This is a genomic window from Fischerella muscicola PCC 7414, assembly GCF_000317205.1.
Lineage (GTDB): Bacteria > Cyanobacteriota > Cyanobacteriia > Cyanobacteriales > Nostocaceae > Fischerella > Fischerella muscicola.
This window is the reverse complement of the sequence record NZ_AJLK01000035.1, coordinates 1-54,825: the sequence shown is the minus strand read 5'-3', so window position 1 is coordinate 54,825 and position 54,825 is coordinate 1. Positions and strand designations below refer to the sequence as shown.

General features: G+C 41.3%; 43 protein-coding genes and 3 pseudogenes. 12 read left to right on the top strand and 34 right to left on the bottom strand.

The genetic code is table 11. The features are described 5' to 3' along the window. From UYI_RS0105285 to ftsH, 5 genes and pseudogenes are all read right to left on the bottom strand, one after another. On the bottom strand, positions 1 to 2,846 hold a 2,846-nt coding region (locus UYI_RS0105285), incomplete at its 3' end, for an NB-ARC domain-containing protein (RefSeq protein ID WP_016865635.1). 383 nt (positions 2,847 to 3,229) lie between these two features. After that, positions 3,230 to 5,104 (bottom strand): molecular chaperone DnaK, encoded by a 1,875-nt coding sequence (dnaK, locus tag UYI_RS0105280; RefSeq protein WP_016865634.1) that lies wholly within the window; start codon positions 5,102 to 5,104, stop codon positions 3,230 to 3,232. Positions 5,105 to 5,504: 400 nt separating this feature from the next. Beyond that, entirely contained in the window at positions 5,505 to 5,942 is a 438-nt protein-coding gene (locus UYI_RS0105275; RefSeq protein ID WP_016865633.1) for an Hsp20/alpha crystallin family protein, read from the bottom strand. 138 nt (positions 5,943 to 6,080) lie between these two features. Next, entirely contained in the window at positions 6,081 to 6,326 is a 246-nt protein-coding gene (locus tag UYI_RS0105270) for a hypothetical protein (protein ID WP_016865632.1), read from the bottom strand. A 14-nt stretch (positions 6,327 to 6,340) separates the two neighbouring features. Continuing rightward, positions 6,341 to 8,301, bottom strand: a pseudogene (gene ftsH / locus UYI_RS31990) (ATP-dependent zinc metalloprotease FtsH). A gap of 50 nt (positions 8,302 to 8,351) precedes the next feature. Here ftsH and UYI_RS37535 point away from each other — a divergent pair. Continuing rightward, a complete protein-coding gene (locus UYI_RS37535; RefSeq protein WP_162140382.1) occupies positions 8,352 to 8,528 on the top strand; it encodes a YXWGXW repeat-containing protein in 177 nt (58 codons plus the stop codon). A gap of 945 nt (positions 8,529 to 9,473) precedes the next feature. Continuing rightward, positions 9,474 to 9,998, top strand: coding sequence for an Hsp20/alpha crystallin family protein (locus UYI_RS0105250; protein ID WP_016865628.1), 525 nt, complete (start codon positions 9,474 to 9,476; stop codon positions 9,996 to 9,998). 715 nt (positions 9,999 to 10,713) lie between these two features. On the opposite strand, the gene UYI_RS31985 is transcribed toward UYI_RS0105250, so the two are convergent. Further along, on the bottom strand, positions 10,714 to 11,037 hold the full coding sequence (locus tag UYI_RS31985) for a carboxymuconolactone decarboxylase family protein (protein WP_235147910.1): 324 nt from the start codon (positions 11,035 to 11,037) through the stop codon (positions 10,714 to 10,716). On the opposite strand from UYI_RS31985, the gene UYI_RS0105240 reads away from it, so the two are divergent. Both UYI_RS0105240 and UYI_RS0105230 read left to right on the top strand, forming a co-directional pair. Continuing rightward, entirely contained in the window at positions 11,031 to 11,597 is a 567-nt protein-coding gene (locus UYI_RS0105240; protein ID WP_016865626.1) for a TetR/AcrR family transcriptional regulator, read from the top strand. The two genes, UYI_RS31985 and UYI_RS0105240, sit on opposite strands and share 7 nt — an antisense overlap. A gap of 607 nt (positions 11,598 to 12,204) precedes the next feature. Then, a complete protein-coding gene (locus UYI_RS0105230) occupies positions 12,205 to 14,913 on the top strand; it encodes a zinc-dependent metalloprotease (RefSeq protein WP_016865624.1) in 2,709 nt (902 codons plus the stop codon). Between the two features lie 240 nt (positions 14,914 to 15,153). Here UYI_RS0105230 and UYI_RS36500 read toward each other — a convergent pair whose 3' ends face one another. Next, the gene (locus UYI_RS36500; protein ID WP_162140381.1) at positions 15,154 to 15,315 is read right to left on the bottom strand and encodes a hypothetical protein; all 162 of its coding nucleotides are present in this window, start codon (positions 15,313 to 15,315) and stop codon (positions 15,154 to 15,156) included. A gap of 21 nt (positions 15,316 to 15,336) precedes the next feature. Here UYI_RS36500 and nuoB point away from each other — a divergent pair, with 21 nt between their 5' ends. After that, the gene (gene nuoB / locus UYI_RS0105225; protein WP_026085753.1) at positions 15,337 to 16,029 is read left to right on the top strand and encodes an NADH-quinone oxidoreductase subunit NuoB; all 693 of its coding nucleotides are present in this window, start codon (positions 15,337 to 15,339) and stop codon (positions 16,027 to 16,029) included. Between the two features lie 121 nt (positions 16,030 to 16,150). Beyond that, positions 16,151 to 16,429 (top strand): hypothetical protein, encoded by a 279-nt coding sequence (locus UYI_RS0105220; RefSeq protein ID WP_016865622.1) that lies wholly within the window; start codon positions 16,151 to 16,153, stop codon positions 16,427 to 16,429. An 88-nt stretch (positions 16,430 to 16,517) separates the two neighbouring features. Here the strand turns inward: UYI_RS0105220 and UYI_RS0105215 are convergent, their stop codons facing one another. From UYI_RS0105215 to UYI_RS0105140, 17 genes and pseudogenes are all read right to left on the bottom strand, one after another. After that, positions 16,518 to 17,006 carry a TIGR00725 family protein gene (locus UYI_RS0105215; RefSeq protein ID WP_016865621.1) on the bottom strand — a complete coding sequence of 163 codons (489 nt, stop codon included), beginning with the start codon at positions 17,004 to 17,006 and terminating at the stop codon, positions 16,518 to 16,520. A gap of 100 nt (positions 17,007 to 17,106) precedes the next feature. Continuing rightward, positions 17,107 to 18,447 (bottom strand): oligosaccharide flippase family protein, encoded by a 1,341-nt coding sequence (locus UYI_RS0105210; RefSeq protein ID WP_016865620.1) that lies wholly within the window; start codon positions 18,445 to 18,447, stop codon positions 17,107 to 17,109. A gap of 326 nt (positions 18,448 to 18,773) precedes the next feature. After that, a complete protein-coding gene (locus UYI_RS0105205; RefSeq protein ID WP_016865619.1) occupies positions 18,774 to 20,066 on the bottom strand; it encodes a glycosyltransferase in 1,293 nt (430 codons plus the stop codon). 66 nt (positions 20,067 to 20,132) lie between these two features. After that, entirely contained in the window at positions 20,133 to 21,146 is a 1,014-nt protein-coding gene (locus UYI_RS0105200; RefSeq protein ID WP_016865618.1) for an NAD-dependent epimerase/dehydratase family protein, read from the bottom strand. 175 nt (positions 21,147 to 21,321) lie between these two features. Continuing rightward, positions 21,322 to 22,539, bottom strand: a complete 1,218-nt coding sequence (locus tag UYI_RS0105195) for a Gfo/Idh/MocA family protein (RefSeq protein WP_016865617.1) — start codon at positions 22,537 to 22,539, stop codon at positions 21,322 to 21,324. Further along, on the bottom strand, positions 22,539 to 23,534 hold the full coding sequence (locus tag UYI_RS0105190; protein WP_026085752.1) for a glycosyltransferase family 2 protein: 996 nt from the start codon (positions 23,532 to 23,534) through the stop codon (positions 22,539 to 22,541). Before UYI_RS0105190 ends, UYI_RS0105195 begins: the two co-directional genes overlap by 1 nt. A gap of 138 nt (positions 23,535 to 23,672) precedes the next feature. Further along, positions 23,673 to 24,950 (bottom strand): O-antigen ligase family protein, encoded by a 1,278-nt coding sequence (locus UYI_RS0105185; protein WP_026085751.1) that lies wholly within the window; start codon positions 24,948 to 24,950, stop codon positions 23,673 to 23,675. A 215-nt stretch (positions 24,951 to 25,165) separates the two neighbouring features. Further along, positions 25,166 to 26,380: a glycosyltransferase family 2 protein gene (locus UYI_RS0105180; RefSeq protein WP_016865614.1), complete on the bottom strand. Its 1,215-nt coding sequence runs from the start codon at positions 26,378 to 26,380 to the stop codon at positions 25,166 to 25,168. Between the two features lie 211 nt (positions 26,381 to 26,591). Further along, complete coding sequence (locus tag UYI_RS0105175) at positions 26,592 to 27,149, bottom strand: serine O-acetyltransferase (protein ID WP_016865613.1); 558 nt, start codon at positions 27,147 to 27,149, stop codon at positions 26,592 to 26,594. A gap of 24 nt (positions 27,150 to 27,173) precedes the next feature. Continuing rightward, the gene (locus UYI_RS0105170; protein ID WP_016865612.1) at positions 27,174 to 28,130 is read right to left on the bottom strand and encodes a class I SAM-dependent methyltransferase; all 957 of its coding nucleotides are present in this window, start codon (positions 28,128 to 28,130) and stop codon (positions 27,174 to 27,176) included. Between the two features lie 86 nt (positions 28,131 to 28,216). Next, positions 28,217 to 28,870, bottom strand: a pseudogene (locus tag UYI_RS40120) (CpsD/CapB family tyrosine-protein kinase); the annotation flags it as partial. Between the two features lie 252 nt (positions 28,871 to 29,122). Continuing rightward, a pseudogene (locus tag UYI_RS40115) lies at positions 29,123 to 30,403 on the bottom strand (GumC family protein); the annotation flags it as partial. Positions 30,404 to 31,121: 718 nt separating this feature from the next. Beyond that, positions 31,122 to 32,549, bottom strand: coding sequence for a sugar transferase (locus tag UYI_RS0105160; protein ID WP_016865610.1), 1,428 nt, complete (start codon positions 32,547 to 32,549; stop codon positions 31,122 to 31,124). A 73-nt stretch (positions 32,550 to 32,622) separates the two neighbouring features. Further along, entirely contained in the window at positions 32,623 to 33,381 is a 759-nt protein-coding gene (locus UYI_RS0105155; protein ID WP_016865609.1) for a WecB/TagA/CpsF family glycosyltransferase, read from the bottom strand. 80 nt (positions 33,382 to 33,461) lie between these two features. Next, positions 33,462 to 34,625, bottom strand: a complete 1,164-nt coding sequence (locus tag UYI_RS0105150) for an endo-1,4-beta-xylanase (RefSeq protein WP_026085750.1) — start codon at positions 34,623 to 34,625, stop codon at positions 33,462 to 33,464. Between the two features lie 1,049 nt (positions 34,626 to 35,674). After that, the gene (locus UYI_RS0105145) at positions 35,675 to 36,286 is read right to left on the bottom strand and encodes a hypothetical protein (RefSeq protein WP_016865607.1); all 612 of its coding nucleotides are present in this window, start codon (positions 36,284 to 36,286) and stop codon (positions 35,675 to 35,677) included. A gap of 200 nt (positions 36,287 to 36,486) precedes the next feature. After that, the gene (locus tag UYI_RS0105140) at positions 36,487 to 37,368 is read right to left on the bottom strand and encodes a 4-hydroxybenzoate solanesyltransferase (RefSeq protein ID WP_016865606.1); all 882 of its coding nucleotides are present in this window, start codon (positions 37,366 to 37,368) and stop codon (positions 36,487 to 36,489) included. A gap of 334 nt (positions 37,369 to 37,702) precedes the next feature. On the opposite strand from UYI_RS0105140, the gene UYI_RS0105135 reads away from it, so the two are divergent. Then, complete coding sequence (locus UYI_RS0105135) at positions 37,703 to 39,352, top strand: Ppx/GppA phosphatase family protein (protein WP_016865605.1); 1,650 nt, start codon at positions 37,703 to 37,705, stop codon at positions 39,350 to 39,352. A gap of 118 nt (positions 39,353 to 39,470) precedes the next feature. Here the strand turns inward: UYI_RS0105135 and UYI_RS0105130 are convergent, their stop codons facing one another. The 4 genes from UYI_RS0105130 to ureE form a co-directional block, all read right to left on the bottom strand. Continuing rightward, entirely contained in the window at positions 39,471 to 40,790 is a 1,320-nt protein-coding gene (locus UYI_RS0105130) for a serine/threonine protein kinase (RefSeq protein WP_016865604.1), read from the bottom strand. Positions 40,791 to 40,994: 204 nt separating this feature from the next. Continuing rightward, on the bottom strand, positions 40,995 to 41,606 hold the full coding sequence (locus UYI_RS0105125; protein ID WP_016865603.1) for an HD domain-containing protein: 612 nt from the start codon (positions 41,604 to 41,606) through the stop codon (positions 40,995 to 40,997). 185 nt (positions 41,607 to 41,791) lie between these two features. Next, the gene (locus UYI_RS0105120) at positions 41,792 to 42,481 is read right to left on the bottom strand and encodes an urease accessory protein UreF (protein ID WP_016865602.1); all 690 of its coding nucleotides are present in this window, start codon (positions 42,479 to 42,481) and stop codon (positions 41,792 to 41,794) included. Then, positions 42,459 to 42,902, bottom strand: coding sequence for an urease accessory protein UreE (ureE, locus tag UYI_RS0105115; RefSeq protein WP_016865601.1), 444 nt, complete (start codon positions 42,900 to 42,902; stop codon positions 42,459 to 42,461). Before ureE ends, UYI_RS0105120 begins: the two co-directional genes overlap by 23 nt. A 189-nt stretch (positions 42,903 to 43,091) precedes the next feature. On the opposite strand from ureE, the gene UYI_RS0105110 reads away from it, so the two are divergent. Together UYI_RS0105110 and UYI_RS0105105 are read left to right on the top strand one after the other, a co-directional pair. Next, positions 43,092 to 43,580, top strand: coding sequence for a YbjN domain-containing protein (locus UYI_RS0105110; RefSeq protein WP_016865600.1), 489 nt, complete (start codon positions 43,092 to 43,094; stop codon positions 43,578 to 43,580). Positions 43,581 to 43,608: 28 nt separating this feature from the next. Next, positions 43,609 to 44,352 (top strand): lipoate--protein ligase family protein, encoded by a 744-nt coding sequence (locus UYI_RS0105105; RefSeq protein WP_016865599.1) that lies wholly within the window; start codon positions 43,609 to 43,611, stop codon positions 44,350 to 44,352. A gap of 425 nt (positions 44,353 to 44,777) precedes the next feature. Here UYI_RS0105105 and UYI_RS0105095 read toward each other — a convergent pair whose 3' ends face one another. The 5 genes from UYI_RS0105095 to kdpA all read right to left on the bottom strand — a co-directional run bounded on the left by UYI_RS0105095 (position 44,778) and on the right by kdpA (position 50,636). Next, a complete protein-coding gene (locus tag UYI_RS0105095) occupies positions 44,778 to 45,119 on the bottom strand; it encodes a hypothetical protein (protein WP_016865597.1) in 342 nt (113 codons plus the stop codon). Between the two features lie 90 nt (positions 45,120 to 45,209). After that, a complete protein-coding gene (kdpC, locus tag UYI_RS0105090) occupies positions 45,210 to 45,854 on the bottom strand; it encodes a K(+)-transporting ATPase subunit C (RefSeq protein WP_016865596.1) in 645 nt (214 codons plus the stop codon). After that, positions 45,854 to 46,117: a potassium-transporting ATPase subunit F gene (locus tag UYI_RS0105085; protein WP_016865595.1), complete on the bottom strand. Its 264-nt coding sequence runs from the start codon at positions 46,115 to 46,117 to the stop codon at positions 45,854 to 45,856. Before UYI_RS0105085 ends, kdpC begins: the two co-directional genes overlap by 1 nt. A 487-nt stretch (positions 46,118 to 46,604) precedes the next feature. Then, positions 46,605 to 48,755 (bottom strand): potassium-transporting ATPase subunit KdpB, encoded by a 2,151-nt coding sequence (gene kdpB / locus UYI_RS0105075; protein WP_026085749.1) that lies wholly within the window; start codon positions 48,753 to 48,755, stop codon positions 46,605 to 46,607. Positions 48,756 to 48,896: 141 nt separating this feature from the next. Next, positions 48,897 to 50,636, bottom strand: coding sequence for a potassium-transporting ATPase subunit KdpA (gene kdpA / locus UYI_RS0105070; protein WP_026085748.1), 1,740 nt, complete (start codon positions 50,634 to 50,636; stop codon positions 48,897 to 48,899). Between the two features lie 516 nt (positions 50,637 to 51,152). Here kdpA and UYI_RS0105065 point away from each other — a divergent pair. The 3 genes from UYI_RS0105065 to UYI_RS0105055 all read left to right on the top strand — a co-directional run bounded on the left by UYI_RS0105065 (position 51,153) and on the right by UYI_RS0105055 (position 54,294). Beyond that, on the top strand, positions 51,153 to 52,301 hold the full coding sequence (locus tag UYI_RS0105065; protein WP_016865591.1) for a sensor histidine kinase: 1,149 nt from the start codon (positions 51,153 to 51,155) through the stop codon (positions 52,299 to 52,301). Positions 52,302 to 52,325: 24 nt separating this feature from the next. Beyond that, entirely contained in the window at positions 52,326 to 52,991 is a 666-nt protein-coding gene (locus tag UYI_RS0105060; RefSeq protein WP_016865590.1) for a response regulator transcription factor, read from the top strand. A 232-nt stretch (positions 52,992 to 53,223) separates the two neighbouring features. After that, positions 53,224 to 54,294, top strand: coding sequence for a DMT family transporter (locus UYI_RS0105055; protein ID WP_016865589.1), 1,071 nt, complete (start codon positions 53,224 to 53,226; stop codon positions 54,292 to 54,294). 90 nt (positions 54,295 to 54,384) lie between these two features. Here UYI_RS0105055 and patD read toward each other — a convergent pair whose 3' ends face one another. Continuing rightward, entirely contained in the window at positions 54,385 to 54,735 is a 351-nt protein-coding gene (gene patD, locus UYI_RS0105050; RefSeq protein WP_016865588.1) for a heterocyst frequency control protein PatD, read from the bottom strand. Positions 54,736 to 54,825: the final 90 nt, after the last annotated feature.

Below are 54,825 nucleotides of genomic sequence, written 5' to 3'. Positions count from 1 at the left end.
ATAATTCCCTCAGGACTAAAAACAACCGATGCAAACCAGTTTTGCCTAGCTTGGAATGTTCGGACACACTCTCCACTACCTACATCCCATAACTTCAGCGAAAAGTCATCACCGCCAGTAGCAAGCAAGGTTCCTTGGGGGTTGACGGCGTTGACATACACTGCATTGGTATGCCCTTGTAATATTCTCACACATTGCCTAGTATTTACATCCCACAGTCGCACTGTTCGTTCAATACTAGAACTAGCAAGGATATTTCCGTCACCAATAAAAGAGATTGCAAATACTCCATTTGTGTGTCCTTTGAGAACACCAACACATCTACCCTCATTTATATCCCAAAGCCTGATTGTTTGGTCTAAACTGCTACTAGCAAGTAAAGGCGAACTTTTGTTCACTCCTAGACTACTAAAGGCAACACACCTGATCCAATCAGTATGTCCTTCCAATGTTTTAATACAGCGACCAGTAGTAAAATCCCAGAGTTTCACAGTATGATCATCGCTGCCACTAGCAATGATACCTCCTGCTAGGAATTTTGGATTTGGGATTTTAGATTTTGGATTATTTGGATTGTTAAATTGTTTGTTGACTTCAGTTGGGGACATTGGGAGAAAAGCTACAGACCAGACTCCGTTAGTGTGTCCTTGAAGAATTTTGGTACATTCCCCTGTGTTGATATGCCAAATTCTGATAGTTGAATCTGTGCTACAGCTAATTAAAGTTTTACCGTCGGGTGTAAACACAACAGTACGAACTCCGCCTGTATGTCCTTGTAGAGTTTGCAAACATTGCCCACTCGTTACATCCCAAAGTTTAATTGTACAGTCTTCTCCACCAGTGGCAAGTATGCAACCATCTGGACTAAAGGCAACTCCCCAAACAATACCCGAATGGCCCTGATAACTCATCACCAGATGAGTACTAGCAACATCCCAAAGCAGAAGATAACCATCTGTGTGAGTAGTTGCCAAAGCTTTGCCATCAGGACTAAACGCTGCACCCATAGCGGTTGCAAAGGTTTTGGCAAAAACTGATTGGGATAAGTCAGCACCAGCAAAGTTAACTTGCTGGAGGGGAGTATCCTGAAGATATGCTTGCCAGATCGTTAGATGCGAGAAGTCATAACCTGTTAAGTCTGTTTGGAGGTGAGACAACAGATTAATAATGTTACCTCCCGCGTAACCTGGTTCTGGTTCAATTTGAGATGTAAGATTTGGGATTTGGGATTGAGTTCGTAAATCATTGAGAACTTGAACTAGCCTAGTTTCTATAGCTTGTTTGGTTGGCAGTGACAATAATAATTGCTCAATGACTGGTTCAAGAATGAGTTTGGTTTGGGCAAGCCGGATATAATCTTTAGCGATCGCTTTGATCAAAGCATGGCTGTTAAAAAAGATGGGGTGGTGGGGTGGTGGGGCGGTGGGGTGAGAGTTTCTCCCAATCTCCCTATCCCCCCATCTCCCAATCTCCCCCGCCACCCGCTGAATCAAATCATCTATGACATACTCCATGACTACAGGTTGGAGGGTGAATCGCACCCCAGATGAAGGGACTGATTTTTTTTCAATTAAATTGCGTCTTGCTAGTGACTCCAATGCTTCTAACAGTTTCATTGATGCTATAGATAATACCAAGTCACTACGTAATTCTGCCATCGTCACTGGTTCTCGATTGATTGCTAACCAGTACATCAAGTCTTTTTCCAGTGCCGATAGCCTTTGAAATTGCTGAGACAATAAGTCATAAATACTACTAAAAACTGTACTACCTTGAGCGAGGAATTCAGTAACATTACCAGCAAATAACTCGCCGATTGTAGTAGCAATGATTTTTAACGCTAGGGGATTACCTGCGTAGTGTTGAATCAAGTGTTGCCATTGAGTATCCGAACCGTAGAAAAAATTCTTAGTTTTGATTAATTCTAGCGCCGCGATCGCATTTAACCCTGATAATTGTATTGATCGGACTGGTAGAGTTTCACCTTCAATAGCTACGATTTGTTGGGGCTTTTCTCGACTTGTCAATACTATGCAGCTTTGATGGGCTGTTTCTCCAACAAACTGCAATAATTGTCCATAATCTTCATATCCAGCTTGGTAATGTCCGCATTGTTCCCCACTTGCCAAAATCGATTCAGCATTGTCTAGCACAATTAAACAACGATGCGATCGCAAATGTGCCATGAATTGAGAAACTAACACAGGCGTAGCAACTCTAGTTACATTGCTCAGATTTTCTGACAAATTCAGTGGTTGACCTTTAGCAAAAAAATGAAGCAAGTTACTTAGCAATTCACCCAATGGTGGACTGTTGCGGAGACTACGCCACACCACAAACTCAAATCCTGCCTGAATCTGCTGTGCTAGTTTAATTGCAAGTGTGGTTTTGCCAATTCCACCCATCCCCAACACAGCAATCAGCCGACAGTGGTCATTCACAATCCAAGACTCTAACTTACTTAGTTCCTCTGTACGACCGAAAAAAATCGAAACATCAACAGCTTCACCCCAGTCTTGATGTTGGGGTGATGGGGGGATTGGGGGATGGGGTGAGTCTCTCCCTACCTCCCCATTTCCTGCTCTGACATAATCACTTTTCGCTAACTCCAACCCAAAGCCTCTAAAGAAGTAGACAAGGGTTTGCTTATCAACTCCTTCTTCGCGTGCCAAAACTTTGGAAACAGTGAAGGGAGCAAGTTGAGTGCGGTAACTGAGTTCTTCTAGGGTAAATCTAGCTCCATCATTTTCCAGAATCTCTGCCTCATGCCTAGCCTCTTGCAGCTTTTGCCATCCTTGCAGGCTGAGGATTACACCACGTTTGCGTCTTTGCTTGTGTACTTCCATTGGCTTACAAGGCTAACCCTTGTGTCAGGATTTATTTTACTGGTTTTTAGGCAGCATATGGAATTGCTTTTAATTTTATACAACTTAATACAAGTTAACTATTATCAATTCCAGCCAGTCCTGGCATGATCAAATTAATTAACTTATCAACAAATTCTTCAGTTAAAGGAGCGTGTTTCAGTAATGTTGAGCGTGCCTAATTACGAAGAAACGATGCAATGGTATCAACAAAAGCTCGATGCAATCGTTGAATAAAAAGCAGCACAATGAGAAATCTAAAATAATGTAGCGATCGCACCAAGCATAATTCAATTATGCCAGCAACAAAACAAACCACAAAGACACAAAGCTTCGTGTCCTTTGTGCCTTTGTGGTGAGCTAATTTATTTGTTTTCTACAAAGTCGGCATCGATCACATCTTCACCGCCACCTTTGTCATTGGTGGAAGCACTACCCGCTTGGGAGTAAACAGCACTACCAATTTGCATCAAGGCTTGTTGAATATCGTTGGTGAGAGACTTCATGCGATCGTAGTTTTCACGATCAATCGCTTCACGCAGGTCTTTAATCAAGCCTTCCAAACGAGTTTTGTCGGCAGGAGGCACTTTGTCGCCCAAGTCCTTGAGCTGTTTTTCAGCTTGGTAGGCAACAGAATCTGCCGTGTTTTTGGTATCCACGCGATCGCGCCGTCTGCGATCTTCTTCGGCATTGCGTTCGGCTTCCTTCACCATCCGTTCGACTTCAGATTTATCCAGTGTGGATGCGCCGGTAATCGTGATGGATTGTTGCTTGCCAGTGGCTTTTTCTTTTGCTGAAACTGACAAAATACCATTGGCATCAATATCAAATGTCACCTCAATTTGCGGCATACCACGTGGTGCGGGCGGAATGCCATCAAGCCGGAAGTTGCCTAGACTCTTGTTGTCGGCTGCCATTTCCCGTTCTCCTTGCAGGACGTGGATTTCCACATTGGTTTGTCCATCGGCAGCGGTGGAGAAGATTTCTGATTTTTTGACTGGAATTGTGGTGTTGCGGGGAATGATTTTGGTCATCACACCGCCCAAAGTTTCCACACCCAGTGATAGGGGAGTCACATCCAACAACAAGATGTCTTTCACATCCCCTGCCAATACTCCCGCTTGAATCGCTGCACCAACGGCAACTACTTCATCGGGGTTCACACCTTGACACGGATCTTTACCTGTCATTTGCCGTACCAATTGCTGTACAGCAGGAATGCGCGTCGAACCACCGACTAATACTACTTCATCAATGTCAGCAGCCGTCAGTTTAGCATCGCGCAGAGCCTGATTGACAGGAACCCGGCAGCGATCGAGCAGGTCAGAACACATTTGCTCAAACTGCGCCCGTGTGAGGGTCATGTCTAGGTGTTTGGGGCCTTCTTGGGTTGCCGTAATAAAGGGCAGGTTGATGTTTGTTTGTGTTGCTCCTGAAAGTTCGATTTTGGCTTTTTCGGCAGCTTCCGTGAGGCGCTGCAAGGCTTGTTTATCTTTGCGCAGATCCACACCTTCGTTGCGTTGAAACTCCGTTGCTAGCCAATCGACAATTTTCTTGTCGAAGTCATCCCCACCTAAATGGGTATCACCACTGGTGGATTTTACCTCAAACACGCCATCACCTACTTCCAGAATCGAGACATCAAACGTACCGCCACCCAAGTCAAACACCAAGATGGTTTCGTTCGTTTTCTTGTCTAACCCATAGGCGAGGGCTGCGGCAGTAGGTTCGTTGATAATCCGCAATACTTCAATCCCTGCGATGCGTCCGGCATCTTTAGTAGCTTGCCGCTGAGAGTCATTGAAGTAAGCCGGAACAGTAATCACCGCCTGTTTGACGGGTTCTCCCAAATAGGTGCTGGCATCATCAACCAGTTTACGTAATACCTGAGCCGAAATTTCTTCTGGTGCAAATTGTTTGTTTTGGATGGGGCAATCTAGCTTGACATTGCCATTACTATCACGCAGAACCTTGTAGGAAACTTGTTTAGCTTCGCCCGTAATTTCGTCGTATTTGCGTCCGATGAATCGCTTCACCGAATAAAAAGTATTTTCAGGATTCATCACTGCTTGGCGTTTGGCAATTTGTCCAACCAATTTGTCGCCAGTTTTAGTGTAGGCAACCACTGATGGAGTGGTGCGGCTGCCTTCTGCGTTGGCAATGACAACGGGTTGTCCGCCTTCCATCACAGCAACGCAGGAATTTGTAGTTCCTAAATCGATTCCAACAACTTTTGCCATTGAACTCCTCCTTTCATCTGAGTTCAAGATCAAGTCGCGTAGGTAAAAACAGTAGTTGGGAGATAAGTTGATGGTACACCCATTAACCCATTAACCCATCAACCCATTCGATTAGACCTGTCTTGAAAATAGGGAACAGGGAACAGGAATTAACTTAACAGCCAACCCATAATCCATCTATGTTCCATAAGTGTACCCTGCCTTCAGCCGCCCTTACGGGCGTCTACATCGCCTTGTACGGTGTTCGTTCAATTTTGATCCCTTGTTGTGGGCAATTGCTCATGAGAACCTATAAAGTGTAGGGGAAAAAATCTTGATCCTTCACTGTGAACTATTTTGTAAGAGTTGGGGAAAGGGTAAAGCATTTTCAATCCCTTTAACCCTTTCCCTTTAGCAAGGGTTAGACGATATTCACTTTGACGACTTTATTTTTCTCGTCTTCTGCTTTTGGAAGTGTGAGTTGCAGAATACCATTTTTATACTCTGCTTTCACATTGGTATTTTCAACTCGTGCAGGAAGAGGAATCACTCGCTGGAATTTACCATAACGAAATTCGGTACGAGTCATTCCTTTTTCTTCGGTTTTAGTTTCTTCTTTGCGTTCTCCGCTAATTGAAACTGCTTCCGCAGAAACTTGTACATCAATGTCCTTTGCGTCCATTCCCGGAATTTCCAGTTTTAAATGAATCGCATCTGATGTTTCTTGTATTTCTGCTGCGGGAATAAAGTTTGTACCGATTCTTTCACCGTCTCTTGTCATTAAGCGATCAAATAAACGGTTCATATCTTGTTGTAAATTTTCAATTTCTTGGAATGGTTGCCAACGAATTAGAGCCATAGTATTTACCTCCGATTTGACTTTTGCATTATGTAATTTATTGAATTTGAACTATCTATTTTCAGATTAATAAGTAAGCAAAAAAATCTGGGTTCGGTTCTCTCGAAAAACTTGATTCATTCTTCCGAACAAAACTATTTAAGATGGCTGTGTTTGTGAGCGAGTGAATTCCTTGATAAGAAGATCGCGTTTACTTTGAGCTTTGCGTGGTGTCGGCAAGAAAGAGGACGCGATCGCTCCACCGTAAAGCACAATGTAAATCAGCCAAAAATTGACATTCAGCTTGAGACACCACAAAAAGATCCAGATATAAGCACTGGGAAAAAGCATCCCTACGGCAGCTAAGGGAAGCCACTTGAAAGATTGAGTTGTTTGCTTTTTCATGGTCTACTCCTTGATTATTTGGCGTTTCCATCAAGTTGTTCTATTTCACTCCAGGGTTTTGGAAGCGGAAGTTGTTCTTCTGGAAGCTTGCCTGTGCGTAACCAGTGGTGCAGGTTTGGGGGTGACTGTGCCTGATCGAGGTGCGATCGCAACTCCTCACCCTCCAGAATCTCTTTTTGCAACAGGGTTTGTGCTGTTTCTTCCAACAAGTCTCGATTGTGTTGCAGAATCTGCAAAGCCATCTGATGAGCGCCGTCGATGATCTTCTTCACTTGACGATCAATCTCCTCCGCTACCTTAGGACTCACGGAACGACGGGGATTGCTGTAGCCTTCTAAAAACTGTTGCTGGACTTTCTCAAAAGCGATTGGGCCCAGTTCATTGCTCATACCATAGAGGGTAACAGCACGTTCTGCCAGATCGGTTGCCTTTTGAATATCATCGCTGGCTCCAGTAGACACCTCGCCAAAGACCAGTTCCTCAGCCGAACGTCCACCCAACAGGGTAGCAATGCGACCGCGAAGTTCGCTTTCAATCATCAAAAAGCGGTCTTCCTCTGGCAACTGAACCGTATAGCCCAATGCACCCACACCACGAGGTACGATCGAGATTTTTTCCACCTTACCCGCACCAGGCATTAATGCACCGACGATCGCATGTCCAACTTCGTGATAGGCAACGGTCTTCTTCTCGATTTCATTTAAAACACGAGATTTTTTCTCCAAACCAGCCACCACGCGTTCAATCGCTTCATTGAAATCTGCCATTGTCACAGCGTTGCGATTTTGACGCGCTGCCAACAGTGCTGCCTCGTTGACCAAATTTGCCAGGTCTGCACCGGCAAATCCGGGCGTTCGGATCGCGATTTTCTCCAGATCAACGTCCTCTGCTAATTTGACGTTGCGGGCATGAACTTTCAGAATGGCTTCTCGCCCAATTTTGTCGGGGCGATCGACCACCACCTGTCGGTCAAACCGACCAGGACGCCGCAGAGCTGGATCTAGGATCTCCGGACGGTTTGTGGCAGCTAAGATAATTACGCCCGTATTGGCATCAAACCCATCCATTTCAGTTAGTAACTGGTTGAGAGTCTGCTCGCGTTCGTCATTGCCACCAATGAACGGGCCATTGCCACCGCGAGATTTACCCAGGGCATCTAGTTCATCGATAAACACAATGCAGGGCGCTTGTTGTTTGGCTTGCTCGAACAAATCACGCACCCGTGCTGCACCCACCCCAACAAAAAGTTCAATAAACTCTGAACCCGAAATACTGAAGAATGGAACGCCTGCTTCTCCGGCAACAGCTTTGGCGAGGAGGGTTTTTCCTGTACCAGGCGGCCCCACCAGTAAAACACCCTTGGGAATTTTAGCTCCTAAACGAATGTAGCGATCAGCGTGCTTGAGAAAGTCTACAATTTCCTGAAGTTCTGCTTTAGCTTCATCTACCCCCGCGACATCATCAAACTTCACGCCTGTAACGCCCTCTGAATAAATTCGCGCTTTGCTCTTACCCACGGTGAGGGCAGCAGGCCCCGCTCCTTGAGCGCGGCTGAACAACCAAGCCCAAATACCAAAGAAAATTAGCGGTGGCACTACCCAACTGAGTACTGTACCAATCCAGCCCGTGTTGTTTGGTGGTGGAGCAGCAAATTCCACATTGTGTTCCCGCAAAATCTTGGGTAAGTCGAGATCCAGGGCAACGGGTGTAGTTTCTAAGATAATCGGAGCCTGATTTTCAGCACCTGGTTTGGATTTCAGCATATACTGAATCCGGTTAGGACTGACGATCGCTCGCGCCACCTGCCCATTCTCTACTTGTTCAATGAAAGTGCTGTAGGGAACCTCTGGCAGACGGGGACGCAACGCTGGTAAGAGAAGGGCAACAGTGCAGTTACGAAAATGATCAGGCTGTTGCCAAACTGTCTTGGTTTTGGATTCTTTTGCGAACGTTGAGTCTCAGTTTCAACAGGCATAGACACCTACCTTAATCTAGCTTGAAAATAAGGCAGATGGCAGATGGCAGATGGCAGATGGCAGATGGCAGATGGCAGATGGCAGATGGCAGATGGCAGATGGCAGATGGCAGATGGCAGATGGCAGATGGCAGATGGCAGATGGCAGATGGCAGATGGCAGATGGCAGATGGCAGATGGCAGATGGCAGATGGCAGATGGTAGAAGGCAGATGGCAGAAGGGGTAAAAATTTTCATGTTTGGTTGTGCCAAAACAGCAGCGTGATTGACTGTCTTGAAAATAGGGAACTCTTAACTCTTAACTCTTAACAGGAAACAGGGAAAAGGAATTAACTTAACAGCAAACCCATAATCCATCTGTGTTCATCTGTGTACCCTGCCTTAAGCCGATGGGCGCGTCTACGTTATATTTTTCTCTCGTTTTGGGCAATTGCCCGTGGGGTTATAGCTTGAAAATAAGGCAGCTATACTAGGGGCAGTCCCAATGAAACAAGTTTCACACCCAAAGATGAAACAGACCTTTTCCCCTATACTCCTATACCCTTACACCCCTACACCCTCTTGCAACTCAGAAGGGAAAGATAAACTTTCATTTCTTTGTTGTGAACTCTATTCGTGAGATACTCGGTCAACCGATTTTGGATTTTGGATTTTGGATTTTGGATTAAAACTTATTGATTAATAGATTCTGGTAGGGTCCGTTATGGACACGGCGTCTTAACGCACCATCATTCCATGATGCGTTAGCCTACAGCATAACACATCCTACAAAACTGTTATACCAATTTTGGATTTTGGATTTTGGATTTTAGATTTTGGATTGACCCCATAGACAAATCTGGGGGCTTGTACCATCAAGGAATAATTGGTCAAATTTGGTTTTGTTATTATAACTAGTTAAGTCTTGACTATCACACTTTAATTAATTACAAAACTTCTCGAAGCTATCGGGTGGGAGAACCGCCATATCCTCCGTTCGGGAAACACTACTTCAAGCAAACTCAGAGTTTCAAAATTGTTTGCTATCTATATTGAGTAGAGCAGCTACAACAAAAATCTAGCCTGCATTTCAAGATTGAAGTTAGATGCTTGTGCTGCTCAATCTATATTGCCATTACAAACTCTACAGACGCTGAAAATTGATTGTAAAGGAGGCTAACCGTATGAGAATAATGCGTTGGCAACCTTTTGACCTGAATTGGCAACCGTTTGAGCGAATGGAATCGCTGCGTCGTCAGCTTGATCAAATTTTTGACGAGGTTACGGGTACATCTACAGAGCGTGAAGCTACCTGGTATCCTGCCATTGAGTTAATGGATACCTCTGATAGCCTGGTGTTGCGTGTTCAACTTCCTGGTATAGATCGCAACCACCTTAATATTCAAGCGACGCGAGATGCCGTACTGATTGAGGGTGAGCATCCTTATCCACAGCAATCTGAAGACAGTCAGTGGCTCCGCTCAGAGTTTGCCTATGGTAAATTCCGTCGGCTGATTGCCTTACCTGTTGCGATCGAACCTGATCGCGTACATGCTGAGTTTCAGGATGGTATTCTGACCCTTACTCTACTTAAAACTGAACAAGAACGTCGTCGGGTTGTGAAGGTGAACTTAGGCGAATTGTCAGGTTCAGCCTCGACTGCTACCCTGGAAGCCGCTAGCGAAACTGTGCCAAACGGAAACAATCACAGCAGCTAATTGAACGCTGAAGGCTCCTCAGGGTTAGGGAGGAGCCTTTTCACCCCTTATATCAATTTTGGATTTTAGATTTTGCGAAAAGTTTGTAGACACGAAGTGGCTTCCCGTAAGGGTGCGGAGGTTTCCTCCGTACTCTAACCTTGAAGCCGCTACCTGCACCAAGCCCTCCGGGTACTCTACCCTACGCTCACGCCTTACGGCGTACGAGAAGCCGAGCTTCGCCCGTCTACGGGGGTTCGCATACCCTTACCTTAAGCCCATGAGCGCGTCTACGTGACCCAAAGCCCAGCCACTGCGGTGGACTCTTCTCCCGCCATAAAGGAGCCACTGCGCCCTTGGGGGTTCCAACAGTTGTAGCAGGTGGCGTCATGTGGCGTCCAAGACTGCGACCCCCTCACCGCTTCTTTGTCTACGCGTCTACGCGTCTACAAAGAAGCGTCCCGGAGGGAACCTCAAAGCTTTTCAAGACGGATTTTGGATTAAAAGTCTTTATTACAAGGTTCTGTAATTTCAAACAATGCTACCTATCCTAATTTGGTATTAACTGATTTTCATGTCCGCTTGAGGATTTATCATTCTGAGGCACCAAACGCAGAGACATTGTTGATGTAGCTAAAATGAGGCTCCATGAGCCAGCTAGTGAAGTACTCACTGCCTGGCTCTTTTTCAATCCAAAAAAACGAGTGCTATCAAGCACCACGCCTAGAACTCCCAATTACCCATTCCAAGCGTAAGGTTTAAATTCTTTATCAAGTGGCGTTTGAGCAATGTGATTAGTGTAGTTATGGATAACTTTCACAGCAATGCCGAGAATCACCTCTAGAACTTGCTGTTTTGTGTAACCAGCTTTTATAAATGTCTCGATTTCTTCGTCAGTTACCCAACCACGAGCTTGCACCATTCGCTGGGTAAAGTGACGAAGTGCCTCTAGTTTTGGATCTTGTAGGGGTTCACCATTTCGCATCGCATCTATATCTTTGGTGGACATGCCAACTCTTAAGTAGACAATTTTGTCTACACGATGATAAATCAATGGCACAAGAGACTAACCAAATCTACAATCGCATTCTGGAAACTGCTTCCGAGCTTTTTTACCAAAAGGGGATTCAGCACGTTGGGATTAATGAGGTGATAGCGGCTTCAGACGTTGCCAAACGGACGTTTTATAAGTACTTTCCTTCCAAAGATCAACTCATTTTGGAAGTGATGCGCGATCGCGAAAAGAAGTGGTTGCAGTGGTTTCACAAGGCTGTTGAGGAGCGAGGAAACACAGCTAAACAAAAGCTACTCGCAACCTTTGATGTGCTGGGGGAGTGGTATGCTCAACCAGATTTTCGGGGTTGTCCATTCATTAATGCAGTCCTAGAAATTGCCGATGCCAATCATCCAGCGCATAATATTTCTGTCTCGTTGCGTGAGGCAATCCGTACTCATATTATGCAACTAGCAATAGAAGCAGAAATTCCTAATCCAGAAGCATTCTCTCAACAGTACTTGCTGTTAATTGGTGGTGCTAGTTTAATGGCAACGATTGAAGGAACTCCAGCAGGAGCAAAATATGCGCGTCAGGCTTTATCTATTCTGATTGATGGGAGTTAGTGAATGTGAAGTACTCGTGAAAATCTCATCCGTTTGGCTCATGCCAATGGCAAGTGATTGGGCTAACTTTCTTGAAGAGAGTAGTTTCATCAGGCATCTTTTTAGCAGTATCGAAACGGAGATCATACTCTGAAGTGAGATATTTTGCTGTAACATTCGCCACAGACATTTGGTGTGATTAACGTAAAATTTAGCATTAATAACCTCACGTATATCTCGCATATCTACAGTTCATTATCTACCTACCTTTTTGGTTGGTAGAATTATATGAAATTGAATTCATTACTTATTGCTTGTCATCATGAGCGGAGCATAGAAGGCAATAGGCACTCTTGCAATAGGCAATAGGAAAGAATATGGTAATACTTAAGCTCAAAATGTACGGAATTTTTTCAAAAATAAAATAGGAGTTCTATATCTTGAGATTTGCTTGATAAATTAACTTTAGAGCAAAGAATTGATTGGATATAGGAACAAAATAATAATTAATTGAATAATTTCCCATTAAATCAGTAAATTTAGGGCTATATGAAAGAGAAAAAAAACGGCTATTTTATTATTCAAGCGGTTTGTAGAGAGGAAACCCGCTTTATAAGGTAGCCAAAGGATGAACAACTGGATTGTAAAGTTAACAGTCTATATATTATTATTTTATAACTTGTTGTTTGGAACTAATTATGCTTTTGCTAACCAAGCTGCAAATACTTATGTAGCGCAGTCCAATAATCTACCAGGAATTGAACAATTAGCAACTGCTGAATATCGTTTTAAAGAGAATAGAAAGGAAGATTTATGGCGATATCGCGAGGCTATCAAAGGAACGGACAAATTAGAGGGACTTTTCACCATTTATCGTGGTGAAGAAGATAGCAAAATTTACTTAGAACTGAAACCTGAACAACTCAATAAAAATTATCTTTGTACAGTAACATTGGAATCTGGTATTGGGGAAAGCGGTATTTATAGTGGATTACCTCTGCAAGATTTCCTGTTCTACTTCCGGCGAGTAAATAATCGTTTACATTTTGTTGTTCGTAATGTCAAGTTCCGTACAGAACAAGATGAGCCAGAATTGCGATCGCTTGCTCGTTCATTTAGCGACTCTGTTCTTTATGCCCTCGAAATTGACAGTATCGATCCGTATAGCAAAAATATTCTTATTAATCTAAATCACCTGTTGATGCAGGATTTTCCGGGATTAACTTCCTTATTGAAATATTATTTGCGGGCTGATTATCGCCTGGAAGAAAATACGTCATATTTTGGCGATGTTGGCAGCTTTCCTTTCAACTTGGAGATTGAATCTGTTTACAGCTTTTCATCACCAGAAGGAGCATATTTAGTCACATTACCAGATAGCAGGGCGCTGACTCTAAAAGTACACTACAGTTTTTCCCAGCTACCTGAAAACAACGGTTACATCCCCAGACTTGCTGATGACAGAGTAGGATATTTTATTACTGCCTTCCAGGATTTTTCTAAGAATAATGGCAAAGAGCCATTTGTACGTTACATTAATCGCTGGCATCTGGAACCATCTGACCCCAACGCACCTTTGTCTCCACCGAAAAAGCCGATTGTATTTTGGATTGAAAATGCTGTGCCATTGGAGTATCGCGACGCCATTCGTGAAGGCGTCTTGATGTGGAATCAAGCATTTGCCAAAGCCGGATTCCAAAATGCCATTGAAGTCCGACAAATGCCAGATGATGCTGATTGGCATCCAGCAGATGTGCGTTACAACACGATTCGCTGGTTCAATTCTTTGGATGCAGGTTTTGCTAGAGGGCCAGCTCGCGTTAATCCTCTGACTGGGGAAATATTGGATGCAGATATTATTGTCGATGCCAACATGGTGCGATCGATTCAGCAAGAATATCGCGCTTTGATAGCAGAAAAAGTAGGTGCAGAACATTTAGGTGATTGTGGCGTCATGCCAAATTCCCAATTCCCAATTCAGAATTCTGATTCTGACATCTGCTATGGTGCGGAATTTTCCGATCAAGCAGCGATGGGGGCGCTAGCATTATCACTGTTGCAAAACGCTACACCAACAAGTGATGAGATGAAAGAATATGTGCATCAATATATACGTTCTCTCATTGCTCACGAAGTCGGACACACACTGGGTTTGCGCCACAACTTTCATGGCAGCACTATGTTAGCACCTCAAGAATTAAACAACACTGAGGTTACTCACACCAAGGGTTTGGTGGGTTCAGTGATGGATTATCTGCCTGTGAATATAGCACCTCAGGGAACACAGCAAGGCGACTATTTTCCCGCAGTTGTTGGCCCTTACGACGAATGGGCAATTGAGTATGGTTATAAACCTCACCCAGATTTTTCAGTAGAAGCAATGATGCCGGAAGCGGAAAAGCCTTTTTTGGAAAAGATTGCTTTGGCGTCTCCCCAACCAGAATTATCTTACGCAACCGATGAAGATATCTGGGATATCAATCCTCTAGCGAATGTCTGGGACATGAGTAGTGATGTGCTAGTTTATTCCCAATGGCAAATGGATAATGCCCGTGCGATGTGGCAACGTCTTGATCTGCATTACCCGTTGAGAGGAGAAAGTTATAGTGACCTACGCGTATTGTTTAGCAGCATTCTGAGATATTATTTTCGTAACGCTTCTTTGTTGACTCAATATATAGCTGGGCAGTCATTCGGGCGTCATCATGCTGATGAAAGTATGCGCCCCAGTTTTGTACCAGTTTCTTTAGAACAGCAACGTCAGGTATTAGCGAAGTTGCAGGAGTATGTATTTGCTGAAGATGCTTTTAGTTTTCCACCACAATTGTTGAATCAGCTAGCACCTTCGCGTTGGCAACACTGGGGTAACTTTATACCGGTATCCCGCCTTGATTATCCAATTCATGAACGTATTCAGCGTTTTCAAGCTGTAATATTAAGATCACTCTTAGATAGCGATCGCCTCAATCGTCTCCGGGATATAGAATTTAAAACACCGCCTGGACAAGCGCTTTCCATGCCAGTATTATTCAGTACTCTACAAGAAGATATTTGGACAGAAGTTGTAAATACCAAAGAACCAAAACCAATTTCTAGCCTTCGCCGTTCTTTGCAACGGGAACACCTAAATATTTTACTCGATATGGTGTTGCGTACCACAGATGTACCAGAGGACGCGCGGACACTAGCTTGGTTTGAATTACGGCAATTACGCAAAGCCATTGATGCTGGTCTCAAACACCAAAATGAAAACCTTGATATTTATACACAAGCTCACCTGGAAGAAACGAGCGATCGCATTACCAAAGCATTAAACGCAGGATTGCTTTCAAGATAAAGGAGCAAGGGAAGGGGGTGGGGAGATGGGGAGAGTAAACCAATGCGACTAATGATTAACCAATAATCAATAGACATCGACAGAATTTAATTATGTGTTACCCAAAATCCTTGTAGAGACGTGCCATGGCACGTCTCTACACTATTTGTCGGAGAAGTATAATAACCACTAACAGGCAAAAACCAATCTTAAGTTAGCACCTTAAAACCTTTATCTTTACTGGAACATTTCAGAAGCTGATCAGAAACTGAAATTATCAGCAGTGTAGTTATCTGTTGCTTTGAAAGCAGTGGCACTGGCGGCAAATGCCACCTGTGATGAATGGAACAAACAAGTCAAGTCCTCTTCCCTTCTGCCCTCAGCATAGCTGCCTTCTGCTTTCTTTTCCAAGAACTTATTCAAAATAATTGGGGGACTCAGCCCATGACTGACACTATTATTAATCCTATTGAGCGTCCTCAAGTGACGCAACAACTTTCAGAAAACGTCATCCTCACAACCGTAGATGATCTCTACAACTGGGCAAAAATGTCCAGTTTGTATCCAATGATGTTTGGCACAGCTTGCTGCTTCATGGAGTTTATGGCTGCTTACGCTTCTCGCTTTGATATGGAGAGATATGGCATGATTCCCCGTGCTACTCCCCGACAGGCAGACCTATTGATCACCGCAGGCACAATTACAATGAAATATGCCCCAAACTTAGTACGACTCTACGAGCAAATGGCAGAACCAAAGTATGTCATTGCGATGGGTGCTTGCACAATTACCGGTGGTATGTTCAGCGCCGATTCCCCGAGTGCAGTTCGCGGTGTAGATAAATTAATTCCAGTTGATGTTTACATCCCAGGATGCCCGCCTAGACCGGAAGCAGTCATAGATGCAATTATTAAACTGCGTAAGAAAATCGCTAACGAAAGTATTCAAGAACGGCAGATTAGCCAACAAACTCACCGCTACTACAGCATTTCTCACCAAATGAAAGTAGTATCTCCTATCCTAGATGGGCAATATCTCAGAAGTCCAGATCGACAGGTGCCATCCCAGGAAATTACTCAAGCAACAGGCTTGCCATTGCCTTTGACACTACCAGAAGTTACAGCCAATGAGTTATGAAGCTTAAAGCTTGACAATACTTGGTGACTTTGTGCCTTGGTGGTAAAAAATCTTGAACCACCAAGACACAAAGACACAAAGACTTTTCATATGTTCTGTTGTCTACTTGCATAGTAAAACTATGGTGCAAAAAGAAAAAAGGGATGCATCTGAATTATTTTATACTTTTTTCTCTTTAATCAAACCCCGCCAGATTAAGCCTCTTAATGAGTCTGCTTATATGATTGATCAATGGCAATCTCATGTGTTACCTCATGGTTGCATTGAAGAACTGGCGCAAAACCTTTGGCATGTTACTGGTATTTTTCCTGCTGCTGTAGCGCCTCGGGAAATGGTGCTGTACAAATTACCAGATTCCACTCTTCTCATTCACAGTGCGATCGCGTTAAATCAACAGTGATTTCGGTAGCACACGGTGAACCGATAACAGTTGATTGTTCTCAAAGATTGCGCGAGGCAGCTGCAAGGCTGTTGTAGGTATGGAAAAACTATATTAAGATTTTCTGTACAATTGCGATCGCTTCACTTACACTCTCAACCACATGAACATTTTCGGGCGATAGTTTTTTAAAGAAAATTTTGCTTTCTGCATCGTTATTTAATAAAATTACTTGTTTATTTGCTTTCAAAGCTAGCGCCACTTCTGAAACTGTTCCTGCACCCATTCCACAGGCAATGATTACATCCGAGGAAAGAACGTTAATATTATTGCGAGCATTGCCCATATCAGTAAAAATAGCAATATCTACGGCTTCAGAAATATCTTTTTGATGATCAGTTGGTAAGATGCCAATTGTTAAGCCATTGGCAGATTTTGCACCCTTATTGACCGCATCCATGACTCCAGATTTTCTACCACCCGTGAGTAAGATCCATCCTTGTTGAGCGATTAATTCCCCCAGTCTATAAGCATGTTGTACATCGACTTCTGTTGCTTTGTCTCCAGGTCCCATTACCCCAACAATTTTTTTCCTCATTACTAGCTGTCTATGTAATTTTCCTGGCTGATTATTAAAACACAATTATCATAATCTAAATTGAGTTAGATTTGGGGGCGATCGCATATGGAATGAATATTTAGAGTAATGATTGAATTGGGAGACCAAATCCTAAAGAATTCCTCATGATTAAAAATAAAGCTAGTACACCGATAAAAAAAGCAGTAGTTTGCATATCTTGAATAAAACAAGAAAGTTTTTCCCGCCAGAGTCCATAGAGATTAACTATATATAAAGGTAAATCACTAAATGCAATAACAATAATTGCTCCTAATACGCTGAAGCTTTGATAAGCTAAAGGTACACCCAAAGCTATGATTCCAAATCTAGCAAAATTACTCTGGGCGGAATACAGCGGTTTCCCAATTGCTAACAAAGCAGGACTAGTAGTATAAAATAGCAAAGAAAACCAGATACCACTACACAAAATAGGCATCATCCAAGTAGCTGTTGCGTATCTTCGATCATATAAAAATGCAACTAATAAATCTCCAATAGTTATTAATATTGCCAATATAATTGCAGCTCCTAGTAGAATTAATCGCCGTTGAGGCAGAATTTTTTGCCGCAAAGTAGCCCTTGGTAAGTGAGATTGTTGGGAGATTGCAGGAAAAATAACTCTAAAGCTGAGTTGCCTGATCACATCTCGAGGAATACTGGCTAGAGTATACGCTACTGTGTATACACCCAATATTTCAAATGACAATAACTTAGCCAAAACAAGGCGATCTGTTTGTTCAGCAGCAAACATTAATGTTGATGCGATAAACATCCACTTACTAAACGAAAGAATTTCTTTAACTGCTTTTGGTTCCCATGCAAAACGATTAGAATAATTTGGTATTAACCAGTAGCTACTAACCAATTTATAAACTCCTGAAATTACTATTGCAATACCTAAAGACCAGACATTTGGATACAACCAAACCAAGCCTATGAGCGTAGAGAAATAACATACCTGAAAAATAAGTTCATAAATGGAAAGTTTACCCAGTTTCATCTGACGATGCAGAGTGTGTAAACTAGTAGAGTTAAAGCCTTCAATAAATGAAGTAAATACAACGATTGGAATTAACCATAGTAAACGTTGATCATTATAAAAATGGGCTATTGGAAAAGCAAGAATTAGACCAAAAAACCAAATGACTGCACCACGAATTACTTGCAGAGTCCAAATAGTATTTAAAAAAATAGGTTCATCACCTCTTTTGCTATTAACTATATTTTGAGCAACACCTATGTCTGAAAAAAGTTCCAAACCCATTCTTAAGGTATTTACTAATGCCATTAAACCAAAAAATTCTGGTTGTAGTAGGCGAGTCAAAATTAAATTATTGCCAAATCGTAGGATTTGAATACTTCCGAAACCAATAATAGTCCAGATTGCTCCACGAATGGCAAGTTTTTTTATAGATGTCATATTTTCAATAGGAAATACTTAAGTCGGAATATATGCAAAAACTGTACTCTAGAAAAAACTGCTGCACGCACGTCAACAGATGAAACAGCAGAGTCAATTGTGAACTTAATTGCTGGAGGGGTAGGATTTATAATCATTCATAGCAACCCTTTCAAGGTGGATCAAAATTATCGAAAATGAACTCCTCCATAACCTCTTATCTGGTGTGTTCTCTGTACCTCTGTAGTTTATTAAGTTATTAAATAGAGAACACACCAGAGTCACAAAGAGCCTTCACGAGTTACCTTAAAAGGGTTAGTATTCATAGAAATTAGCAACACTTTTCATCACCGACTTGAAACAGAAGTTGTTACTGTTTCATATGCCGTCAGGGAAACTAAATTTTCTGGAACATTGGGGCGAATTGGTTCTACATGTCCTTTCAAAGCACTAGTCATGAGGTGATGCAGTCGTGCAACTTCATAGTGAATGTTAAAATCTGTTTCTACTTTGGCTCTACCTGCTGTGCTAAATCTTGCTCGAAGTAGATGATTACTCAGTAATTTTTCTATACGCTCTGCTAGTATGTTGGGTTCGCCAGGTGGAACAAGGTAGCCATCTACGCCATTTTCTACTAATTCACTGATGCCTGCTATCTGGGTAGCGACAACAGGCACACCAGCTGCCATTGCTTCCATCAATACTACTGGTATTCCTTCTGCAAAGCTAGACATCACAAAAACATCTGTTTGCTGAAAATAGTTGCGTACCTCAGCCTGAGATTTATAGCCAACAAAATTGACGTTTTGAGTTAATCCTAACTCGACACTCAATTGTTCCAACTTTTGACGGTCTGGGCCATCGCCGACAATTGTTAAAATAATATCTGCATGAATTTGTTTTAATAAAGCTAAACTTTCCAGTAATATTGGTAATCCTTTCGCCTCTGCCAGTCGCCCCACAAACAGTAAGCGTTTTCCTGATTCGTTGTGAGAAACCACATCAAACAGCGCTGGATCGATACCGCAATGAATGATATGCATTCGGTTCCACTTTTCAATAGGCGCAAAAATCATGCCCTGACTACGAGCGTAGTAACTTATACAACATACAAATAGCGATCGCTTGATTTTTTCATCCAGCCGCCATTGATAAGCACGCAAGAAGATATACGGCCCATGAAGTGTAAAACTGTACGTAAAACCACCCATCTCGGCAGACAACATGGCAACAGTACCACTAGCTTCGGCAATATGGTTATGCAGATGGTTAATTTGTCTTTTTTTAATTTGTTGAGCCAGAATACCCGCTTCTAAAAAGTAGAAAAATTGATATAAGCCACCCCGCAACCCTGGCTGACTGGTTGTGAATGCCAGTTTGATAGCCTTGAGATATCTTTTGGGGGAAGCCAGCAGTAAACTCAGATGTGCCAAAAGTAAATGGATGGGGTTTGGAGGGAGAATGTAGAAAGTGCGATCGCGTTCTTGTTTCTGTTCTGGTCCAACCATATGTCTATCATCTGTGCGGCGAACGGAGAATGTGTGTACATCCACACCCATTTCTCGCAAGGTTATGACTTCTCTCTGGATATATGTGTCTGTCGCCCTGGGATATTCTCCAGTTAAATAGGCAATACGCATACAATCAACCTCATGGTGATTTTTAGTTATTGGCGAAAATGTAAACAACGCAGAAATAAACGAAGCTTAGACATGCAACAAATCAGCATCGCTACAACTACGTTCTAAGGCAGTAACAAGTGAATACTTTGGTTTCCAGTGCAATACTTGCTGGGCGCGAGTGTTGCTATAGTGTAAAGGCTTGAAGCGGGCGTGTAATCTTGCTGGTATCAGAATGTGAGGTAGTTGCATCTTACCTGCCAAAAGCAATTGATTACACAGCCAAATAGAACGAGCCAGTACACGCATTACCGTCCAGTTGATGGTAATAGTACTAGGTGAACGTGGCATAATTTTTGCCAATGTCTCTGCATACACACTCTGAGTTGGCAAATCATCATCGACGATATTCAGAGTTTGACCAATCGCTTCATCACATTGGGCGGCTGTGACAACCGCTTCTGCACAGTTTTCTACATAAACCAGAGGCATCTGGGCATTAGCACCAATGCGAATCCAGAAGCGATCGCTAACTTTAGCACCCACAAGAGCATTCCACAGATGTCCTCGCCCGTAAATCATCCCAGGGCGGAGAATTGTCACCTTTCCCCTATGTTTTGTCTCAAAAGCACGCACAATCTGTTCTTGCATCAGCTTTGTCTGGGCATAGACATCCCGTACTAGAGGTTCGCACTCAATCGGCGAATCTTCAGTGATAGTTTCACCAGAATTAATTCGCAGGTAATCAAATACTGAAAAGGAACTAATAACCACTAGTCGTAACACCCCTGATACAACCATTGCCTTCAGTAAGTTCTCTGTCACCACCACATTACTGGCATACTGAGTAGCAAAGTCACCCTTTGTTGCACCTGCTATGTGCAGTACCACATTCACACCCTGTAATGCATCAACTAGGCTATCTAACTCTTGTTTCTGTAAATCTATGCGTACCAATTCCAATCCTGGATGATTGCACCAGGGCAGATTTTCATTACTTGTTTGTCTTACGACAGCGCGCACCTGAAATCCACATCGCAGTGCCTCAGCAACGGTATACTGACCAAGGAAACCAGATGCCCCTGTCACAAGTAATTTCATACACACGTACCCTCAGTATTATTGATGAGCTTTCTTTATTCTTCTACCGTCTGCCCTAGAAATGGGTGTGGGGGTGTAAGGGTGTAGGAACATTAATATTTTCATGCTTGGCGGTAAAATTTGTTTCATAAAGACTGCCATCTGCCCTCTGCCCTCTGCCATCTGCCTTATACTCTTACTTTGCCCAAGGCATTGGTTCAATAGACTCAAATGTAGTAGTCAATTTATAAGAAGAACCTGTATCTAAGGAATTTTGAATCGCCAGTACAATTTCATTGTTATGCAAACAAAACTCAGGCGACAATCGGCAAGGTCGCTTTTCAACCATTGCAGCTGCCATATCTGCCACACCTCGACAGAAATCCATACGCTGAGCGCCTTTATGCCCAAGGTAGGGAGTAGGCTTCACCAAGGGATAATTTTGCTTCCAAATACCTTCTAGTCTCTTGCGGCGAATATTGATACTGCGCCGGATATATACTGGCGCTCCATAATACCAAGAATCATGAATGCCAAGTATACCCGTATCACCGATAATCCTTAAAGAGTGGTCATGGGGTGCAACAATACTACAAGTTAATCTGGCAACGACACCCGAGGCAAACTTGATGCAAGCTACAGAAAAGTCTGGAGCTTTCACATCTAATGGTACATCAGTTTGTTTATCGGGAATCAGACAGGATGAAAAAGCAGTAACTGATTGTGCAGGCCCAAAGTATGCAGTCAGCCATGTCACATAGTAGCCAGCGTGTTCTAAAGTACAACCAACTTCAAACTCATCTTTATAAGGCCAAGGAGTACCGGATTCACTCACCCATTTTTTGTAAGGCATGAGGTGGACTAGTCCATCATCCATTTCAGCATAGACAAGTCGAACTGTGCCAATCTGATTTTCTCGCAGTGCTTTCCAAATTGTCTGAGCGGTTTCACTTAACAAACTGCATGGCGCCGAGGAAAGATATAAACCCTGGTGTTGGGCTAATTTGACTAATTCCTCAGCTTGCCACATCTGCATTGCTAGAGGTTTTTCAGAATAAACGTGTTTACCAGCTTTTAAACAAGCTTGAGAAACACAATAGTGACTGCTGGGATTAGTTAAATTTAAGACGATATCAACTTCTTCATCATCAAGAAGTTCTGTTAGGGAACTATATACACGAGGAATAGCATAATATGCAGCCAACTTGTAGGCACGCTCACTGATGCGATCCATTACCCCTACTATCCGTAATTGCGGATGAAGTGAAAGTGTTTTCAGGTAATAATCTGCCACATAGCCACAGCCAACAATCGCAATGGATCTTCTATATTGCTCATCAACACTCAGAGAATTGGAATTGAGCTTGGCTTCCCTCGGTTTGCTGACAAAATTGGTCAAAGTCTTAACCAACATTAAAACGCTCCTTTGTACTCGACTATAGTTGGCTGTCGTTTGAATAACTTGAATAAGTAAAATTGGCTCTGACCAATTAGTTGAGGGTACTTACCTAAAACACAAAATAAGCCGTAAGCGATCGCATCTTTTGGAGCAAAACCTTTACACCTTGTATACCTGTATGCTCGGTAGGCAGAGAAAAGATTGGCTAGTAGTAGTAAAATTATACTTAACCCATGAGTTGGGAAGAAAGTAGCGATCGCCAACACAGGCAAAACCAAACTCCATACCCAAATCCGCAAACTTTCTTTTAGCCAATGCCGTTCGGGACTGCGACCGTGTAGCCAAGCACCTTCTGCATAACCATAACCACTGCGAACTGAGCGTTTCCACCACTGACCAAAACGAGTCATTTGCCCATCATGCCATGTCATGTCTGCATCGACACGTAGAATCTTGCCACCAGCTTGTCGCAGGCGCACACACAGTTCTGGTTCCTCACCTGCAATCAATGATGGGTTGAAACCTCCTACCTTTTTAAAGGCTCCTACCCTGATCATGGAATCACCACCGCAGGCTTTAGCCTCACCCACAGGAGTATTCCATTCAATATCCAACAGGCGGTTGTAGATAGAGTTTTCTGCAAATTCCTCCCGACGACGACCACAGACCACCACAACTTCTGGATTAGTATCTAATTCAGATGCTGCTCTTTCTAACCATCCCTCGACAATCCAACAATCTCCATCTACAAACTGCACATATTCAACTTCTGGCTTGACTTGCAATAAATACTCAAATCCAGCACTTCTAGCACGACCTGCGGTAAAGGGAATAGATAAATCAAGTTCCACAACATGAACGCCAAGAAAATGAGCCAACGCCACACTCGCATCTGTTGATCCAGAATCAACATAGACCACAGTTATCCCTTTTGCAATGACTGATAGTAAGCATTGGTGAAGACGCTTTCCTTCGTTACGTCCAATAACAACAACTCCAATTAAATGCAAATTTGTACCTCCTATAATTAATGAACCGCCAAGAGTCAAAACACAAAACGAAGTAGCTCCCATTAACACTCTGCGTTCCTTTGCGGAAACCTCTGCGCTCCTCTGCGTTTAATCAAATACTTGAAAAGCTACCAATTTTCATTTCTTTTGCGATTGTTTTAATAAAGCTGATTGCGGAGGGTGAAATACTAATGTGTGATACTGACTTTTGTTACTAAGAGTAAAAGCGATCGTCATAAACAAGACCCAATAAATATTAGGTAAATATAATAAACAACTCTCTGTAATATTATTGATAATCAAAAATATCAAATATGCCAAAGGCCAAATTTCTTCAGGTTTATTACTAGCATATCCAAACTTTAGAGCTTTAGCAAAAGTCCTGAAATAACAAATGAAAAATAACAATAAACCAATTACCCCAACATCAAGTGCCGTATCAATAAAGCCATTATGACCGTGAGGTGGAACCCAGCCAGTACCAATTGCTTGGGTTGCTTCAAATGCGTAATTACTTTTAGGAGCCCAAAATGCACCACGTCCATAACCTAAGAATGGTCTTTCCATTAATCGATTTAATGCTACCTCCCAAATAATTGTCCTGCCTGTGATAGTTGGATCTCTGCCTAAACCAGTAATTAGTTCTACCCAATAAGTAAAAACTAGTAAAGAAATACATCCTAAAAATAGAATTGTCAGATCGAGAAAAATAACGCTAACTTTTCCTTGCCACCGAAAATTTTTATAGAAAGTGATGATTAATAAGAGTAGAAAAGAGAGAACTAAAGAAGTTCTAGAAGTTGATAACAATATAAAAAATAAAGATAAAGCAAAACCACCCCATCTGTATATTAGTAAGCTATCTTTAGATAAAGATAAAAAAGCTAATGAACTTAAAACCATCAAGCTACCAAGATAATTTTTATGTCCGTATACCCCTTTCCAGGCTCCTGGATGATCTACCCAGTGTCTACCAATACCAGGAAATGCATATACAAAAATGAAGCTCAGAAACATACCTATTAATAGAGTATAGGTAATAATTTTGATTTGCTCTTTAAAGCTAAATCTGATAGCAAAATATAAAGCAAAAGTGGTCATCATCCAGATATCTCTAGCATTAAGTAAGGTGTAGTCTGGAAGTTCTGACCAGATAAATGAAAAATAAGCTAATACCGATAATATAAAAAGAATTTTGTTACGATTGATGATCGCGATCGCATCCTGCCAAACCAGAACAACTAAAAAAGTAAATATCCCCCAAAGCGAGAATCTGATAAATGAGACAAAGATTTCAGGTAGAACTGTACCCATTGATTCAGGGCTAAATATCCCTGAGAAAAAGCTTAACGCCAAAATAATCAACCCTTTCTCAGCGAATTTGAGATATTTTACGATAATTTTTTGATGTATCATATCATTTCGCTTAAAAACTTGTATTATTTGTTGAGGTCGGTAATCGGTAATCGGTAATTGGTCATTAGTCATTAGTCATTGGTTATTAGTCAGTGGTCATTGATTAATAATTACTAGTTGTTACAAAAGACAAAGGACAAAAGACAAACGACAAATGACGACCCCAACTTGTACCAGACGTGCCATGGCACGTCTCTATATTTGTGCCAACTTAATTATGAGACTTTGTCTCTTTCAGTACGAATCCACAGGCTTTGAGGCTGAACTAAAAAATTAAAATACACAGGAATCTTCCAAAAAATATAGAAAGGAATCGTTAAAAGCTCGTGTAAAGGTAAATCTTGATAGGCGAATTTACTCCAAGCTATAAAGATTGACATCAAGACACACAATCCAGAACAGATAACCATAATTACTGGTATCCATACTCCTGTAAGTACTCCAAAAAGTAGAGAACAGGTCATCAATACTGACCAAATCATGACTAGCAGAGATAGAGGCGGTACGCATAAATCTAGAGCGCTGGCCAACAAATCCAGCCTTTTTTGATTGACTGCTTCTTGCAGCAAAAGGGGAACGTAAGTCTGCATAATTTGCAAATGACCGTGTTCCCAGCGAGTTCTTTGAGTTTTGGCTGCTTGTAACTGCTGTGGTAAATAGCCAGTAACTTTTGCTTCTAGACAAAATAGTGGTTTGTGTCCTGCAATCGTCAAATCCAAGCCTAGTTTTAAGTCTTCGACAATGTGACCACTTGCGAGATTGACTGAGCGAATGACTGACCAGGGGAAAGCCATGCCTGTACCATACAACAAGCAAGGCATTCCTAAGCGAGTTGAACCCAAAGGACGAACTAAGTTTTTGATGATGATCGAAAATTGGGAAACAAGGTCTTTCGATGACTGAGAGTTTTTCTGTCTCAGCATTAAATAAGTAGCTTGTACTGGTCGATTTGTGGCGATCGCACATTCACTCAGTTGAGCGATCGCACCCGGATACACTGTACAATCGGCATCGATAATCACAACTACGTCTGGTGGTTCAAACTCTATAAACCGTAAGCCGTAGTCTAGAGCGTATCCTTTACCTTTACAGATGGAGTCGTGGCGTTCAATCACTGTAGCACCTAGACTACGCGCAATCTCAGCTGTCGCATCACTACAATTGTCGGCAATCACAATCAAACGGTCTTGTGCTTTTAACGCAGGCATGAGTTTTTCCAGCGTCGAACGAATCACAACTTCTTCATTGTGTGCTGGCACTAACACAGTAACTTGAGTATCTTGCCATTGATGGGTGCGATGCCAAGAAGCGATTGGTAACAAAGCAGCAGTACATTCAACTAGAAAAAATAGGCAGATAATCAATAAAACTAAAGTGCTGATTAACAGAACAACACTACTAGACACAGCCAAAAGCTGACTAATTGACATGACACTGCTACCTCTATGAGTGAGTGATATCTGTCTTGAAAATGGGTATAAAAATGTAAGGGTGTGGGGGTGTAGGACGAGTCAAATTTTCATTCCTTCGTTGTGGGCATAATTGCCCGTGGAGGTCTTGCACCAATGTCAGTAAGCCTCAAATCAGGATTAAAGGAATTAAAAAATCCTTTACCCTTTTCCCTTCTGCCCTCTCTGCTTTCTACTTAATAATCTTTGCCGGAATACCAACTGCCGTTGCTCCTGCTGGGACATCGCATAAAACCACAGCATTAGCACCGATTCTGGCATAGTCACCAATGGTGACATTGCCTAATATTTTTGCACCAGCACCAACTTCAACTCCTTTACCCAATCTAGGCGCATCATAGGGACGATCTGGGTAACGACTTCCGAGAGTAACTCCTTGGCAAATTTGGCAGTCATCATCAATGGAGGCGTAGGCGTTGATGATGATTGTTCCTTGATGGTGAATAACCACACGACGACCAAGCTTGACTGTGTAAAGTAGTTCAATTCCGTAGTGATTGCGAATTCTGCGATATAGCATTAGATAGAGAATGCTAAAAGGTATTTGTAAGAGTTTGGGTTTGATTTTCTTACGCCAAACTCCAAAACGGTGAATAGCTACACTGCGGAACCCAGGTAGAGTCCAATCACGCCCGTGGGCGATCCAGTCTTCTTTGATTTGTTGCCAGAGACTTAAACTCGTGTCTTCTGCTGGTTGTTTATTGGTTATCCAGTCTACTTGAACACTCATTGTTTCGGTAATTGGTAATAGTTCTCAATCTGAAAGTTGACAATAGAGGGCTGTGCGATTGGGCTGTATGAAGCGACTAATTTCTGTGCGGAGGATATGCAAGAAACTAGTTGTGACATGAGCGGGGATGCGTTGTGTAGCAATAAATCCAGCTTGTTCACACATTTTTTTCAATGTCACAGGGGTAAAAGCATTGATATGTTCAAGGGGGTGAACAGCATGAAATTCTGAAAAATTTTGAGGTTGACTAATTCCTCGACAGTCAGGAACTTCGACGATTAAAATTCCTTTGTCAGCAATTGTGGTTGCTATTTTGCGTAAGGTTGCCAGTGGGTCTTCGAGATGTTCTAATACTTGAAACAGTGCCACAGCATGTACTTTATTGATCTGAGCAGATTCTAGAGCTTCCAAATTGTTGAAAACAGAGATACCCATTTTTGCTGCTCGTTCGCTACGCCTTCTGCTGAAATCTATTCCATAGACATCAAAACCAAAAAACTTTGCTAAACAGAGGAAGTATCCATCACCACAACCATAATCTAGAATGCGAAATTGTTCTGTTGTATGTGGTTCTACTAGTTTTTTGACGCGCAACAGATGCTTGATAGATTGTCGCCCACGTTCAAACAGAGTATCTCGCTTATTACCTGTTTGATAGTGTGCTTCCATATGTTCGATTTGGAGATCATTAATCCACTCGTCATACAGCTTGTTTAATCCTTGGGGTGTGAGAATCCGTTGATGGAAAATCATGCCACAGTTTTCACAACGCACCAAAGAAAAGGTTTCTTCTGCCAGCAACGGTACTACATCTTTGCTGTAGTGACATCTGTTAAGAAAAGAACGAGTAGGTTCATCAGTAAATTTTCCTTGCCACAAGGGATGAAGATTAGAGGAACCACAGCTGATACAATGCGATCGCTCTCTAAATACAAGCTTTTCGTTAGAGAACTGTTCTAAACGGTTCTTGTTTATGGTCATGTTGATAAAGTTCCGATTGGAAAAATATAGTTTGTTTCTCTCGGAAGCCACCCTTTGTCTAGTCTTTTTTATCTGCAATCAAATTCCTATTTCAGTTTTTGCGGTACTCTCTCCAAGTCTGCGGTACTATTTCTATCTCGAAGGCTGGAATAATAAAAGTAACTGCTAGGTTCCTGCTTGGCGTTAACAGCATTAGCAACTATTCCCAAAACATTTGCCTCAGAACGTTCTAGTAGAGACTTAGCAGCAGCAGCACTAGGTGCATCTAAAACACCAGGGCGAGTTACCAGCAAAATCCCATCTGCCATTTTTCCTAAAACTGCGGCATCAGCAATTCCTGCAAGAGGTGGAGTGTCAAATATCACGTAATCATAGTTTTCAGCAAAAATATCTACCAAAGAAGTCATACCTTCAGAATCAATGAGAGCCAAGGGGTTGGGAGGTATGACTCCAGCAGTCAGCACAGCTAAAAACTCTGTAACTTTTTGCACGGCTTGGGACAAGACTCCTTGACCAACCAGGAGGTGGCTTAAACCCACCGAATTGATTAAACCCCATAAATGATGTTGCGTTGGTTTACGCATATCTGCATCAACTAGTAGAACTCGCTTACCTGATTGAGCGATAACCGCAGCTAAATTGGCAGAAACTTCTGATTTTCCTTCGGCAGTTACAGAACTTGTGACTACTATTTTACGAACTTTCCGATGGCTGATAAATTTCAGGTTTGCCTGAAGCATTTGGTAAGCTTCATGAACTACTGTGCGAGGTGAAGTAGTGGCGATAACCTGAGGATAAACACCAGCTTCTATCTCTTGGACACCACTAACAGAATTGTTCGGTTTATATTTGGGAATTAAACCCAACAAAGTGTAACCAAAAAATGTTTCGGTTTCCTTGACTGTTTTCAATGACCTATCGATCAAGTCTACAAAAAATGCAGCAGCAATACTCAGTAATACGCCCGCAAATATACTCCCACCTGCTAACAGTATTTTCGTTTTGGAGATAACTGGCTTTTTCGGAATCTGTGCCGGTTGGACAATTCTAGCATTCCCAATAGTTTGCTTTTCTGCTACCTGAATTTCCTGTAGTCTGGTAACAAGATTTTCATAGCCAGTTTTAGCAGCTTCTAGTCTACGCTCCAAAGCTTGTTGCTTTTTCTCTAAACTTGGCATCATAGCCAATTGTTGTTGATAATTCGCTCGGATATTAGACAAAGTTCGGATTTTTTTCTCTAATCCCTGTCGTTCTGCTTTTAACTCCACATATTTATCAGTCAGTTCTTCCCGAATCTTCCCTATTTGCAATTTCCCCGGAGAAACTATTGGAATTCCTGAATATTCCTGAGTCCGTTGTTGTAATAAAGAATTGAGAGTAGCTTGTTGATTTTTTAAGTCAGTAATTGTTGGATGTACCTCAGTATAAATTGCTCGTGCATTTGCTAATTTAGTTTGAACTTTTTGCAACTCAGTCAAAACTTCTTGAACACCAGGTATTTGACTCAAGGAAGTAACTGTGACTGCCTGATTTTCACTTACATTTAGTTGACTGGCTATCTGTTGTTCTTGGGCACTCACATCCGCTAAGGCAGCCTTAACTTGATTTATTTCTTGATCAAGCTTGGAAATAATATCAATAGCTGCGGTTGATTCTTCTGCAAGCTGAATCACTTTGTTTTGGATTTTAAACTGACGTAATGCTTCAGCTGCCCGTTCTAATTCTTGGCGAGAAGCAGGTAGTTGCTCTTTAATAAATTCACCAGCAGCAGAAACTTGGGCACGGTTAGTTTGAATGTTGTTCTCTACATAAGATTTCATTAACTGATTTACTACTGCTGCTGCTAATTCAGGATCATTTGAGGCGTAAGAAACTCTAAGGACATCTGTGCCTACAATTGGTTTGACGTTGACTTTAAGTAATTCCGGAGCAATGAGTTTGCCTTGTTCATCTTTTAACTGTAAAGAAGTAATTACTTCTTGTAACATTGGATGGGAATTGACAATTACGGCTTGAGTTTCTAGAGGATTACCCTCGCGCATCAAAGCTTCTAAATCCCCTATTTTTTCTCCTACTTTGGTAAGTGATGATGTGCGGTCTGATTTGAAAAGTAGTATACCATCTGCTTGATATTCAGGTTTTTGCATGAATAGAGCTGAACCTGATAAGCCAATAGAAGCAAGAATGATTGCTGCTATCAATCGCCAACGGCGTTTGAGAATAAGCAAGTACTGTTGAATTTCTGCTTCTTGTGTGTAGCTATTAGTCTCCATACAACAAGTTTCCTTGTGGTGGTTGTATACACATGCGGAAAATTGAAAAGATTATTAACAGACAAAACTCAAGAAAAACTTATTAAATAATCTTGTTGGCATTTTTACTAAAACATCAAGTTTTTTGCTGCCAGAAATGATATTTGAGATTACACAATATTAGATTAGATTTTATCTTCGTTTTATATTTATTTCAAGTAGAAAAATTCAAAGAATATTTTATGATAATTGAAATTGATTCTTGATATATCAATATAAATGCTTTATTTATCGAATATTAAATTTAGGGGTTAAGTAAGACTGTGAATTGAAGAAGTGATATAAGGTTTTTAGCAATTGTCCAGAGTTTGATTTGATTAACTTAGACGCCCCAAGGGCAGTTTCCGTAAGGTACACAGATAGATTATCTGTGTTTATCAGTGTTCATCGGTGTTCGTTTACCCAAAAAATATTGAACCCATGAATTAACTTGCAGCCACACAAAAATCAATGAATAGCGAACACAGATGCACACAGATGCACACAGATAAATCAATCGGTGTTTATCGGTATACCCTACGGGAAGACAGGCTTTAAAAACATGATTGTTGCCATAGTTTTAATTGACATTAGATGTGAGTTGATCATACGGAATTCTTCAAACTAAGTGACAGAAGGCTGAAGAGGAATTATGAGTATAATTTTTTGAAATCTTCTACCTTATACCCTCTGCTTTGAATTAATAAGCACCCGTCTTTTGTAGCACGACTCTAACAGTTTCCAACAAAATTTTCAAATCAAGCCAGAGTGACCAATTCTCAATGTAAGTGATATCTAATTTCACCCCATCTTCAAAGTTATCAATATCAGATCGACCAGAAACTTGCCATAATCCGGTGATACCAGGCAAAACTTCTTGGCGAATAAAGTGCTTGGTTTTAAATCTTTCGACATCCCTACTAGGAAGAGGACGAGGACCCACCAAGCTCATTTCCCCAACTAAAACATTTAATATTTGTGGCAATTCATCTAAACTATAAAGCCGCAAAAACTTACCTATCCGTGTAACCCGAGGATCATTTTTGATCTTAAAGAGAACACCGTCTTTGATTTCATTGTTGGTTTCAAGAGATGCTTGCAGTTTTTCTGCATTATTAACCATTGTCCGGAATTTCCAAATTTTAAAGTTCTTTCCGTGCAATCCGACTCGATTTTGGCGGAAGAACACTGGCCCTGGGGAGTCTAATTTAATGAGTATGGCTATTGCCAGGTAGACAGGAGATAACAATAATAACAGTGAGATTGAACAAATAAGGTCAAAACACCTTTTGAGCCAAAAATCACTACCTGCGATAATTGGTGCTGGAATTGTCATACAAGGTACTTCACCCAGCATCCAAAATACTGATTTGGGACAGCAGACATCAGTTTCCATTGGTAGGATTCGTAAAATAATGCCAGCAGTCTGGAAGTGCCAGCAAACATATAAACGATTTTTGATGGCATTCCAAGAAACAAAAGCTTCTGTTATACCCTGTTTGCGCAGATACTCAAAAGTCGCTTCTCGGTTAACCAAATCCAGACAGCTAGGATCAGCAATTCCCTGCACTGTGTAGCAATTTTCTTGTTCAATTAACTTAATATGATTTTTTTGGTCTTGGCTGTCAGTAATCAGAAAAACTGAATGACGAATTGCTCCCTGACAACGAAATTGTTTTGTCGCAACATCAAATATGAAGCGATCGCAACAAACAAACACTACAGAACAAAACCAAAATATCAAAAAAGTAGAGCGTGAAACATAACTTTCTGGTTCGTAAAGAAAGGCTATGAATAATAGTAAAATGTCTGCTAGTGATACTGCTTGAATCAAACCAAAATAATTACGGCGCTCTTTTCCAGGTTTATAAAGTCCTTTAACTGCTATGACACTGATTGCAGTTACTAACATGAACATGAGTAAAGAGATTTGTTCTGTCCACAGAGATTCTATACTTGTTCCGTAATATGCCGCTAACGTCCATGCTGAAGTCAAAGCAATGACATCTAACAAAATTAAGGTTACTACTCGCAGTATCCTAATTTTTAATCCTCGTTGTATGGTAGTACCTTTAGCTGACCTCAAATCCGGTTTAAAAGTTGTAACTGTGAGAGTATTAGTAGTCATAAATTTGACAACCTCGATGTTTTGGTAACTTTAGAAATTCCTAACTAAAACAGAGCCATGCCACGTTAAAACTTTATTCAAATTTTGAAACTCCTATGCGTTGTTTTAGTACTAACCAAACAAACAAAGGATTACCCAGGATATAGCGTTTCCATAAGCGTCTAGGTTCCACTAGTAAGCGAAAGAACCATTCTAAGCCAGATTTTTGCATCCATAACGGCGCTCGTTTCACCATACTACTGACTAGTTCAAAGCTAACTCCAATACCAATTGCAATTGGTACATTTAAAGTTTTGTAATTGTCATAAATCCAATATTCCTGCTTGGGAGAACCCAAACCAACAAAAAGAATATCTGGTTTCGCCTCTCGAATTTTAGAGTTAATAATTCCTAATTCTTTAGGCTGTGATTCAAATCCATAGGGTGGACAATATGTGCCGACTATTTGTAAATTTGGATATTTTTTTTCTAGAACTTCTTTTGCTTTGATAGATGCACCAGGACGTCCTCCTAATAAGAAGATTTTTAACTGTTTTTGAGCGGCGATCGCACATAATTTCTCAAATAAATCTGTGCCATTCACGCGATCCTTGAGTGATGATTTTAAAAATTTCGCTGCCCATAAGAGGGAAACCCCATCTGGTACTACCAAAAAAGCTTGACGATAGTATTCACGAAAACGAGAATTATTTTGTAGTAGTACAACATGTTGTGCGTTAGGGGTGACAACATATTTTGGTTCTTTGCCTACTAGTACATGTTCGATTATCTTTTCAACAACTTCATTAAAACAAAGTTGGTCAATTTCTACGCCACAAATATTGATCTTCATGGTTCACCCTGGATTAAGATTGTCAAGTATGCTTCACATACTTGAGTAGATAGGAAGTAGTTTTTGGAATAAAAAATTGATTATCGTTTTGGAGCGTGATCAAATGCTCTGGCCATAGCATTCCAAGCCAGTTTATATTTCATGTTTGAGTCCAAAGGTAAAGGACGGACTGGTGATTTATCTGAACGGGGATAAAAACTTGATACCCAAGTGTATTTGTCGCTCAATCCCCAAGTTAAAACTGCAATGACTGCTCGTTCATCTAAGACAATATTCAAATAGTCTTCATAAAGACCTGCGATAATGCGATCGCGTGCGATCGGATCTGAAGTTAATTCCTGATCTACCACATCTAGTTCAGTAATCAGAATTTTGAGACCAAGACTAGCTACATCTGCAAGAAAACTCCGCAATTTTTTAGCATTAAAGCCTGGTATGTGCCCCATGAGATGAGATTGCATACCCAAAGCATGAATCGGTGTTCCTCTAGATTTCAATCGTTCTAGCAGTTTGAGAACAGCAGTTCTTTTGGCTCCATCTTGGTAGCCGTCATACTCTAGTCCATAGTCGTTATAGACCAACATGGCTTTGGGGTCACAAGCCGCCGCCGTCCGAAAAGCAAGCTCGATGTAATCTGCACCTAAAAACTCTAGCCAAGGCGTTTTTCGTAACCCGTCAGTTCGTCCATCATCTATTTCTATTGCCTCGTTCACTACATCCCAAGAGTGTATTTTCCCCCCATAGTGCTTAGTTACAGTTGTAATATGTTCCAACAACAAGCTTTCTGCATTTTTGCGGTTAACTACTTCCTTAAACCACACAGGTAAAGCCTGATGCCAAACTAAGGTGTGTCCGCGGAAAAACATGCCGTGACGCCGTGCAAATTGAGCTAACCAATCTGATTTAGTAAAATCAAATTTTTTGGGATGAGGTCGTATACTATCCCACTTAAGTTGATAATCTGGAACCAGCATATTGCACTCTCTAACAAAGCTGGTCTTTAAATTTGTGTTTGACACCAAATAATCTTTGACAGCGGCGGCTCCATAAATTAATCCCTTTGCTGCGGCACGATCTTTCAAAGAATTTTTGCCAAGTACTTTGAATTCCTTGCTTGAATCATCAAGCGCTTGACTGTACATGTAATTTCTATTTTTTCCGGCACTAACTGCGCTTGCTCCTGTCAAAACTGATAGGCTAGCGTACAAAAAATAACGTCTGCCCAATGACATTTTTTTGAACATATATATAGACTAGACAAAAGGCTTGTATAGACAAAATGCATGATTTTAGGCAATAAATATAGCTAGTTAAAATGCCTGAAATGCTTCTATATATGAGTTTGTTTTTACTGTCAATTCTTCTAATTTATTCAATATTAAATATTCAAAAAATGGAGTCAATTAAACTTTAGATAGATACTTAGTATTTTTGTTGATTTACAATTAAATATTTTTATTTGATAAAGCAAGCTATTTATTAGTAAATACATAATAAATAGTTTATGTTGATTGAACTGAGATCCATAAGACCATCTAAGCCCAAATCAATTGCTATAGTCAGATATTTATTAATTTGTGATTGCTATTAAAGCGAATAATAAATGTGGTATGTGATTGTTGAGATCGTCATTCTAAAACTGTACAAATCATCAAGTCACTATAAGCTATATCCTTAGAAAGAAAAAGGAAATTTTGTTGTAGCTATCTACACTGTCAATGCACAAATATATCTATTGCTAGATTAGCAAACTATGCAATTTTACTATCAGCTATTCAGGCAAATATTATATGAATTTATGCTTCATAGATAAGATATTTGGAGCTTATCTTGAAATTGCAGTTGTCAAAATCAGGTAAAACTCACACTTAATTACTGACTAGCTTTCAAAGCCAAAAATGCTGTGATTTAGTTGCTGCTACGAAGCATTTTTGATTTTCCAAGGGTTTTCTAAAAGCTATCTATATCATGCAACAATCTTACAATAATATTCTTATTTATTTCAAGTAGTTATTTTCTACCAGAAGTAGCTAAAATTTGCTTTTATTGATTATATCGTTGCTGAGAATGATGATTTTATTGAATAATTCTTATTTTGCGAATAATATTTACTATAAACCATTAAAAGTATTATCAAGATAAATATTGATACATGCATCAAGTATAAGTTTGATAATAAAAAGATTAAAAATAATCAACAACGAGAAGTAATTTAAGTAGCTTTCATCAATGTCTATGATCAATGACTTTGGACAAATGACGAGCCTAACGAGTTAGCTTTATTTGTGCTGACTTACCATTCTTCAGCCCAATAGATAATCTCTGAAGCCGATAGATCTATAGCGACACCATAACTATCACCATGATTCCACTTAAAATTAGAACCACTTCTATCGTTTGCACCCAGTACTAATATTTCATAGGAGTTAGGAAAAGAATCTTCTTGAGAGTTACTAGTATAAAAAAAAGTTGTAGGCACACCGTTAGGTAGGTTGGCGTGTTCATTAGTGTTACCACCTATATACTTATGCTTAGCTATAGCTTTGTATTGATTATTTAATTCCTTTACTTGTTGTGCTGGAAGTTTCAACCTAAGTTGAAAAAAATTATTTTTTTGTCCTTGTAAAAAACCACGAGAGTAAGCTAGACGAACGTCCGAGCTATTTGGCGGAATATGACGAGGAAAATGTCTGACTTGATTTTGATTTAACCAAAGTTTATGACGAATTTCCTGGTATCGTGAGGCATCTTGTATGATATTTGTTTGATTGTTACTATTAAAAGCTTGTCTGAAAACGAAACCTACCCCAACAATACCAACACTGCCAAGGGAAATGAAAGCAATAATGGCAATTTGTACAAGTTGTGCAGACGCATAGCGTCTTGTTGGCAAACTTCGTTTCATTGCGTTGGGTGTGAACTATGGTTGTATACCCAACTTTTATCGAAATTCGTAGAATTCCGGAATAGTTTCTAAGTGCATTTACGCAAAATTTACAGAAAGTTTACTAAAGCACTGTAATAACACAGGCAAATAAGGGGGAACGAGAAGGATGAAGGATGAAGTATTAATTTTAATCCTTCTGCCTCCTGCCTCCTGCCTTCCTAAAAGCTACCAAAAATCATGCCAGCCAGTAGGATAAAACCAATCCAAACATTTTGCTGGAACATTTCACCATATGCAGAATTAGGTATATCCTGTTGATTTAAGCGAACAGACTGCCAAACCCAGCCAGCAGTGGCAACTACAAGACTGAGCCAAAAGACTAGGTGAAGCTGAATCACGATTCCCAACCAAGCAAGACACAATATAGTTCCAGCAAAGAAAATTCCAATAGCAATGGGTGCATAATCACCAAAAAATAAAGCGCTGGAATTCACACCAATACGCTTGTCGTCAGAGCGATCGCTCATAGCGTAAACAGTATCAAATCCCAGTGTCCAAAGTACAGTTGCTCCCCAAAGCAGCCAAGTCGGTTGAGAAAGATTCTGTGTCACAGCACTCCAACTAATTAACACCGCAAATCCCCAGGCAATTGACAGCACTAATTGCGGAACGGGAAACACCCGTTTGGCGGCTGGATATAGCAAAATAACTGGAACTGCTGCCACAGACAGCCAAAAGGAAATTGGGTTAAGATAAAAAGCAAGAACCGCTGCACAGAAAAAAGCCACTATTGCGATCGCAATACCAACTTTTACAGAAAGCGCACGGGAAGCGAGGGGGCGATCGCGCGTTCTTTCTACTTCTGGGTCTATATCTCTATCCCACAAATCATTGACAACACAGCCAGCAGCGCTTGTAGCAAGCGTTCCTAAAATGATCACGCCAACCAATGGTAAAGGCGGCTTTCCACCAGCTGCTAAAAATACAGCCCACAGGGCAGGAATCATCAAAATAAGCCGTCCTTCTGGCTTATGCCACCGCAGTAATCGGATGATCACAAGCCAAGTAGGTTCCTGGTTGCGTTCTGGTGTACTGAGCATAGGGGTCTCGAAATGACTGGATAAGGGATAGGGGACACGAGAGGTGGGGAGGTGGGGAGACAACCAACCACCAACAACTAACCATCAACTAATTCACACATCTTCACATATATAGAATAACTTTATTTGATATTTATAGAAGCAACTGCTAAAGTGGCAACTTTGACTCAAGATGAATAGTCAAATTTGTGGATCTTGCAGGGTGAGTCAAAAGCTCAGGCACAGTCAAGCATCAGAGTCAATCTGAAAATCAATTGGTGAACAGACACTACTTTGTTATCGTCCGCAAGTCAGCTTTTACCTTCTTTTACTTCATTTACTGAGAGAACGCTAAATGGTCAATTTGGTTTCTGCTAGCTGGGGGAGTACACTAACTCAAACAGACAAGCAACAGCGAATCATCGCTGCAATCGATTTGGGAACCAATTCTCTGCACATGGTGATTGTGCGGATTGAAACAACACTACCAGCATTCAGCATTATTGGTAGAGAAAAGGAAACCGTGAGATTGGGCGATCGCGATCTAGTCACAGGATGCTTAAAAGCAGAAGTGATAGAAAGAGCGATCGCTTGCTTGCGACGTTTCCAAGAAGTTGCTAAAACTCTCAACGCCGAAACAATCATTGCTGTAGCAACTAGCGCCGTACGAGAAGCTCCCAATGGTAAGGAGTTTCTACACAAGGTAGAAGCTGAATTGGGTTTGAGCATTGATTTAATTTCGGGGCCAGAAGAAGCACGACGGATTTATCTGGGTGTACTGTCGGGGATGGAATTTAATAACCAGCCCCACGTAATTGTTGATATTGGTGGCGGTTCCACAGAAATTATTTTGGGAGATAGTCACCAAGCACGAACTCTTACTAGTACAAAAATAGGTGCAGTTCGCCTCACCAATGAATTAATTAACACTGATCCGATTAGTAACGCTGAGTTTCAATACCTGCAAGCTTATGCACGGGGAATGTTAGAACGTTCTGTCGAAGAGGTACTAGCAAACCTACAGTTTGGTGAACACCCACGCTTAGTAGGAACTTCCGGTACTATTGAAACTCTAGCAGTAATTAACGCCCGTGAAAAATTGGGTTTTGTTCCCTCGACGCTGAATGGATATCAGTTCAGTTTGAAAGACTTGCGCGAGTGGGTAAATCGCTTGCGGAAAATGACTAACATCGAACGGGCAACAATTCCTGGTATGCCAGATAAACGGTCAGAAGTGATACTAGCTGGGGCAATAATATTACAGGAAGCAATGAATTTATTAGGGTTAGAGTCGATCACAGTCTGTGAACGCGCCCTGCGTGAAGGCGTGATTGTAGACTGGATGCTCACCCACGGCTTAATTGAAGACCGCCTACGCTACCAAAGTTCAGTGCGTCAGCGCAGTGTTCTGAAAACTGCAAAGAAATATCATGTCAACTTAGAACATAGCGATCGCGTCGCTATCTTTGCCCTGAGTATATTTGACCAGACTCAAGGTATACTTCATAACTGGGGAGCCGAAGAAAGACAACTTCTTTGGGCTGCGGCAATCCTACACAATTGTGGACATTTTGTCAGTCATGACTCTCACCACAAACATTCATACTATTTAATTCGTAATGGCGAATTACTCGGCTACACCGAAACCGAGATGGAAATCATCGCCAATATCGCCCGTTATCATCGCAAATCCCCACCCAAGAAAAAGCATGAAAATTTTCGCAATTTGCTGCACAAAGAACACCGACAAATGGTTAGCCAGTTGAGTGCAATTCTCAGATTAGCAGTTGCTTTAGACCGGCGACATATAGGAGCGATTCAGCAATTGCAATGTGAATTTATTCCAGCTACACGAGAATTAAAAATGCGAATTTTCCCATCTCGTCCTGATGATGAATGCTCCTTAGAACTCTGGAGTTTGGATTATAAAAAAGGAGTATTTGAGTCAGAATTTGGTGTGAAACTAGTAGCAACTTTGGAAGAACCTGCTGTTGTAGTTGGTTAGCCTTTGGGTGATGGGGTGATGGGATGATGGGGTGATTCTAATTGTATATTCTCCCTACCTCCCCACCTCCCTATCACCCCATCTCAAAATAGCCTTCACTTTTAACCAACCATATTGATTACAGCCCTAACCAATCTTTGATTTCTTTCACCAACCATTGCTGTTCTACATCAGTTATTTCCGGACTAAATGCACCAAATTTGTATTTTTGAACTCCAGCTTCAATACTAACCGCCATCAAGGGTTTATTATTCACAGAAATAGTTTCACGGCTGACACAGACATCGTGAATAGCTGAAGTATTTCCTCGCTTTCTGCGATAGCATTGACCAAATAATTCCCACTCCATGAAAAAATATTTATGATCAAAACGAATATAAACTTCTCCAAATGCAGGAAATAACAACATACTCAGTGGTAATAAACCAGCCATCCAATGAATTAACAGAAAAGGATGGAAAATACCTCTTGTGAACAAAAGCAGAATTCCATACCATAAACTCACAAAAAATAATAAAAAACTATCAGAAGATTGTATTCCTCGTGCTGGAATTTTAATTGCTAGATAACTAGCCGTTTTTTTGAGATGAATCCGGCTACCATGAGGTTGAGAAACTACACCAGAAGAGTAAGTAGTGAGGCGATTGTTGAGAAGTTCTAAAGCTTGATGCGCTGTTTGAAATCTTTGTTCTACATCTGGTTGCGTAAGAGTTTCTAACCACCGCGTAAAATGAGGGCTTAAATTAGTGCGATCGCTAAATTGAATCCGCATATTTCGCTGTGGTAAATCTGCGGGAGAAATACCTGTAACTAAATGAATTAATGTTCCTCCCAAAGCATAAAGATCAGAAGCAGGAACCGCTCGACCACCAAATTGTTCGATTGGTGCATATCCATAAGTACCCACCACTGTAAAAGTAGCTCCTTGGGCTGTAGCTCGGTCTTGTACCGCACCAAAATCAACCAAATATACTTGTTGATCTTCACCCAAAATTAAATTACTTGGTTTGATATCACGATGTAAAACATGGGGAATTAAAGAGTGTAAATAAATCAAAATTTCTAAGACATCAGAGGCAATTTTTCTGACTTGTTCCTCTGAAAATTTCTGTCTTTGATTAAGTAATTCTTTGAGAGATAAACCAGGAATATATTGTTGAACTAAAGCAAACCAGAGGATACGATCATCAATAGAAAAATAATCGCGATACTTAGGAATGCGGGGATGATTTAGTTGTTTAAGTACATCCGCTTCCCGCTCAAACAGTTTCAGATCATCCCACTGTACCTGATCACCAAACGCTAAGAACTTGACTATCACTAGTTCTGCTGGTTGAGTTGCGAGATCCTCAGCTAACCAGGTTTGACGACCTGCATTTTGTCCCAACTTTTGTTTGAGTTGGTAGCGATCGCGTAATACTTGCCCCGCCTCAAGCATGGATAAATACTCCAGTCAAGTGATTTAATATCAATGTAACAAGTTTTTATAAAATAAATAGTAAATACACTGATAATTAAGCCACTCAGAACCACTATCACTCCTTGTTTTCATCTCCTAAAAAGCACACGCAAAATCCATCTGTGTCCATCTGTGTTCATCTGTGTTCGATATCTAAAACATAATCTTCCTAGCTACTAACCACTAACCAACTTCCAAACCAAAACCTGCTTGTAAATAACCTGCTGCAACACAATCATCTATTAACTGCTCAACAAAAGGCCATAATTCTGGCGCACCCACTTCCACCAGAGCTACACGCCGCATGACTTGCTCACGGGAAATACCATGAATGCGCCAAGTTCCCCCTTGGGTTTGTTGGTTATGCAGTAGAGGTTGAATACGGTCTAAAGCTGCGGCAAAATGAGCAGTGGGTGTTTGCTGTAATTCAAACTCTTCCCAAAGAGAACGCAACTCCCTTTCTTGATCCACAGGTAAAAGTCCAAATAGTCTTCTTGCTGCTTCAGCTTCTTTTTCTGCCTTACTCAAATTGCCTTGCACATCATAGCAAAAGGTATCACCTGCATCAATTTCTACCAAATCGTGAATTAGCAGCATTTTGATAGCACGGAGGATATCAGTTCCTGCTGGAGCATATTCTGCTAAAACTACCGCCATGACTGCGATATGCCAAGAGTGTTCAGCACTATTTTCCTGACGTGAGCCATCCGTAAGCAGAGTTTGTCGCAAAATTTGCTTGAGTTTGTCAATTTCTATAATGAATTGAATTTGTTGAGTCAGTCGATTAATTTGCATAATTGGGATAAAAAGAATTTGGGTAGCTATTTTCTATCAACACTTATTCGCTGTGAAAAAAATTATGTTTTGGGAATCGAACACCGATGCACACAGATAAACACAGATTAATTGAAGAAGAGTCACCCATTACCAGTAACAGCGAATTAATAGACGTAAGACTGTTAATTTTGTACTTGTTTTGACTAACTCCGAAACAATCTTGTATACAGTGTTTCATGCTTCATACTTGCTAAAGATAAACCCCAAGTACAGCAACTGAGTTCATCGTCTTCTAAATTTAGAATCTGTGCTGTGGCGTGGCTCAGTAATGGCTGGAGTTCGAGCAATATTTTTTGCCCTGAGGTTTGACCGAGAGGAACGAGTTTCACCCCAGCAGTAATCAAATTATTTGCCCAAGAATATAAATATCCTAATAAGGCTGCTTGTATATTTATTTGCCAATAAGCAGCAGCTATGGCAAAAGCGATCGCATAATTACAGGAATTACCCACAACATCGGCAACGGGTTTAATTTGTGGTTGTAATTCAATTAAAAGGCGGATTAGCGATCGCCCCATCCCCAAACTAGAAGCGCGTAATTCTTCGGTTTCCCTCGCCGCCGATAACCAGCTATTCCAGCTAGATAACCTCTGGAAATCTCTTGCCTGTACTGATTGATAGCCTCGAATCATCACAGCTGCTTCCATGCGAATTGCTCCATAACGCAATTCCATTTCTAACCAGTGCTTGAGATTTTCTGGATGAGCGATCGCACCATCTTCAACCAAAGTTTCTAATCCTTCAGAATAACTATATCCGCCTACAGGTAAAGCCGGGCTAACTAGTTGTAATAGACACAACAGATTGGGATCAGTGAGAGTGATGGTGTCCATACGCACCTACCTCTGGTTGAAAAGGTGAGATTTCTTCTTTAATTTCCACTCCCATTTGTTCCAGCATTGCTTGTAAAATCGGATCAGGAGATAAGCGTAAATAACTGGGTGTAATTTCCACTGCCACATGACGGTTGCCTAAATGATACGCCGCCTTAAGTAAATCTATAGTGTTTTTGGCAACTACAGTTAAAACAGGTTCTGGTTTGGCAGTAATCCTGACTAGACTACCAGTAGTTTCATCTACAAGAATATCCCCATCTCGCAGTACCGTACCTCTGGGTAAACGCAAAAGCACTGCTTGTCCATCTTCCATTTGCCAGTGATGACGACTGCGGGTACGTTCTTCCGCAGTGAGAGACAAAGTTGAAATTACTGCTGCATTAGGACTTGGTGGTTTTTTTTGGGTAAAAGTCAGCATCAGCTATCAAAAATAAATCATGAAATAAACTACCACTGAAAATATAAGGTGATTATTTCTAAATCAGTCTATAGTATCAATCCTTTGAAACAATTAATGATGTAAAAATCTACCTCGGCTTTTCCACCCTGTGTGCTGCCAAGGTATAAAGTAGGGGTGGGTGAGTCATAAACTTGAGGAAAAATCTGTATGGCAACTTACCAACCAAATCCGGAAGCGATCGCAACTGAAGAACTGATCAATGAGGTGGTCACAGATACCGCAACGATCAATCATGTAGAAGTAATTGAAAACGTGATTGATTCTCTGGAACAAAATGACAGTGCTATGGTTAGCCAGTCTCCAGAGGGTAATTATCTCTGGAAATTTACTTACGGCAGTGTAGAAATTTTTGTCCAGCTTACAGGGACAACAGATGAAGATACGATCACAGTGTGGTCTCCAGTACTAAAGTTACCTGCTAAAGATGAACCTAGACTAATGCGGCAATTATTAGAGATGAACTGCTCTAGCACTTTTGAGTCTCGTTTTGGCATTATTGAAAATCAAGTAGTTGTACTGGCTACGCGCACCTTAGCAGAGTTGTCTGCTAGCGAAGTCTCACGCCTCATCACTGTTGTGGCAACAATCGCTGATACTAACGACGAAACTTTACAATCAGAATTTGGTGGAGTTTAAGTAATTTTCAGGGGGGTATGCTGTATAAATGCATAGCAAGCGGATTTGGCGACTAATTCCTTTACTAGAAGCCGATGGCAATATCCAAATGGCTATTGATCATTGGTTATTAGGACAGCACTTATCGGGACAGCATCCCCCTTGTTTGCGATTTTATACTTGGTCGCCAGTCGCTATTTCCCTTGGCTATCATCAACACAAATATCCTCAACACTGGCAGAATTTAACTTGGCAAGGTCAGAAAATAGATTTAGTACGGCGTCCCACTGGGGGACGGGCAGTTTTGCATCAAGGTGATTTAACTTACGCTGTTGTCACATCTGGACTCAGTGGTAGTCGCATTGAGGCGTACCAAAAAATCTGTGAGTTTTTAATTCAAGGATGGCGGCAGCTTGGCATAGATTTACACTACGGTAGTGCTGGCCGGGGTTACATCCACAACCCAGACTGTTTTGGGACTGCTACCGATGCAGATTTAATTACACAAGATGGTTATAAACTCATTGGTAGCGCCCAGTTGCGACGTGGTGGGGCAATCTTGCAACATGGTTCAATGCGTTTGCAACCAGATGTAGATTTATTTACCAAGGTGTTTGGTGGTGAGTCGTTTAGTTGTGTGCAAATTCCGCAAAATTTGAGCATGGAAAAAATTATTGCAGTTTTGATTGCTACTGCTAGTAATTGTTTTGATATGCAATTAGCTGTACAACCACTCTCTGAAGATGAGTGGCAAGCAATTTTGGCGTTAAGTACTAAACTGTATAGTCCATAATAACTTAAATAGTTTTGGTTCAATAATTTGTTGATTTTCAAAAAATTATTCCAACATAAAATATCATTTCCTTTAATTTAGCTATAAGAATATTGTGTAATTTTATCTATAAAACATAATGTGTTTTTAGATATAGTTTGGAATATATTTTCATACCATACCTAAAGGCGAATTGCGTTTATTTTATATCTAAACTATCTATATTTATAAATATAGTTTGATATATAGACTTCCTATAGCAATCCGTATAGAAGTTGTGAGAATTGACAAAAGAAAATCCCCGAATTCTGCGAAATAGGGGATAATGTTGGGATTTTGTTGCTCACGAATGATTGATGAATACCATAACAAGATAAATTGAAATTTGATCTTCCATATCCTCTCTAAGATTTCAATTTGCTTTTTCATTGAAGCAGAAATCTATTCTAAGGCTTGATTTTCCATATTCTCTCTAACATTTCAATTTGCTTTTTCCTCTCAATACTGATCTGTTCCTCAGTATTAGACATCATCTTTTGTTGTTGTTTCAAGTTTTCAAATTCTTTGAGGATCTGAGCCATTTGCTTGTCACGCTGCTTTTTGTATCTATTGGACTGATATTTTCCCAAGATAAAGCCAATTATCAAAGAAGTAATGAAAACTAATGTAAACAAGCCGATATGATCATTGCTTTGCTTTGCCGAGTTTGGTTGACTGGGCTGATCTGTTTGAGAAGGGAGTGCAACAGAAACAGATTGTATATTTTTAGAGGCTTTTGCTATCAGCATAATCACAGCATTACTTTCAGTTATCAGTTATCAGTTATCAGTTTTCACATTCTATTACTTACTGTTAACTGTTCTACTCACCTCTTAATTTTAGATTGCAGGCTTCAAAGTATCTAGAGCTAGATTCAACTTCAAAACGTTAACTCCCGGTTCACCAAAGATACCCAAAAAACGATCATCAGTATTTTGAGTAATAAGGGTTTCCAACTGCTGAGGCTGTACTCCTCGCGCCTTTGCGACTCGTGAAATTTGCGCTCTGGCAGCTTCTGGGGTAATGTGGGGGTCAAGACTGGAACCAGAAGTGTATACTAAATCGGCTGTAGGCTGCACACCTGCATTTTTGAGACGATGAAAATCTCCTTCAACCCGTTTACTGGGGTCGGGGTCATCGTTGCCTTTGATACGCTCTAACAAAGCTGGATTACTAGGAGCCAAATTACTAGCACCGGAAACTCCAGTTTTTAATACCCCGGCTTCATCCTTCTGCGGGTCAGCAGTACTGTAGCTAGTAGTACTGGGGCGACTGTTAAAATAGCGATCGCTTGTGAAAGGTTGACCAACAAGAGCAGAACCAACTATTTCACCTTGGGTATTTCTGATTAGACTACCATTCACCTGAGTTGGAAACACAACTTGTCCAAACCCAATCATTACGAAAGGATAAATAATAGCTGTAATGATCCAAAGTACTAAAGTAGAACGAATTGCTCTACTTGCTTCGCGTGTAAAACTCATCAGAATTTCTCCGGTATAAACATCACAAAAAATAGATATATAGAAAGAGCAACCGTGACTATTCCCAATAGTCCCAACGCCCAAGCTTGAGTACGAGAAAACTGTTGATCAGCAGCTAACACCAAAGGTGCAACCACCAAGTTCAAGCACATGGCTATGAACAAGTACAATGGCAGCTTTTGTCTTTTGCTAGCAGACCAAATTTCAGTCACAGTTTCTAGTAGTTGGTCAGATAAAATTGGGTAGCGTTGGATGGGTTTCATAAATAAATAGTTGGTAGTTGGTGGTTGATAGTTGGTTGTTAACTAATCTCCAATTCTGGAACTTCAAGTTTTGAACTAAAACATTGAAATTGTGGACACACCGATGACCTATCTGTGTCCATCGGTGTGCATCAGTGTGCATCGGTGTTCGATTTATAAAATACGATTTTGGTCACAGCTTTAACTCTTAAAAGGCAGAAGGCAAGAGGATTTGACTGAACTTCACACTTGAAACCAGAACATTCAGGTTTCAAACTCAAAATTTCATACTTCAAACAGGAACATTCAGGTTTCAAACTCGAAACTTCACACTTGAAACTAGAACATTCAGGTTTTAAACTCGAAACTTCACACTTGAAACTAGAACATTCAGGTTTTAAACTCAAAATTTCATACTTCAAACAGGAACATTCAGGTTTCAAACTCAAAACTTCACGCTTTGAACTAAAATACTGAGGTTTAGATCCCCAATCCCCGATTCCTATTCTCAAGACAACGGCAAAATGACATCTATCAACTTGATAGCAATAAAAGGAGCAATAATACCGCCAACACCATATATAAAGATATTGCGGCGTAGCAGTTGGTCTGCTCTCAAGGGGCGAAACTTTACACCTTTGAGTGCCAGAGGAATTAGGGCTGGGATAATGAGAGCATTGTAAATCAAAGCTGAAATAATGGCAGATTGAGCGCTTTTCAGCCCCATGATATTCAATGCGCCAATACCAGCTGCTGCAAAGATAGTAGGGATGATCGCAAAATACTTAGCGATATCATTAGCGATCGAAAACGTCGTCAACGCCCCACGGGTAATTAATAATTGTTTACCAATTGTCACCAAGTCAATGAGCTTTGTAGGATCAGAGTCTAAGTCCACCATGTTAGCGGCTTCTTTGGCAGCTTGTGTACCAGAGTTCATTGCTAAACCCACGTTTGCTTGAGCCAGCGCTGGTGCATCGTTAGTACCGTCTCCGGTCATCGCCACTAACTTACCCTGAGACTGTTCGGAACGAATTACTTCTATTTTGTCTTCTGGAGTTGCCTCGGCAATAAAATCATCAACCCCCGCTTCTTGGGCAATCACCGAAGCTGTAATTCGATTGTCACCTGTGAGCATAATGGTACGCACACCCATACGACGGAGTTGGTCAAATCGTTCCTTAATACCAGGCTTGACGATATCTTTGAGGTAAATCACACCATAAATCTCATCGTTTTGGCAAACTGCTAAAGGAGTACCACCTAAACGGGAAACTCGCTCAAACGCTGCATCCAGTTCGGAAGTATTATTTCCGCCACGAGAACGCACAAACCCCTTGATTGCATCTACTGCTCCTTTACGGATTTGTTTACCATCAGGTAAGTTAGTACCACTCATGCGGGTTTTAGCAGAAAACTCGACGCCTTCAGCTGTGCTGGTGTCGAAATCTACTCTTGCACCAAAGTTTTGGGCAAGTTTGACTATCGACCTACCCTCTGGTGTATCATCAAATACGCTAGCAGCTAAGGATACTTGCGCCATATCTTCTACAGAGTGACCATTGACAGGGATAAACTCATCAGCCATGCGATTACCAAAGGTGATAGTACCTGTTTTATCTAATACCAAACTGTTGATATCGCCACAGGCTTCTACAGCTCGACCAGAGGTAGCAATGACGTTGAATTGTGCCACCCTATCCATCCCAGCAATACCGATCGCACTCAGCAAACCACCGATTGTAGTAGGAATTAATGCTACTAAGAGTGAAATCAAAATGGCAACGCTAGCACCAGCACGGAGACTGTTTCCTGCCTCAACTCCGTACAATGTACTGACAAAGTTAGCAATATAACCAGCAAAAGGAGGAATAGTTGCCACGACAATTAGGAAAACTTGCGTCAGGACTGCCAAAAGTACTGTTAAGGCGATTTCGTTAGGAGTTTTGCTACGTTCCGCCCCTTCTACTAAAGAAATCATACGATCAATAAAGCCCTGACCAGGGTCTGCTGTAATGCGGATCTTTAATTGATCAGACAGCAGCCGCGTACCACCAGTCACAGAACTAGCAATATCTGTACCGGGTTGCTTAAGTACAGGGGCAGATTCTCCCGTAATGGCAGACTCATCCACTGAGCCAATACCCTCAATCACTTCCCCATCGGCGGGTATCATGTCATTGGCAACGACTTTGACTAAATCACCCCGCCGCAGTTCTGTAGAATTCACTTCTTGGATAGAACCATCGGGTAGAATTTTACGAGCAATTGTATCCGATCGCGTCGCCCTCAAAGTATCTGCTTGTGCCTTACCTCGCCCTTCAGCCACAGCTTCGGCAAAGTTAGCAAACAGAACTGTGAAAAATAAAATCAGAGTAATCAACCCGTTTAACAAACGCTGCTGGTTAACAGGAAGTTGTATAGTTCCGAACAAATTCGGGTCAAGGGTGACAAGAAAAGTGACGATAGTTCCCACCCAGACAATAAACATAACTGGGTTTTTTACAGCTATGCGTGGATTGAGTTTCACAAAAGACTCTTTAATAGCCCTTTGATACAGTCCCCGCATATCTGCTTTAGGGGTGTGCTTTCGCGAGTCACGAGTTCCCTGTGGTATACGGGGCGGACGAGGAGAGGATGAATTGGTCTTGGTTCCCATAGATTTTAGTTATGAAGTGGGGAGATGGGGAACTCGGGGTCCCCTCTGGGGATTAGGGGCTGTGGGGAGGTGGGGGAGTGTGAGGAGTGTAGAATTTACTCCTTTTTGTCTTCCTTGTCTTCCTTGTCCTCCAATCTCCGATTAGCCGTTACTAATTTGAAAGAATTCACCAATCGGGCCAAATGCCAGTACCGGAAAGAAAGTGAGTGCGCCTAAAATCAAAATTATACCTGCGGTTATGCCCGTAAATAATCCGGTATCAGTTCGCAGTGTACCAGTCGTTAAAGGCACCGACTGTTTGCGGGAAATACTATCTGCCAGTAACAGCAAACCGACGATTGGGATATAACGTCCTGCGAGGAGACTAAAACAAGTACTGAGGTTCCACCACAGGGCAGTTGTAGTTGGTGCTGTACCTGTGGCGATCGCCAAGGGAGAGGGTTGAGAATCAGCCAAGCCTTCAAACCCAGAACCGTTGTTAGCAGCTGCGGAAGCATATTCGTAGATAACTTGGGCAAAGCCGTGAAAACCAGGATTGCTAATACCTGCCAGTTGCTCAGGAAATGCCAAAGCAATGGCGGCTGGAATCATAATAGCGATGGGATGAACCAGCAATATTAGGAAACTGGCTAGGACTACTTCCCGCTTTTCTATCTTGCGTCCAAGAAATTCTGGTGTGCGTCCCACCATCAAGCCTGTAGCAAATACAGCCAAAATTAAATAAGCAAATAAATAAGCTGTTCCTGTACCCTGTCCACCAAACACAATTTGCAAAAACATATTGGAAAGGGTGACGAAACCACCACTAGGCATATACGAATCATGCATACTATTAACAGCACCACACATCGTGGCTGTGGTGATAGCTGCATATAAAGCAGATTGCGCCCAGCCAAATCTGACTTCTTTACCTTCAAGGTTGGGTTGATTGCTACCCAACAAAGTATTTACAGCCGGATTTCCGTTATATTCGCCAATGGCTGTAATGATGATAAAACCAACAAGGATTACCAAAGGAATACTATAAACTAACCAGGCTTGTTTGATGTTGTTGGCGAAGATACCATAGGTGTAAATCAGCGAGGTTGGGATCGAGAGAATTGCTACCAACTGAATCAAATTAGTAAAGCCGTTAGGATTTTCAAATGGATGAGCAGAGTTGATAGCAAAAAAACCACCGCCGTTTTCCCCTAGTTCTTTGATAATTTCAAAGTGAGCCACAGGACCACGAGCGATCGCCTGAGTAATCCCAGGATCTTCTAAAGTAGGAATTAGTGCAGGCCCTGCTAATGTTTCCGGAACACCAGCAGCCATAAGAGCGATCGCACCTACAATACTAATTGGCAGTAATACCCGCGTAATTGAGCGAATTAAATCTACATAGAAATTACCCAGTGGTCTACCTGTTAATCCGCGAATAAAGGCGATCGCCACTGCTATTCCCGTCGCTGCGGAGGTAAACATGTGATATCCCAGTCCCCACATTTGACTGGCGTAACTCATGTAAGTTTCACCAGAATAATGCTGTTGGTTAGTATTAGTAATAAAGGAAATTGTGGTATGTAGTACTGTGTCCCAAGTTGGCGCGCCAATTTTCGTTGGGTTTAGGGGTAGCCATCCCTGATTCATAATGATGAAAAAAATTAGCAACCCCATCACTATATTGCTGTAGATAATGGCTCGTGCATATTGCCAACCCGTCATATTTTCTCTGGTTTGAACACCAACCAGAGAGTAAATTACTCGCTCAACTGGGTTCGAAATCGGGTCGAGAAAAGTCTGTTGCTCTTGGAAGACACGTGCCATATATCTCCCAAAAAAGGGAGTAATTGTTACCACAATTAGTAGCGTTAATGCTATTTGTATCCACCCTTGTAACATGAGTTAGGTAAACTCCAATATAAGTAAAATCAGACTTTCTCTTAATTCAAAAATCTTTTTTCAGAAAAGGATAAGTCTGAAAAGTCTTTTTGTTAGCCATCAAGTCACTAAGACACAAAGTGATTTTTTTGCACTTCCTCTATGAGATAGCTGTATCAATTTACATCATCGAGTGCTTTGCAAAATAAAACAAGAATTAGGGGTAATAAAATTATGTTTATTTTTTTGATATAAAATACTTATCAATAGATATATATCAGTTTTGAATTGTGTTTAGATAATTAGTAAACAATATATATAGATATCTAAACACACGAGTAAAAATCCGTAATTATAATAGATTTACTCAGAATATTCTGAATTTCATACAGTTGCATATAATTTGAGTGAAGAAGGCTGTTCTGCTGAAAGTTCAGTGCATTTTTATTTTCTATTTTCATCTAAAAACTTAACGCTTGGCGTTCTTGGCGTCTTGGCGGTTAATTAATAAAAATTAGTGACAGGATTATTTTGTGAATGGCATCTTTAAAAACGAAATTGCAGTCTCAGAACTGGCACTTGGGTAAAACCCTTCTGATATTGGGAGTCTTTATTGTAATTGCAACCCTAGAATATACTACTCCAACAGATTATGTGTTTGGATATCTCTATAGTGGAGCTATTTTATTAGTAAATTCTTGGTTTGGCGAAAGAGCAACTTTGCAGGCAACATTTCTTGCTGTTTGCCTGACTATGCTAAATTTATGGATACCAGGACGGGAAGCAGTTGTAATTTCCACAGTTTCAAGTCGAGTGATTGCTTCAATGGCGTTGATAGTGACGGGGTTTTTAATTCTACGCCTGCGACGTTCGCAACAAGCAATTGCCTTGACTCAAGCTAAGTTAGAATCACAGGAACAATTGGTAAGACTGCGAGAAGATTTTGCTTCTACTCTGACGCATGATCTTAAAACACCATTATTAGGAGCAATCGAAACTATTAAAGCATTTCAGGAAGAAAAATTTGGTGCTGTTTCGCCAATTCAGCAGAAAGTTCTAGCAACAATGGTACGCAGTCATCAGACTTCTCTACAATTTGTCGAAACTTTGTTGGATGTTTATCGCAATGATACCGAGGGGCTAAAATTAAATTTAGCACCTGTTGATTTAGTTGCGATCGCAGAAGATGTTGCTAGTAACCTTGCGGCTTTAGCTTCTAACCGTCGCGTTTACATAACTTTTGACTATGGTGATTCAGATTTTCGGCAATCTTTATGGGTGTTAGGTGATACTCTGCAACTAGAACGAGTTTTTACTAATCTTTTGGTAAATGCCATAAACCATTCTCGGCGCGGTGGTCATGTGGAAGTAGTGCTAGAATCGCAAGCATCCCACCAAATCGTCAAAATCCTAGACACGGGTGCAGGCATTTTGCCTAATGAATTTTCCCACCTATTTGAAAGATTTTACCAAGGTCATAGCGATCGCCAAGCAAAAGGTTCTGGGCTAGGGCTTTATCTGTCTCGCCAAATTATTGAAGCGCACGGTGGTACAATTTGGGCAGAGAATCGAGTTTCTGCGAAAGATACTTTATCATCAGATACCACTACAACTGGAGCTATCTTTGGTTTTAAACTTCCAGTTTATCCTCATTCAGTCAACAGTTATAAAACTGATAACTGCTAACTGATAACTGATCATTGTTGAGTAATGGCTTCTACTGCACTCAAAATTCTCCTAGTTGAAGATGATGAACTGTTCCGCTTGGGATTGCACGTCAGATTGCAACAAGAACCAGGGTTAGAAATTATTGCTGAGACGGAAGATGGCGAAACTGCGGTTGAGTTAGTCAAGCAACATTCTCTTGATATTGTACTTTTGGATGTAGGATTGCCAGGTATTGGAGGCATCGAGACGTGTCGACAAATTAAGCAACTACACCCCCAATTGCCTGTATTAGTTCTGACTTCTCATTCTCAAGCGTCCTTGATTGCACGGTTAATTGCAGCAGGCGCACAAGGCTATTGCTTGAAAGGAATTGCGGCTGAAAAATTGGTACTGGCGCTGCGTTCTGTGGCTGCGGGAGCATCTTGGTGGGATGAAACTGCAACCCAAGAAATTCGCTCCAAGTTCGAGTTCAATTCTACCGAAGATTACACCAAAAATCTATCTATAACCGTAAATCCACTGACGCAACGAGAACAAGAAATTCTCTCGCTCATAGCACAAGGCAAAACAAATCAGGAAATAGCTGAAGCACTATATATCACCACAGGTACAGTCAGAGTTCATGTCCACGCAATTTTACATAAACTAGAAGTCCGCGATCGCACTCAAGCAGTCATCGTCGCCATGCAAGCAGGTTTGATCAAGTGAATAATCGCAATCCAAATCATTTGTAAAATTATTTACTTCTCTTCCTCTCTTCCTCTGTGTTCTCCGTGCCTGGTGCGGTTTTTTACTCAAAGTTCTATTTTTACCCCAAGAATTAAAATCCTTAACTGATAGCCACAACGCCTAAGTATTCTTTCCTTCACAAAAAGACATAATTCGGTAAAATTAGGTAAAGCAATTTATGCAGTTGTAAAGCAAAGGCGTCAGCAATCTCATGCATCTGAAATTCAGTGCATCTCGACTTTCCTTAACTCCCCTACTCCTAATCGCACCCTTTTTTCTCTGGGGCACAGCGATGGTGGCGATGAAAGGAGTGATTTCCCACACCACACCGTTGTTTATGGCCGGGGTGCGGATAGTCCCAGCAGGGGTACTGATTTTAATTGCAGCTGCTTTCATGGGTAGATCCCAGCCTAAGGGTTGGACTGCTTGGCTGTGGATTGCTTTATTTGCCTTGGTAGATGGGGCATTATTTCAAGGCTTTTTGGCTGAGGGATTAGTGAGAACTGGTGCTGGTTTGGGATCAGTGATGATTGACTCCCAACCTTTGGCGGTGGCTTTGATGTCTTCTTGGTTGTTTCAGGAAAGAATTGGTTTGTGGGGATGGCTAGGACTTTTGTTGGGCGTTACGGGGATCAGTTTGATTGGCTTACCTGATGAGTTGATTTTAGGTCTTTTGTCTCACAACACTCCCAAAATTTTGCTTTCTCCCACTCTCCCATTCCTAAATTCTCTGTTTGCTAGTGGCGAATGGCTAATGCTATTGGCAGCTTTGAGTATGGCAGTGGGAACGGTGATGATCCGCTTTGTCAGCCGTCATGCTGATCCCGTCACTGCTACGGGATGGCATATGGTTATCGGTGGCTTACCCTTGTGGGGGATTTCATCGGTTGTAGAATCTCAACAATGGCAGAATCTCGTACCATCAGACTGGGCAGCTTTGGGGTATGCTACGGTATTTGGCAGCGCGATCGCCTACGCATTGTTTTTCTATTTTGCTTCTAAAGGTAATCTGACTAGTCTCAGTTCTCTAACTTTTCTCACGCCTGTATTTGCCTTATTATTCGGCAATTTATTGCTGCAAGAAGTTCTCAGCCCGTTACAGTGGATAGGAGTTGGTTTGACTTTAATTAGTATTTACCTGATTAATCAACGCGATGTTTTAGCTGGTGTAGAGGAGATCGGGGATCGGGGATCGGGGACAAGGGAAGAGGGAGAAGGAGGACAAGGAGGGCAAGAGGAATTCTTAACACCCAACCAGCAACCAGCAACTACTAACCACTAACCACTGTACAGACGTGCCATGGCACGTCTGGTACAACTACTAACTACTAACAATCAACCAACAACAATCAACTATCAACTATCAACCACATCACTTTTCTAGTGCTTCTGATTGCAGAATGGCTTGGCAGTATTCGATGATAATTGTCAGGCGATCGCTAATTGTTTTGAGTCGATCAACAGCAGTTGCAGCTTGTCGCGCACCTTGAAAAAACATCACGTCAATTTCCAGCAGTCGCAGTTGCTTACTCATCTCTGTCCGATAGGATAGTTCCCGTATTTTTTCCTCTGCTAAAGGTAAAATCTGCTGCTGAAAAAATTGTTGTAAAGACAAAAGATGCTGTCGCAGTTGCTGGGCATCTGTTTGGTGAGTTGCTGCTTGGGAGCGGAGTTGCTCTAATAGTACTACGAAGGTGTGATATCTCTCTTGATTGACAGACATTCAGTGCTAATTGAGATACTATTAATGTCAAGTAATTTTTCTTATACAATACTCTTTTCTAACCTTTTGTTAGGTTATGGACTCCAAAAT

Coding starts and splice junctions, on each gene's coding strand:
- UYI_RS0105270 (WP_016865632.1), bottom strand. CDS start 6,326: ATGAAAAAGCAAACAACTCAATCTTTCAAGTGGCTTCCCTTAGCTGCC.
- UYI_RS0105120 (WP_016865602.1), bottom strand. CDS start 42,481: ATGGACACCATCACTCTCACTGATCCCAATCTGTTGTGTCTATTACAA.
- UYI_RS0105095 (WP_016865597.1), bottom strand. CDS start 45,119: ATGCTGATAGCAAAAGCCTCTAAAAATATACAATCTGTTTCTGTTGCA.
- UYI_RS0105275 (WP_016865633.1), bottom strand. CDS start 5,942: ATGGCTCTAATTCGTTGGCAACCATTCCAAGAAATTGAAAATTTACAA.
- patD (WP_016865588.1), bottom strand. CDS start 54,735: ATGTCTGTCAATCAAGAGAGATATCACACCTTCGTAGTACTATTAGAG.
- UYI_RS0105230 (WP_016865624.1), top strand. CDS start 12,205: ATGAACAACTGGATTGTAAAGTTAACAGTCTATATATTATTATTTTAT.
- UYI_RS0105145 (WP_016865607.1), bottom strand. CDS start 36,286: ATGAAACGAAGTTTGCCAACAAGACGCTATGCGTCTGCACAACTTGTA.
- UYI_RS0105240 (WP_016865626.1), top strand. CDS start 11,031: ATGGCACAAGAGACTAACCAAATCTACAATCGCATTCTGGAAACTGCT.
- ureE (WP_016865601.1), bottom strand. CDS start 42,902: ATGCTGACTTTTACCCAAAAAAAACCACCAAGTCCTAATGCAGCAGTA.
- kdpB (WP_026085749.1), bottom strand. CDS start 48,755: ATGGGAACCAAGACCAATTCATCCTCTCCTCGTCCGCCCCGTATACCA.
- UYI_RS0105160 (WP_016865610.1), bottom strand. CDS start 32,549: ATGACTACTAATACTCTCACAGTTACAACTTTTAAACCGGATTTGAGG.
- UYI_RS0105200 (WP_016865618.1), bottom strand. CDS start 21,146: ATGAAATTACTTGTGACAGGGGCATCTGGTTTCCTTGGTCAGTATACC.
- UYI_RS0105175 (WP_016865613.1), bottom strand. CDS start 27,149: ATGAGTGTTCAAGTAGACTGGATAACCAATAAACAACCAGCAGAAGAC.
- UYI_RS0105130 (WP_016865604.1), bottom strand. CDS start 40,790: ATGCTTGAGGCGGGGCAAGTATTACGCGATCGCTACCAACTCAAACAA.
- kdpC (WP_016865596.1), bottom strand. CDS start 45,854: ATGAGTTTTACACGCGAAGCAAGTAGAGCAATTCGTTCTACTTTAGTA.
- UYI_RS0105105 (WP_016865599.1), top strand. CDS start 43,609: ATGCATAGCAAGCGGATTTGGCGACTAATTCCTTTACTAGAAGCCGAT.
- UYI_RS0105205 (WP_016865619.1), bottom strand. CDS start 20,066: ATGCGTATTGCCTATTTAACTGGAGAATATCCCAGGGCGACAGACACA.
- dnaK (WP_016865634.1), bottom strand. CDS start 5,104: ATGGCAAAAGTTGTTGGAATCGATTTAGGAACTACAAATTCCTGCGTT.
- UYI_RS0105220 (WP_016865622.1), top strand. CDS start 16,151: ATGGTGCAAAAAGAAAAAAGGGATGCATCTGAATTATTTTATACTTTT.
- UYI_RS0105060 (WP_016865590.1), top strand. CDS start 52,326: ATGGCTTCTACTGCACTCAAAATTCTCCTAGTTGAAGATGATGAACTG.
- nuoB (WP_026085753.1), top strand. CDS start 15,337: ATGACTGACACTATTATTAATCCTATTGAGCGTCCTCAAGTGACGCAA.
- UYI_RS0105195 (WP_016865617.1), bottom strand. CDS start 22,539: ATGTTGGTTAAGACTTTGACCAATTTTGTCAGCAAACCGAGGGAAGCC.
- UYI_RS0105140 (WP_016865606.1), bottom strand. CDS start 37,368: ATGCTCAGTACACCAGAACGCAACCAGGAACCTACTTGGCTTGTGATC.
- UYI_RS0105215 (WP_016865621.1), bottom strand. CDS start 17,006: ATGAGGAAAAAAATTGTTGGGGTAATGGGACCTGGAGACAAAGCAACA.
- UYI_RS0105135 (WP_016865605.1), top strand. CDS start 37,703: ATGGTCAATTTGGTTTCTGCTAGCTGGGGGAGTACACTAACTCAAACA.
- UYI_RS0105210 (WP_016865620.1), bottom strand. CDS start 18,447: ATGACATCTATAAAAAAACTTGCCATTCGTGGAGCAATCTGGACTATT.
- UYI_RS0105185 (WP_026085751.1), bottom strand. CDS start 24,950: ATGATACATCAAAAAATTATCGTAAAATATCTCAAATTCGCTGAGAAA.
- UYI_RS0105155 (WP_016865609.1), bottom strand. CDS start 33,381: ATGAAGATCAATATTTGTGGCGTAGAAATTGACCAACTTTGTTTTAAT.
- UYI_RS0105085 (WP_016865595.1), bottom strand. CDS start 46,117: ATGAAACCCATCCAACGCTACCCAATTTTATCTGACCAACTACTAGAA.
- UYI_RS0105250 (WP_016865628.1), top strand. CDS start 9,474: ATGCGTTGGCAACCTTTTGACCTGAATTGGCAACCGTTTGAGCGAATG.
- UYI_RS0105055 (WP_016865589.1), top strand. CDS start 53,224: ATGCATCTGAAATTCAGTGCATCTCGACTTTCCTTAACTCCCCTACTC.
- UYI_RS0105180 (WP_016865614.1), bottom strand. CDS start 26,380: ATGTCAATTAGTCAGCTTTTGGCTGTGTCTAGTAGTGTTGTTCTGTTA.
- UYI_RS0105065 (WP_016865591.1), top strand. CDS start 51,153: ATGGCATCTTTAAAAACGAAATTGCAGTCTCAGAACTGGCACTTGGGT.
- UYI_RS0105150 (WP_026085750.1), bottom strand. CDS start 34,625: ATGTTCAAAAAAATGTCATTGGGCAGACGTTATTTTTTGTACGCTAGC.
- UYI_RS37535 (WP_162140382.1), top strand. CDS start 8,352: ATGGCAGATGGCAGATGGCAGATGGCAGATGGCAGATGGCAGATGGCA.
- kdpA (WP_026085748.1), bottom strand. CDS start 50,636: ATGTTACAAGGGTGGATACAAATAGCATTAACGCTACTAATTGTGGTA.
- UYI_RS0105110 (WP_016865600.1), top strand. CDS start 43,092: ATGGCAACTTACCAACCAAATCCGGAAGCGATCGCAACTGAAGAACTG.
- UYI_RS0105125 (WP_016865603.1), bottom strand. CDS start 41,606: ATGCAAATTAATCGACTGACTCAACAAATTCAATTCATTATAGAAATT.
- UYI_RS0105170 (WP_016865612.1), bottom strand. CDS start 28,130: ATGACCATAAACAAGAACCGTTTAGAACAGTTCTCTAACGAAAAGCTT.